This is a genomic window from Paenibacillus sp. Y301 (genome assembly GCF_059445505.1).
Genome location: NZ_JCAIUL010000024.1, coordinates 1 through 47,108, shown reverse-complemented (window position 1 = coordinate 47,108; position 47,108 = coordinate 1). Strand labels below are relative to the sequence as shown.

The 47,108-nt window shown below is 40.7% G+C and carries 44 protein-coding genes, 1 tRNA gene, 1 rRNA gene, 1 other RNA gene and 2 riboswitches; of the genes, 14 read left to right on the top strand and 33 right to left on the bottom strand.

From position 1 onward, the window contains the following. Positions 1–390 precede the first annotated feature (390 nt). The 14 genes from AC1D69_RS24175 to rpoE all read right to left on the bottom strand — a co-directional run bounded on the left by AC1D69_RS24175 (position 391) and on the right by rpoE (position 13,427). Positions 391–660 carry a pro-sigmaK processing inhibitor BofA family protein gene (locus tag AC1D69_RS24175; RefSeq protein WP_495458667.1) on the bottom strand — a complete coding sequence of 90 codons (270 nt, stop codon included), beginning with the start codon at positions 658–660 and terminating at the stop codon, positions 391–393. A 36-nt stretch (positions 661–696) separates the two neighbouring features. Further along, a complete protein-coding gene (locus tag AC1D69_RS24170) occupies positions 697–975 on the bottom strand; it encodes a DUF2508 family protein (protein ID WP_495458666.1) in 279 nt (92 codons plus the stop codon). Between the two features lie 118 nt (positions 976–1,093). Next, on the bottom strand, positions 1,094–1,693 hold the full coding sequence (gene recR, locus AC1D69_RS24165) for a recombination mediator RecR (RefSeq protein WP_495458665.1): 600 nt from the start codon (positions 1,691–1,693) through the stop codon (positions 1,094–1,096). 27 nt (positions 1,694–1,720) lie between these two features. Next, a complete protein-coding gene (locus AC1D69_RS24160) occupies positions 1,721–2,032 on the bottom strand; it encodes a YbaB/EbfC family nucleoid-associated protein (protein WP_068646981.1) in 312 nt (103 codons plus the stop codon). Positions 2,033–2,064: 32 nt separating this feature from the next. Next, complete coding sequence (dnaX, locus tag AC1D69_RS24155) at positions 2,065–3,822, bottom strand: DNA polymerase III subunit gamma/tau (protein ID WP_495458664.1); 1,758 nt, start codon at positions 3,820–3,822, stop codon at positions 2,065–2,067. Positions 3,823–4,002: 180 nt separating this feature from the next. Next, positions 4,003–4,270, bottom strand: an RNA gene (ffs, locus tag AC1D69_RS24150) — signal recognition particle sRNA large type. 270 nt (positions 4,271–4,540) lie between these two features. Continuing rightward, positions 4,541–4,738, bottom strand: a complete 198-nt coding sequence (gene rpmE, locus AC1D69_RS24145) for a 50S ribosomal protein L31 (RefSeq protein WP_495458663.1) — start codon at positions 4,736–4,738, stop codon at positions 4,541–4,543. Positions 4,739–4,870: 132 nt separating this feature from the next. Then, on the bottom strand, positions 4,871–6,145 hold the full coding sequence (locus AC1D69_RS24140; RefSeq protein WP_495458662.1) for a radical SAM family protein: 1,275 nt from the start codon (positions 6,143–6,145) through the stop codon (positions 4,871–4,873). 76 nt (positions 6,146–6,221) lie between these two features. Then, positions 6,222–7,568, bottom strand: coding sequence for a transcription termination factor Rho (gene rho, locus AC1D69_RS24135; RefSeq protein WP_495458661.1), 1,347 nt, complete (start codon positions 7,566–7,568; stop codon positions 6,222–6,224). 169 nt (positions 7,569–7,737) lie between these two features. After that, complete coding sequence (gene murA, locus AC1D69_RS24130) at positions 7,738–8,991, bottom strand: UDP-N-acetylglucosamine 1-carboxyvinyltransferase (protein WP_495458660.1); 1,254 nt, start codon at positions 8,989–8,991, stop codon at positions 7,738–7,740. Between the two features lie 200 nt (positions 8,992–9,191). Beyond that, the gene (fba, locus tag AC1D69_RS24125) at positions 9,192–10,046 is read right to left on the bottom strand and encodes a class II fructose-1,6-bisphosphate aldolase (RefSeq protein ID WP_495458659.1); all 855 of its coding nucleotides are present in this window, start codon (positions 10,044–10,046) and stop codon (positions 9,192–9,194) included. A gap of 292 nt (positions 10,047–10,338) precedes the next feature. Then, positions 10,339–10,722, bottom strand: a complete 384-nt coding sequence (locus AC1D69_RS24120) for a response regulator (RefSeq protein WP_495458658.1) — start codon at positions 10,720–10,722, stop codon at positions 10,339–10,341. Between the two features lie 220 nt (positions 10,723–10,942). Then, positions 10,943–12,544, bottom strand: a complete 1,602-nt coding sequence (pyrG, locus tag AC1D69_RS24115) for a CTP synthase (RefSeq protein WP_495458657.1) — start codon at positions 12,542–12,544, stop codon at positions 10,943–10,945. Positions 12,545–12,875: 331 nt separating this feature from the next. Then, on the bottom strand, positions 12,876–13,427 hold the full coding sequence (rpoE, locus tag AC1D69_RS24110; protein WP_495458656.1) for a DNA-directed RNA polymerase subunit delta: 552 nt from the start codon (positions 13,425–13,427) through the stop codon (positions 12,876–12,878). A 400-nt stretch (positions 13,428–13,827) separates the two neighbouring features. Here rpoE and AC1D69_RS24105 point away from each other — a divergent pair, with 400 nt between their 5' ends. Beyond that, positions 13,828–15,033: a S8 family peptidase gene (locus AC1D69_RS24105; RefSeq protein ID WP_495458655.1), complete on the top strand. Its 1,206-nt coding sequence runs from the start codon at positions 13,828–13,830 to the stop codon at positions 15,031–15,033. Between the two features lie 45 nt (positions 15,034–15,078). Here the strand turns inward: AC1D69_RS24105 and argS are convergent, their stop codons facing one another. The 4 genes from argS to speE all read right to left on the bottom strand — a co-directional run bounded on the left by argS (position 15,079) and on the right by speE (position 19,505). Further along, positions 15,079–16,758, bottom strand: a complete 1,680-nt coding sequence (argS, locus tag AC1D69_RS24100) for an arginine--tRNA ligase (protein WP_495458654.1) — start codon at positions 16,756–16,758, stop codon at positions 15,079–15,081. Further along, positions 16,755–17,180 (bottom strand): YwiB family protein, encoded by a 426-nt coding sequence (locus AC1D69_RS24095; protein WP_495458653.1) that lies wholly within the window; start codon positions 17,178–17,180, stop codon positions 16,755–16,757. The genes argS and AC1D69_RS24095 overlap by 4 nt, the downstream gene beginning before the upstream one ends. A 136-nt stretch (positions 17,181–17,316) precedes the next feature. Further along, complete coding sequence (locus tag AC1D69_RS24090; RefSeq protein WP_495458652.1) at positions 17,317–18,501, bottom strand: WD40/YVTN/BNR-like repeat-containing protein; 1,185 nt, start codon at positions 18,499–18,501, stop codon at positions 17,317–17,319. A gap of 176 nt (positions 18,502–18,677) precedes the next feature. Further along, complete coding sequence (gene speE, locus AC1D69_RS24085) at positions 18,678–19,505, bottom strand: polyamine aminopropyltransferase (RefSeq protein ID WP_495458651.1); 828 nt, start codon at positions 19,503–19,505, stop codon at positions 18,678–18,680. A 250-nt stretch (positions 19,506–19,755) separates the two neighbouring features. Between speE and AC1D69_RS24080 the strand changes: the two genes are divergently transcribed. From AC1D69_RS24080 to AC1D69_RS24070, 3 genes are all read left to right on the top strand, one after another. Then, on the top strand, positions 19,756–21,804 hold the full coding sequence (locus AC1D69_RS24080; protein WP_495458650.1) for a transglycosylase domain-containing protein: 2,049 nt from the start codon (positions 19,756–19,758) through the stop codon (positions 21,802–21,804). A gap of 230 nt (positions 21,805–22,034) precedes the next feature. Beyond that, the gene (locus AC1D69_RS24075; RefSeq protein WP_495458649.1) at positions 22,035–22,412 is read left to right on the top strand and encodes an ArsR/SmtB family transcription factor; all 378 of its coding nucleotides are present in this window, start codon (positions 22,035–22,037) and stop codon (positions 22,410–22,412) included. 6 nt (positions 22,413–22,418) lie between these two features. After that, positions 22,419–24,611 carry a heavy metal translocating P-type ATPase gene (locus AC1D69_RS24070; RefSeq protein WP_495458648.1) on the top strand — a complete coding sequence of 731 codons (2,193 nt, stop codon included), beginning with the start codon at positions 22,419–22,421 and terminating at the stop codon, positions 24,609–24,611. Between the two features lie 90 nt (positions 24,612–24,701). Here the strand turns inward: AC1D69_RS24070 and AC1D69_RS24065 are convergent, their stop codons facing one another. Continuing rightward, positions 24,702–25,208, bottom strand: a complete 507-nt coding sequence (locus tag AC1D69_RS24065; RefSeq protein WP_495458647.1) for a YwhD family protein — start codon at positions 25,206–25,208, stop codon at positions 24,702–24,704. A 153-nt stretch (positions 25,209–25,361) separates the two neighbouring features. Here AC1D69_RS24065 and AC1D69_RS24060 point away from each other — a divergent pair, with 153 nt between their 5' ends. From AC1D69_RS24060 to AC1D69_RS24035, 6 genes are all read left to right on the top strand, one after another. Continuing rightward, positions 25,362–27,347 (top strand): M1 family metallopeptidase, encoded by a 1,986-nt coding sequence (locus AC1D69_RS24060; RefSeq protein ID WP_495458646.1) that lies wholly within the window; start codon positions 25,362–25,364, stop codon positions 27,345–27,347. Between the two features lie 11 nt (positions 27,348–27,358). Next, positions 27,359–28,183 carry a hypothetical protein gene (locus AC1D69_RS24055; protein WP_495458645.1) on the top strand — a complete coding sequence of 275 codons (825 nt, stop codon included), beginning with the start codon at positions 27,359–27,361 and terminating at the stop codon, positions 28,181–28,183. A 204-nt stretch (positions 28,184–28,387) separates the two neighbouring features. After that, positions 28,388–28,526, top strand: a riboswitch (cyclic di-AMP (ydaO/yuaA leader). 4 nt (positions 28,527–28,530) lie between these two features. After that, positions 28,531–28,998: a C40 family peptidase gene (locus AC1D69_RS24050; protein ID WP_495458644.1), complete on the top strand. Its 468-nt coding sequence runs from the start codon at positions 28,531–28,533 to the stop codon at positions 28,996–28,998. Positions 28,999–29,341: 343 nt separating this feature from the next. Then, positions 29,342–29,478, top strand: a riboswitch (cyclic di-AMP (ydaO/yuaA leader). Between the two features lie 4 nt (positions 29,479–29,482). After that, positions 29,483–29,953 (top strand): C40 family peptidase, encoded by a 471-nt coding sequence (locus tag AC1D69_RS24045; RefSeq protein WP_495458643.1) that lies wholly within the window; start codon positions 29,483–29,485, stop codon positions 29,951–29,953. Between the two features lie 250 nt (positions 29,954–30,203). After that, positions 30,204–30,704: a GNAT family N-acetyltransferase gene (locus AC1D69_RS24040; RefSeq protein ID WP_495458642.1), complete on the top strand. Its 501-nt coding sequence runs from the start codon at positions 30,204–30,206 to the stop codon at positions 30,702–30,704. A gap of 123 nt (positions 30,705–30,827) precedes the next feature. Beyond that, entirely contained in the window at positions 30,828–31,184 is a 357-nt protein-coding gene (locus tag AC1D69_RS24035; RefSeq protein WP_495458641.1) for a c-type cytochrome, read from the top strand. Between the two features lie 79 nt (positions 31,185–31,263). On the opposite strand, the gene AC1D69_RS24030 is transcribed toward AC1D69_RS24035, so the two are convergent. Both AC1D69_RS24030 and AC1D69_RS24025 read right to left on the bottom strand, forming a co-directional pair. Next, the gene (locus tag AC1D69_RS24030; protein ID WP_495458640.1) at positions 31,264–31,596 is read right to left on the bottom strand and encodes a 4a-hydroxytetrahydrobiopterin dehydratase; all 333 of its coding nucleotides are present in this window, start codon (positions 31,594–31,596) and stop codon (positions 31,264–31,266) included. A gap of 145 nt (positions 31,597–31,741) precedes the next feature. Beyond that, on the bottom strand, positions 31,742–32,035 hold the full coding sequence (locus AC1D69_RS24025) for a hypothetical protein (protein ID WP_495458639.1): 294 nt from the start codon (positions 32,033–32,035) through the stop codon (positions 31,742–31,744). 195 nt (positions 32,036–32,230) lie between these two features. Between AC1D69_RS24025 and motA the strand changes: the two genes are divergently transcribed. Together motA and motB are read left to right on the top strand one after the other, a co-directional pair. After that, on the top strand, positions 32,231–33,025 hold the full coding sequence (gene motA / locus AC1D69_RS24020; protein ID WP_495458638.1) for a flagellar motor stator protein MotA: 795 nt from the start codon (positions 32,231–32,233) through the stop codon (positions 33,023–33,025). Then, positions 33,015–33,836, top strand: coding sequence for a flagellar motor protein MotB (motB, locus tag AC1D69_RS24015; RefSeq protein ID WP_495458637.1), 822 nt, complete (start codon positions 33,015–33,017; stop codon positions 33,834–33,836). The genes motA and motB overlap by 11 nt, the downstream gene beginning before the upstream one ends. A gap of 104 nt (positions 33,837–33,940) precedes the next feature. Here the strand turns inward: motB and rluF are convergent, their stop codons facing one another. Together rluF and AC1D69_RS24005 are read right to left on the bottom strand one after the other, a co-directional pair. Then, on the bottom strand, positions 33,941–34,642 hold the full coding sequence (rluF, locus tag AC1D69_RS24010; RefSeq protein ID WP_495458636.1) for a 23S rRNA pseudouridine(2604) synthase RluF: 702 nt from the start codon (positions 34,640–34,642) through the stop codon (positions 33,941–33,943). 19 nt (positions 34,643–34,661) lie between these two features. Continuing rightward, positions 34,662–36,953 (bottom strand): PAS domain S-box protein, encoded by a 2,292-nt coding sequence (locus AC1D69_RS24005; protein WP_495458635.1) that lies wholly within the window; start codon positions 36,951–36,953, stop codon positions 34,662–34,664. A gap of 318 nt (positions 36,954–37,271) precedes the next feature. Here AC1D69_RS24005 and tadA point away from each other — a divergent pair, with 318 nt between their 5' ends. Further along, positions 37,272–37,772, top strand: a complete 501-nt coding sequence (gene tadA / locus AC1D69_RS24000) for a tRNA adenosine(34) deaminase TadA (protein ID WP_495458634.1) — start codon at positions 37,272–37,274, stop codon at positions 37,770–37,772. 33 nt (positions 37,773–37,805) lie between these two features. Continuing rightward, entirely contained in the window at positions 37,806–38,366 is a 561-nt protein-coding gene (locus AC1D69_RS23995; protein ID WP_495458633.1) for a GNAT family N-acetyltransferase, read from the top strand. Between the two features lie 99 nt (positions 38,367–38,465). Here the strand turns inward: AC1D69_RS23995 and AC1D69_RS23990 are convergent, their stop codons facing one another. From AC1D69_RS23990 to rrf, 10 genes are all read right to left on the bottom strand, one after another. Further along, the gene (locus AC1D69_RS23990; protein ID WP_495458632.1) at positions 38,466–39,539 is read right to left on the bottom strand and encodes a DUF6612 family protein; all 1,074 of its coding nucleotides are present in this window, start codon (positions 39,537–39,539) and stop codon (positions 38,466–38,468) included. A 226-nt stretch (positions 39,540–39,765) separates the two neighbouring features. Further along, positions 39,766–39,918 carry a small acid-soluble spore protein P gene (locus AC1D69_RS23985; protein ID WP_495458631.1) on the bottom strand — a complete coding sequence of 51 codons (153 nt, stop codon included), beginning with the start codon at positions 39,916–39,918 and terminating at the stop codon, positions 39,766–39,768. Between the two features lie 33 nt (positions 39,919–39,951). Further along, positions 39,952–40,296, bottom strand: coding sequence for a hypothetical protein (locus AC1D69_RS23980; RefSeq protein ID WP_495458630.1), 345 nt, complete (start codon positions 40,294–40,296; stop codon positions 39,952–39,954). A 100-nt stretch (positions 40,297–40,396) separates the two neighbouring features. Next, positions 40,397–40,485, bottom strand: a tRNA-Ser gene (locus AC1D69_RS23975). A 100-nt stretch (positions 40,486–40,585) separates the two neighbouring features. Continuing rightward, positions 40,586–41,869: a serine--tRNA ligase gene (gene serS, locus AC1D69_RS23970; RefSeq protein ID WP_495458629.1), complete on the bottom strand. Its 1,284-nt coding sequence runs from the start codon at positions 41,867–41,869 to the stop codon at positions 40,586–40,588. Between the two features lie 182 nt (positions 41,870–42,051). Next, a complete protein-coding gene (gene pdxT, locus AC1D69_RS23965) occupies positions 42,052–42,636 on the bottom strand; it encodes a pyridoxal 5'-phosphate synthase glutaminase subunit PdxT (protein WP_495458628.1) in 585 nt (194 codons plus the stop codon). Positions 42,637–42,652: 16 nt separating this feature from the next. After that, positions 42,653–43,534: a pyridoxal 5'-phosphate synthase lyase subunit PdxS gene (pdxS, locus tag AC1D69_RS23960; protein WP_495458627.1), complete on the bottom strand. Its 882-nt coding sequence runs from the start codon at positions 43,532–43,534 to the stop codon at positions 42,653–42,655. Between the two features lie 114 nt (positions 43,535–43,648). Beyond that, positions 43,649–45,052: a D-alanyl-D-alanine carboxypeptidase family protein gene (locus AC1D69_RS23955; protein ID WP_495458626.1), complete on the bottom strand. Its 1,404-nt coding sequence runs from the start codon at positions 45,050–45,052 to the stop codon at positions 43,649–43,651. 144 nt (positions 45,053–45,196) lie between these two features. Continuing rightward, entirely contained in the window at positions 45,197–46,654 is a 1,458-nt protein-coding gene (gene guaB, locus AC1D69_RS23950) for an IMP dehydrogenase (RefSeq protein ID WP_495458625.1), read from the bottom strand. A gap of 331 nt (positions 46,655–46,985) precedes the next feature. Then, a 5S ribosomal RNA gene (rrf, locus tag AC1D69_RS23945) occupies positions 46,986–47,102 on the bottom strand. Between the last annotated feature and the right edge of the window lie 6 nt (positions 47,103–47,108).

Here is a 47,108-nt window from a genome sequence, read left to right as displayed (position 1 = left end):
AGCGTTCGTCCTGAGCCAGGATCAAACTCTCCAAATTATATTGATTTCAAATCAGCTTTGCAGTGATTTGGAATCAATTTAGAAAGAGCGATTATGCTCATTTAAAACAAACTGACGAGAAATTAATTTCTCTATCAAATGATTTCTCATTTGTTTTGATTTCACTTTCGTGAAATCTACTCACTCGTTGTTCAGTTTTCAAAGACCAATTTTTTCGTTTTGTTGTTACCAGTTGTTCTCGGCGACAACTTCTATATCTTATCATGCTACCCGGCATTTCGTCAAGCTCTTTTTTTAAGAAATTTATTTCTTCTCAATTTTGCCTTTCGGCAAGCTTGTTTGCCTTTTCAAAGGGGCGAGATATAATGTAACACATTTAAACGGCCGACGTCAACTCCCAATCACAATAAATTTTAATCCATACAGAAGAGCGACCCCTGGAAGTCCTAGAACCATAACAGTTCCTATGGTGGCTGGGTTAATTGGAATATGCACAGTTGTCATAAGTCCAGAGAAGTTAACTAAATAGATTCCTAAGGTTGCTAGTACCAAGTGTGTACCAAATACAGTCAGCCAACCTAAGCCTAATCTTTTCTTAAATACAATAAACAGCAGAGAAAATAGGGATATAACCAGTACCCCTGTTACGATCCATTTCATCTATATTTATTCTCCTTTCTAATGGTGTCCATTAAACTACCCTGTAATTTCCCTTTTCTCTGTAAGTTGATTGCGACTTATCCCTAACTTCTTTGCCTGTTTTAAATGCATCTGATATTTACGCTCTGCTGCTTCCAGCATATAAATGGCATAGTCCACTTGATCATCCCCTAAAGCTTCTTCAAAATACATATATGCCTCCTGCCAATTTGCCTGTGCCTGAAGGATATCCGCATAGACACTCCAATCAGAATCATGCTCATTCTCGTTATGATTCTTAAGTACGCCACCCCATGATTTTTTTATTCTTTTCATAAGTAGTCCTCCTTCAACTGATATATCCTCACTTTTATACATATCGAGAAAAGGACAAACTTAGAACAAAAAAAAAGCCCCATTCGGGACTTCTTCGTTAAATTCTATTTGAATCAGATCAGTGCAGCTCTCTTCGTCCTTCTAGCGCCTTGGACAGTGTAACTTCATCCGCATACTCCAAATCGCCTCCAACAGGCAATCCATGAGCTATACGAGTTACTCTAATATCAAAGGGTCGAATCAATCTTGAAACGTACATTGCTGTCGCTTCTCCCTCGATATTAGCATTCGTAGCTAGAATAAGTTCCTTCACTCGCTCATCAGTAAGTCTATTTAACAGTTCCTTTAAGCGAATCTCATCAGGGCCAATCCCCTCCATAGGAGAGATCGCGCCTTGAAGTACATGATAATAACCATTAAACTCTTTCGTTCGTTCCATGGCCACTACATCTTTGTGATCTTGAACAACACAGATGACAGATGTATCTCTCGTCTTATCCTGACATATGCGACATGGATCAGTATCCGTTATATTGCAGCAGACAGAACAATAGTGAAGATTTCTCTTAACACTAACGAGCGCCTTCGCAAAATCAATGACATCATCCTCTTTCATTGTGATGACATGAAATGCCAAACGACTAGCCGTCTTGGGACCAATACCCGGCAATCGAGTAAAGGATTCGATCAGTCTTGCTATAGGTTCGGGATAATACAAATCTAAAAATCTCCTTCAGCTGAAAAATTAGAACAGGCCAGGTATTTTCATTCCGCCTGTGAATTTACCCATATCATCGTTAGCAAGCTCATCCGCTTTAGTCAGGGCATCATTCACCGCTGTCATCACCAGGTCCTGCAGCATTTCTACGTCTTCTGGATCTACCGCTTCTGGTTTAATCGTAATAGAAAGTAGTTTCTTGTGTCCATTCACTTCAGCTGTAACTACGCCACCGCCAGAACTTCCTTCAACAGTCTTCGTAGCAAGGCCTTCCTGTGCCTTCAACATTTGTTCCTGCATTTTCTTCACTTGTTTCATCATTTGATTCATATTATTCATGAGTAGACTCTCCTTTTATGCACATCTTTGTGCTATTCTTTGATAACCACAAGATCTTCTCCAAATAATTGAAGAGCCTCGTCAATCCATGGTTGGGATTTCTCCTCACCATCTTCGTGTTCATGTTCTAACTTTAGTTCCTCTTTAGCCTTTTGTGTGGATCCCTCTAGCGCTGCCATCCAATCCCGTTGCATAATGGTGACCAGATGATACGGTTTGCCCAGCTTAGATTCCATCACATGCTCAATAACCTGTCTATTCGCCGGTTTCTCCGTGGTCTCTCGATGAATATTATTCTTGAAAGCCACTAATATAGAATCCTCAAGTATAGATACGGGCTCTCCATCCATAAACCATGCATGAACAGTGACCTTCTCTTCTTTAACCCCTTGCAGAACAGGACCCCATTGCTTCTGAATCGTTGCAAACGCGTCGCTATTCTTATGAATCAAGTATTGATCCATATGTGGAGGGATCTTAGTCGTCGAGGACATCCGCGGAGCCGGCATCCCACCTCCAGATGGCCGTGAGCTTGCATTCCTATCCTTACCATTTCCAGAAGGAGCACCTGATTGCATGAATTTCTCAAGCTTTTTCTCAAGAGCTACTATCTGTTGTTTCAAAAGAGTTATATCTCCTGAATCAGCAGGTGGTGATGCTTTTCTTTCACTTGAACCCCCTACCGTAACTACCTCTTGTGTACCATTTGGTAAATTACTTAATTTAAGCAAGGCTACTTCAAATAACGTCTGTGGCTGTGAAGCATATTTCATCTCACTTTGATAGTGATTCAAAATATCAATCATTTGGAACAACTGTTCACGAGTGAATGTCTCTGCCATCTCTTTATATTCTTCCGGATTCAACACCCTGTCCGTCAGCTTGTCCGCGTGCGGTACCATTTTGATCATAAGTAGATCTCGGAAATAATACAGCAGGTTCTCCATGCACTTATCTGCACTTTTTCCCTCCTGCATGAAATCCTCAACCATTTGTAGCACCAGGCCTACATCTCCATCAAGTAAACCTTGTGCCAACCTTCCAAACTGCTCAGAGGCGATCCCACCAGACATATTTAGAACCTGTTGGTACGAAACAACACCCTCTGTAAAAGATGCGATTTGATCTAGAATGCTAAGTGCATCACGCATCCCACCGTCTGATAATCGTGCAATATATTGAAGCGCCTCATCTTCAGCCTTAATGCCTTCTTCTTCGCAAATGCGTCGTAAACGCTCTGTTTGTTCATCTAGAGACACTCTACGAAAATCAAAACGCTGGCACCGTGAAATAATGGTGGCCGGTAGTTTATGTGGTTCCGTCGTCGCCAAAATAAACATCACATGAGAAGGTGGCTCCTCTAGCGTCTTCAATAAGGCATTAAAGGCTTCTGTCGTCAGCATATGCACTTCATCAATGATATAAACCTTCTGTCTGACTTCCGTTGGCGCATATTTAACTTTCTCGCGCAAATCTCTAATTTCTTCGACACCGCGGTTAGATGCAGCATCAATTTCTTGCACATCCATCACTGCCCCAGCGGTTATACGCCGGCAAGATTCGCATTCATTGCAAGGTTCTGGTCCAGGTCCCCGCTCACAGTTAACGGCTTTCGCCAGTATTTTTGCAGCGCTTGTTTTCCCAGTTCCACGCGGGCCGCTGAACAGGTAGGCATGAGAAACCCGCTGTTCGCGTATTGCGTTCTGCAGCGTTTGAATAATATGCTGTTGTCCCACCATGTCTTGAAAAGACTGCGGCCGCCAAGCACGGTACAGCGCTATATGTTTCACTTTGCGTTACCCTCTTTCAACTTCCACTTCATGACGCTTAGTCGCATCATCATTATACTATATTCAGGTGTCCAGCAAAACTTGAATTCATCGTTACGATCATATTATATCAAAAAAAAGCAAAAGCATCTTTGCTCAAAGGCAAAGATGCAAATAGAAATACTCATATTAATAACAAGACCGTGCACCTGTTATTGATAATTGCGATCCAAGCGGCAATCCTGTGCAGCTACTCGGGCTAGGCTTCCCCTCGGCACAAGAGTAACTTGCTTATGGCTGCTTCCTTCCGGACCTGACCAGGTTCACAAGCACTCATTGCGAAGGACCCAACCGTCAACATAGCACACAGGGACCAAGACCTTACATCGACAAAACCTCTAACAGGAATTCAACCTCGCTACAGCGGATTGCGAGTTACAGGGCACCGCTACCTCCCCGTCTAGCACGGTGAGGACAATTATATCCCATGGATGCACAAAAATCAACCATGTAATATCACCCGAACTTTATTTAATTCATTTTATTCTAAATAAGCAATGCGCTAATAAGTTACATCGTTCGAACTATTGAAATTAATTTAATAGATATAACCCCTTGTTAGGAGAAGTTAATAACGTTTATTTCTCCAACATAAACATAAAAAATCCCCTGACTCTTTGAAGAGTAGGGGATTTCGTATGTTTCGGCATCTCATGCTGACAAGCAGCAAAGATCCAAATTAAACGCCGTATTTTTTCTTAAATTTATCAACGCGGCCACCAGCATCCAGGAATTTTTGTTTCCCAGTGTAAAACGGATGACAGTTGGAGCAAATTTCTACGCGAAGGTTTTCTTTAACAGAACCTGCCTCGAATGTATTACCACAAGCACAAGTAGCCGTAGTAATATGAAATTTCGGTTGGATTGATTCTTGCATGACTTTCACCTCTTTCCGCCCTGAGTCTCATGTGGACACAGAGTTATGTGGACATATAATAGCATTGTAACAGGTTCACTTATCATGTGCAATATTTTATTTAACCATACCGTCACTACAAAGTACAGTTTCTTACAATGCAATACTCTTCTTTGGTCGTGCCATTCCCACTGGAGGAACATGCGTGAAGGAACCTATTACCACTTCCGGTAACTCCGCTTTAAAAATATCAATCATCTGTTTCATGCCTAAAATTTCACCTTGAGCTGGCGGGATTAATCCCAAATAACTCTCAGGGTCAATATTAAGATTCCGCATTTGAATCAATTTCAATCCAGTACGTCGACAGAATTCAACCATAGCCTCAATTTCCTCTTCACGATCCGTTACACCTGGAAATATAAGATAGTTAATGGACGTGTATACACCCTGATCGGTAGCGTATCGTAAAGACTTCTCTACGTTAGCTAGATTATATCCTCTAGGTTTATAGTATGCATTATAGTGATCATCAAGCGCACTAATCGTACTTACACGCATGAGATCTAGACCCGCATCCACAATTCCACGAATATGATCATTCAATCCAGCATTCGTATTAATATTAATATAACCCATATCCGTAACCGATCTAACTTCGCGGATAGCATCAATAATAATCTTCGCTTGTGTTGAAGGTTCACCCTCGCATCCTTGTCCGAAACTAATAATGGATTCCGGTGTCTTCAAGTGTTCTAACATCACTTCCACTAATTCGTCGACTCTTGGTCGGAAGTCCATACGAGTCTGTGGAGATACGAAACCACTATCATCAGGTTGTTCAGAGATACAACCGAAACAGCCTGCATTACAAGAATGAGATACTGGAACGCCACCTTCCCACCGGTTAAGGAATGTGTTAGAAGACGTAAGACACTCATATCCTAGAGCACAATTGGATAGATGAGTATATAACCTATTATCTGGATACTTCTCAGTTAAACGCTGTACACCCTCATTTAAATCGTCAGTATCACAATTCAAAGGATTCCACTTCTCAGGGTCATCCGTTAATTGTGCAGCAACGTAGAATTTCCCGTCTTTCCACACAACTGCTGAATAACCGAATAGCGGTAATTTATATTCTTTATCTGTCTTCACATAACCTGGGAGGCATAATCTTGTATATCCTTGTGGTAGAAGCGCACCGACAGCTTGCGCATCATTTGGTAATGGCATCATTTCACCCGTTTCAGGGTCCATTCCCACAGCACGAGTACTTGGTAGCCCCACTAAAGTAGCACCTTCAGGTAATGGAATAAGTTCATCTTCCATCATTTCAACGATCATATCTCCACTACGAGCAAGCCCATAAAGTGAAGGATGATCAAATACATTTCCTTGTTCATCCGCGTATACCAGATACATGATGTTCCCCTTTTTGTAAATAATCTATATTTTGCCGCAATGGGACTTTATATTTAACCATTTTCATTAATAATAATTAAGATGATGACACAGAAGATGTTGAAGGGCGAGTAGTTCTACGGGCAGGACTTGGCTTACCACTATTGTTGTTGCTACTGCCATTATTACTTGGTTTTGCTGATGAAGCATCAAAGGAAGCAATAAATTCATCATTTGTCTTACAATCACGCAATTTCTTAATGAATCCATCCACGAATTCAAAGGAGTCATTCATATTTTTGCGAATAGCCCAGATGGTATCTAGTTCTTCTTTAGTTAAGAGAACTTCCTCACGCCGCGTTCCTGAACGACGAATATCGATAGCTGGAAAAATACGACGTTCTGCCAACTTACGATCAAGATGCAGTTCCATATTCCCTGTACCTTTGAATTCTTCATAAATAATATCGTCCATCCGAGAACCTGTATCCACTAATGCTGTTGCAAGGATCGTTAAGCTTCCGCCTTCTTCCACATTACGTGCTGCTCCGAAGAATCGTTTGGGACGATGAAATGCCGCTGGGTCTATCCCCCCACTAAGGGTACGACCAGAAGGCGGAATAACAAGGTTGTATGCACGGGCTAACCGAGTAATACTGTCCATCAAGATCACGACGTCCTTTTTATGTTCAACCAACCGTAACGCACGTTCCAACACAAGCTCTGCCACTTTAATATGATTCTCAGGCAATTCATCAAATGTAGACGCAATGACTTCTCCTTTTACAGAACGTTGCATGTCTGTAACTTCTTCTGGACGTTCATCAATGAGTAGTACAAAGAGTGAAATTTCGGGATTGTTAGTTGAAATACTGTTGGCAATTTCTTTTAAGAGGAGCGTTTTCCCTGCTTTTGGAGGTGCTACAATGAGTCCACGTTGTCCCAAACCTACGGGTGCCAGCAAATCCATAATACGTGTAGATAAATGCGTTGGGGATGTTTCAAGCACAAGCTTTTTCTGTGGGTAAAGAGGAGTTAGTGCTGGGAAATGTAAACGTTCTGCTGCTGTTTGTGGATTCTCTCCATTCACTGCGTTAACCTGAAGCAATCCAAAGTAACGTTCATTCTCTTTAGGAGTTCTACATTTACCAGATACCAAGTCTCCTGTTCTCAAATCAAATTTGCGAATTTGTGATGCAGAGATATAAATATCCTGAGTACTCGGTAAATAATTTATAGGTCTAAGGAAGCCATAGCCTTCAGAAAGTATCTCCAGTACGCCTTCCATAAACATCAATCCACTCTGCTCAGCTTGCGCCCGCAGAATAGCAAAGATCAATTCCCTTTTCTTAAGCTGCCCATAATACGAAATCTGGTATTGTTTCGCCAGCTTGTATAAATCCGTCAGCTTCATTTCTTCTAAATCAGAAATTTGCAGATCCATTTAATAACCACCTATTCAATTTTATAAGTCCTTATATCCTATTCAGCAATCTATAAAACTATGAAATTACTTTATTAAGATAGCATTACCCAATTAACAAGGAAATATGCAAATTATGCCAACTATGTGAGTAGCAAATTTGCATATCCTCTCATGACGATACAGTAGCTTACTCTGTCTCACGCCATAACTCTGCTCCTAAACGGCGGAAATTCTCGACAATGTTGTCGTAACCACGGTCAATAAACTCCACTCCACTCACTTCTGTAACTCCTTCGTCCACCGTAAGCCCCGCAATAACAAGTGCTGCCCCAGCTCGTAAGTCTGTTGCCTTAACCTTGGCAGCATTCAACTTACTTCCTTCGATAATAGCAGATCTTCCTTCTACTCGGATCTTAGCTCCCATCCTTACCAGTTCAGGGACATGCTTAAATCGACTACTGTAAACAAAATCACTTAGGACACTAACGCCTTCAGCTTGCGTAAGAAGACTAGTCATAGGCGATTGTAAATCTGTAGGAAATCCAGGATAGACCAGAGCCTTTACATCGACAGCTTCATAATTCCTTTGCCCAACAACTCGAATGCTCTCATCTAATTCTTCGATGTGTACACCCATTTCTAACAATTTGGCAGTCATAGCCTCCATGTGTTTAGGGATAACATTATCAATCAGAACATCTCCGCGTGTAGCAGCGGCAGCTATCATATAAGTACCTGCTTGAATACGGTCGGGAATAATGGAATGGCGGCAGCCGTGGAGTTCTGAGACGCCTTCGATACGAATAGTTTCTGTACCAGCACCTTTAATAACGGCTCCCATGGAATTGAGGAGTGTTGCAACATCTATAATCTCAGGCTCTTTAGCCGCATTTTCAATGATAGTAGAACCTTTGGCACGGGCGGCAGCTAGCATAATATTAATGGTAGCACCAACACTAGAAACATCTAAATAGATCTTTGCTCCCCGCAGTTCTTTAGCATACAAATAAATAGACCCATGTTCGTTTGTTACTGTTGCGCCTAGCGCTTCAAAACCTTTAATGTGTTGATCAATAGGACGGGGTTCAAAATTACAGCCTCCCGGCAGGCCAATTAATGCTTCATTAAATCTACCTAGCATAGCACCCATCATATAATATGAAGCCCTAAGCTTCTTAACAGGGCCATTCGGCATGGGAATTGACTTGATTGAGGAAGGGTTAATTTTCATTTGACTGCCTTCCCAGGTAACACTTGCACCAAGCTCTTCCAGTATTTCGGCATACACCGCTACATCACTCAAAATAGGCAGATTATCCAAAATCACTTCTGATTCTGCCAGAATAGCAGCCGGAATCAAGGCAATAGCGCTGTTCTTAGCGCCACTGATAGATACTGTTCCCTGCAATGGTCGTCCGCCAGTGATCATCAATTTTTCCATAAGCTTAAGGGTCCCCCTACGTGTTATGCAGCCGGCAAACGATAACCGTTATTGGCTTTATATGATAAAAATGGAAAGACACCGGCTTAGCGGTGTGCTCTCCATATCAAACTATTTAACTGGACAACCCAAAGGACCTGTCCTGATTCATGAAAGAATTAAGATACATTTTCCTGTGCAATTGTACACGATAGACGTTATTACGCTTTGTTGTTAGAACCGAACTCACGGATTTTACCAATAACTGTTTCTTTGATTGCGTCACGACCTGGTACGATGAACGTACGTGGATCATATGCATCTGGTTTCGCAGCAAGTACTTCACGAACAACTTTTGCAAATACGATTTGATTCTCAGTATTTACATTGATTTTGGAAGTACCCAATGAGATTGCTTTATCAATATCACTTGTTGGGATACCAGTACCACCATGAAGAACCATTGGGATATTCGTAGCGTCACGAATTTCTTCCATTTCCTTGAATCCTAGGTTAGGCTCACCAAGGTAAGGACCATGAACGGAACCAAGTGCAGGAGCTAGAGTATCGATACCTGTTTCTTTAACGATACGGATACACTCTTCCAAGTCAGCATACATAATTCCACCAATAACGTCATCTTCCTGTCCGCCAACAGTTCCGACTTCAGCTTCAACGGAAACGCCTTTAGCATGAGCATATTCAACAACTTTCTTAGTCATTTCAATATTCTCATCAATTGGATGATGTGAACCATCGATCATAACGGAAGAGAATCCAGCGTCAATCGCTTCTTTACATTTATCAAAGCTAGATCCGTGATCAAGATGGATCGCAACTGGAACAGTGATTTTCATGTCATGCAAAAGTCCTTCTACCATTTTAACAACAGTATAGAAACCTCCCATGTGACGAGCTGCTCCCTCAGATACTCCAAGGATTACTGGTGATTTTTCTTGCTCAGCTGCACCAAGAATCGCTTGAGTCCACTCTAAGTTATTGATGTTGTATTGACCAACTGCGTATTTTCCTTTAAGTGCTTTGTTCAACATGTCTGTCATAGATACTAATGGCATGGTCCAATCCTCCTATAAATGTTGGTATTGTCTATATTATTTAGCCGACATCTCATACAAACTATAGTATACCACATCATTTCAAAAATACTAAACATGCATTTTTGATTCATAAAATGGCACGAACAAGTATTAATGTCGCTTTTAAAGTATAAGTATATGTTTCAACGCCCGCTGTGCGAGATGGCACATTCCTAACACGACACCTAGAAAGCTTTTAAGATTTCACTATTAATAAGTCATAAAACTTCAAAAAAAATTCTGCTCCTAAGCAGAATTGGATTCAATATGACTAATTACACTTTTCCAAGTTATTCTTCAATTGCGTGTTAACAGCAACTCGCATCTCATCAATATCGAACGGCTTGGTGAAGTGCATCAGTGCCCCGAGCTCCGTCGCCTCTTTGATCATGTCTAATTCCCCATATGCGGTCATCATAATAACTTTAATGTCGACATTGATCTCTTTAATCCGTTTCAGTATTTCAAGTCCATCCATACCTGGGATCTTCATATCAAGCAACACTAAATCTGGTGTTTCCTGCTGAACAATCTCTAAAGCAATCTTACCATTTGCTGCCTGAAATGTATCATAACCCTCACTACTGAAGACTTCCATCAACAGAATACGAATACCGTTTTGGTCATCTACGATCAATAACTTCTTATTATCCACCCGTTAATAACCTCCCGCAAATCAACACAAATTGCTTTCTTTCACACTCCCTCATTTCTGAAAGAAAACCATTTAATGTTATTCTTCAACCAAGTGCTAAATTCCTGCTAAAACATTTAAATTTACAAAAAAGGCCTCTTAGTGATTTTGCTACAAGAAGCTCTCTTACTGAACTCAAGCTTGTAGCATTATCCTAAGGAGACCTCTGAATTTAAAGAAATTAACCTTGATATTTCACAGATGCTTTAACAAACTCACGGAATAACGGCTGTGGACGATTCGGACGGGACGTGAACTCCGGATGGAATTGTACAGACAAGAACCATGGATGTCCTGGTAACTCAGTGATTTCTACAAGACGTCCATCAGGAGATGTTCCTGATATAATCAATCCTGCTTTTTCAATAGCTTCACGATATTCATTATTGAATTCATAACGATGACGATGTCTCTCATATACTAATTCATCATCATAGCAACTCATAGCTAATGATCCTGGTTGAAGCTTACATGGATATAGTCCAAGACGCATTGTACCGCCTAAATTTTCAATATCCTTTTGTTCAGGCAATAGGTCAATAACAGGATATTCTGTGGATGGATTAATCTCAGAACTGTTCGCACCTTCAAGACCTAGGACGGAGCGAGCATACTCAATAACAGACACTTGCATACCTAGACAAATTCCAAAGAACGGAATGTTATTCTCACGCACATATCGAATAGCTGTAATCTTACCTTCAATACCACGATCACCGAAGCCACCTGGTACCAAAACTCCGCTTATACCTTGAAGCGTGTCCCTCACGTTATCCTCAGTAATTTCTTCTGCGTTGACCCAACGGATCTTAACTTCAACATTTGCAGCGAAGCCTGCATGAGATAACGATTCAACAACGCTCAAATAAGCATCGTGCAGTTCAACATATTTACCAACGATGGCAATTTCCACTGTTTTATCAAGCTTCTGAATTCGGTTCACTAGACCTTCCCACTCTGTCATATCAGCCAACGGAGTAGTCAGTTTCAAATGGTTGACAACGATCTCGTCAAGTCCTTCGTCACGCAAATTAAGCGGCACTTCATAAAGTGTATCCGCGTCACGACATTCAACGACTGCATTTTCGTCAATATCACAGAATAGCGCAATCTTCGCTTTCATATCTGCTGAAAGTTCATGTTCCGTACGACATACAATTACGTTAGGTTGAATTCCGATACTGCGCAATTCCTTCACACTATGTTGAGTCGGCTTCGTCTTCACTTCACCAGCTGCTTTAATATATGGAATAAGAGTAACATGAATGTACATAACGTTTTCACGTCCGATATCACTCTTGATTTGGCGAATTGCCTCAAGGAATGGAAGACTTTCTATATCCCCTACTGTTCCGCCGATCTCAGTAATAACAACATCTGATCCAGCTTCACGGCCAGCGCGGTATACGCGTTCTTTAATTTCATTCGTAATATGCGGGATAACCTGAACAGTTCCCCCCAAGTACTCACCACGTCGTTCTTTGCTGATAACGGAGGAATAAATCTTCCCAGTCGTTACATTGCTGTTCTTGGATAAGTTAATATCAATAAATCTTTCGTAGTGGCCAAGGTCCAAATCAGTCTCAGCTCCATCATCCGTTACAAATACTTCACCGTGCTGATACGGACTCATGGTTCCTGGATCCATGTTCAAATATGGATCGAACTTCTGAATTGTTACTTTTAACCCTCTGTTTTTGAGCAACCTGCCAAGTGATGCGGCGGTAATTCCTTTTCCTAAAGAAGACACAACTCCGCCCGTCACAAAAATATACTTTGTCACTGTAAAAAAACCTCCTATTATAAAGTTCAGAAATGCAGGCGACATATGGTATTATCGTAACCTATAAGTATTTCCTTACTCTTTTACTCTTGATGGTAAATAACAATATGCGATTCTTTTCCAAAAGGCATAGTTTCTGTTGTTAACCCTATAAAAAAAAACAAAAAAGTGACACCCGTAGTACGGGGGCACTTTTTATCAATTCAAAATTATTTCAGTTCAATCATAAGCCCATGCAATAGTTTACTCTGTGGCATGAGCTGTGTCAAGTAAGGAACACATTATTATCCGACTCCAGATATTAACACAAATGGGTCGCCAAATGTATTCGTTATTTACTATCTTCGGAGTCATCAAATTCTTCTGAGTCAACATCATCTGAGGAATCATCAGCGTCATCCAAATCGTCGTCTTCTAGAACAACTTCTTCTTCCGTTTCTTCCTCAGAATCATCATCACTATAAACGTCGTCATGATCTTCATCAATTCTGTCGAAGTCTTCTGCTTCATCGCCAGCATATGTTTCTTCTTCATCAGCGAAGTCGTCGTCTTCTAGATCATCATCGTCATCGTTAATAATTCTTGGACGCTTAGCATTAGAGATTGGATCTTCCGAACGATCCACAGGATACCACCGTTTCAATCCCCACAGATTCGTTCCTACACAAGCGAACCGTCCGTCGATATTAATCTCGGTATATAACTGTGCAATCAGATCATTCATTTCTTTCTCGTTAAGACCTCGCTGTTTGGCTACCTCTGTCATTAGGTCAAGATAATAGTACGGCGTATTAACGGTCTTTAAAATAGCAAAAGCAAGATCAACCATAGGCATTTCCTTGATTCTTTCAGGATCAAGTTTTAAATGGAGTGGGGCACTCACTTATGAACACTTCCTCTCACGCAATGTGCATTTTTACACGTAATATTAATCAACATATCCTTTAACACAAATAAGTAAAACCTATTTGGGATTAAATTGCAAGTTTTAATACTGGGCTGGTTGATATGCTATGTTCCACAATCTCTCCTCACAAATTTATACAATAAAAAAGGCAGGGGTATCCCTGCCTCCTGACTGTATCCATTCCCCGAGGAAGAAACTCCTAAATGGGAGTGTCGTAAGAGCCTTCCGGTCTCTTCTGTTTATATTATGTACGCAGCTTCACTTTGACAACAATTCAGTGCCTATTTACGTAAATAAGGGCAAGTTCCCACTCCTGTTCGACTCCCCGTTCATAGAATACCTCAGCATGGTTCATCAAGAGGGGGGAAGGCTCAGCATGGACTACACTCGATTTATCCAGATGTTGCTCGAAGAAACCGATCGTCGCACCCCAGTTGAAGAGAAGCGAATTATGTCCTTTCTCAATCCTCGTCATTACACTGCGTATAAACGGGAATTAAGCAAGTTTAAGGCGCATGGCGTAAAAATACCCCCGGTACAGTCATCCGATCTAATAAAAGCCATCATTGCTCCCATTTCAAGTCGAAGTAAATTTGCCCTTAAATATAAGGATGTATTGCTACTCGAGGAGAATAGACCCATGAAGGTCCATGCCGTACAGAGTAAGCTAGATACCTACCCCGGAATCCCATATGGAGTGAAGCAGATTAAGGCTCCTCAAGCCTGGTCTACCTCAACGGGTTATCGGATTAGAATTGGGGTCATTGATACCGGAGTTGATTTTCAACATCCTGATATTCGACATTCCTTAGCTGGAGGAATTAATTTATTAAATCGTAATATGTTACCTCTTGACGATAACGGTCATGGTACACATATTGCTGGTACCATTGCAGCAGCAAACAGCACAGAAGGAATGATGGGGGTTGCTCCTAGGTCTATTATTTATCCTGTTAAGGCATTCGACCATAACGGATCAGCCTATGTTTCCGATATCATACTAGGTATTGATTGGTGTGTTCGTAACCACGTCCACCTCATCAATATGAGTTTTGGCATGAAAACGCGTAGCCGTGCTTTACAGGAAATAGTGAATAAGGCATATCTCTCAGGTATTTCAATTATCGCTTCTTCAGGTAACGATGGTAAACGTCGAACCATTGACTATCCTGCTCGCTATTCCCAGACGATCTCTGTTGGAGCAACGGACCAGAACAGACGGATTGCACCGTTCAGTAATCGCGGGCAGTATATTGATATCTATGCTCCTGGTGATAAAATTATTTCCTCATGGACACAAGGTAAGTATCATGAGATGAGCGGAACTTCCATGGCCACATCTCATGTTAGTGGTGCCATTGCACTATTACTTGCTCAGAATAGTAGCCTTCAGCCTGCAGAAATTAAATCCTTACTCCAGCGAACTGCCACACCATTACGTCTAAGGAAAGATCAACGCCTCGACCGTGACACTGGTGAAGTTAACGCACTTCGTTTACTACGAGACGGTATGAAGTTAGCAACCCAAGATACCGAGCCCATGACAGCAAGTCTCAAATCCAAGAAAAACCGCCCCTCTTAAACGATAAGGGCGGTTTTTTGATATCACAGAATAGCTTGTTTATCATTACATTTTTTGTGGAGCATTTACACCAATCATCTTCAGAACATTACCAATGACTATACGGACAGCACCAAGTAGTGCAAGACGAGCCTGTGTCTGCATGGCATCATCTGTAATAACACGCTCTGCTTTGTAGTAGCTATGGAACATCGAGGATAGTTCATATACATAACGTACCATACGATGCGGAGCATAATTCTCAGCTGCTGTAGCAATCTCTTCAGGTAGCTCACCTATTTTACGGAGTAGTTCATACTCACGATCATGGTTAAGCTTACTCAAATCGATGTTAGACAACGGTAGCAACGTAATATTCTGTTCCTCAGCTTGACGGTAAACACTACAAATACGGGCATAGGCATATTGAACATAGAATACAGGATTCTCATTAGACGTTGAAATAGCTAGATCCATGTCGAAATCTAAATGAGAGTCCATGCTCCGCATGGTGAAGAAATAGCGAATAGCGTCGACGCCGACTTCGTCCATCAGATCAATCATCGTTACTGCTTTACCTGTTCGTTTGGACATTTTTACCTTTTCACCGTCTTGAAATAAGCTCACCATTTGAGCAATCAATACGGTTAGCTTGCCAGAATCATAACCTAATGAAGTCATAGCAGCCTTCACACGAGGAATATATCCATGATGATCCGCACCCCAAATATTGATCATTTGATCATAACCTCTGCTATATTTGTTGCGATGGTAAGCAATATCTGGTGTCAGATAAGTATAGGTTCCGTCATTTTTCACCAACACGCGATCCTTGTCATCCCCATAATTGGTGGTACGAAGCCATGTCGCTTCTTCCGACTCATATACTTCTCCTCTGGCTTTCAATTCAGAAAGCGCTGCTTCTACTTGTCCATTCTCATAGAGTGAAGTTTCGCTAAACCATTCATCGAAATGCACTCTAAAGCGAGAAAGGTCGCGTTTGATTTTTGCTAATTCCTTCTCCAAACCAAAAGTTCTCAAGAAGGCTGTACGCTCCTCTGGGCTCATTGACAGTAGAGCTTCGCCCTTCTCTGCTACTAGTTCTTTAGCGAACCCCTTAATATCAGCACCATGATAACCATCTTCAGGCATTTCTACAGGTTGACCCAATTCTTGAAGATATCGAGCTTCAATGGATTTAATCAAATTAACGATCTGGTTCCCAGCATCATTAATATAATATTCCCGAGTAACTTGGAAGCCAGCATAGTCTAGAACATTACACAATGCATCACCTACTGCTGCTCCACGAGCATGTCCCAAATGTAAAGTTCCTGTTGGATTCGCACTAACGAACTCTAATTGTACTCTTTTACCTTGGCCTACGTTACTCCGACCATAGTCATCACCATGCTCTTGCACCTGTTGTAACACAGGATATAAGTAATTCTTCGACAACGTGAAATTAATAAATCCCGGTCCAGCAATTTCCGTCTTTTCAATATTAGCTTTCTTCAGATCTAAGTGACTAACAATAGCTTCAGCAATCAGTCTCGGATTCTTCTTTGCATTCTTTGTTAGCTGCATGGCGATATTCGAAGCTAGATCTCCATGAGCCTTATCCTTGGGTACTTCGAGTGTAATTGCTGGAAGTTCCTCCATGCTCACTAGTCCAGCAGCAACCACCGCATCCGCAATCGTCTCCGATACCAATTGATTAATCTGCTCTAAGGGGTTCTGTATCATGATTGTAATTCCTCCTGTATATGTAAATGTATTGCAAATTGTCCAGATAGATCATCGAAAACATATAAATCATATGCGAAGCGCACATGACCGTACATTCCCTCAATCTCTATATCCATATCCGTTGTATAGGTTGAAAGATTAAACGTGGTAAATGGCGAACGATAAAAGCCAGGCAATCTCTTCTCATGTTGGAAGGAATGTTCTGACTGAACTTCGCCGTGGCGAATAATTTTAACTTGATTTGGTGTGATCTTGATCGTCGTACGGGTTGCGCCTCCCTGTGGACTCACCTCTGGTTCCTCATATCGCACATACAGCGTCGTGCCCTTTAAGATTAACTCCGCAGGCATTTCCTGTACCACATCTTCTCCATCAACACGGCTGACTACCCGTATCTGGGCTAGTGTAATGTCTGACATATATCTAACAATCTCCAATCTGTACATTCCTATTGTACTACTATAGCCAGTTCGTTCATTCAATTCAAATAAAAATAATGAATATATAAAAAACGGATACCCGCTCCATGCATAGAGGTACCCGCCGTAATATTCATTATGGATTGATTAATGAGAACTTCACATTCCAGCTAACGCCGCCATCCTTCGTCATATAGATTGCTGCCTCAGTTGAACTGTTTACAACTGCTAGCCAACCCCTCTTGCTATCCGTAAAGGAGATACTTGCATCGTACCCTTTAATGGATGGCGTAATATTTGCCCAAGTCTTGTTTCCATTATATGAACGACCGACAGACACAACTTCGCCAGCGGGTGATCCTCCAGCTAAGAATGCTGTGTTCTTACCAATAAGCTGCATATTTCCCGGGTGTCCGCCCGGAGAAGCAGGACCTTTTTGAACAATTGACTTACCCACGCCTGGTGCAAGACCACTTCCAGCGGTATCCTGAGCGATAACCCGGTTCCAGTGTGCTCCTCCATCTGTACTACCATAGAGAGAATAAGATATTTGTGACATGCCTGTATCTCCATCTAACAATGCCCATACCTGATTACCATTGCTGTATATTTGTCCACCATGATTGCCTTCTGCAGCAACTTTTAATTTAAGCAACCAATGGTTGCCTCCATCTACTGTCTTCATAATCTTATATCCACCATCTGGAATAACTACGATAGACCATCCTGTCTTGTCATCCTCAAATGAAGCAAACCGGTTATTCGGGGGCGTTGGAATTTTGGTGAAGCTTTGCCCTCCATCAATGGTTTTATAGGCCGAAGTTGCAGTATAACCAAAACCCTCTTTTGCATTTACTAAATCTATTCGTTCAAATGTAATAGATGTATTTACTCTTTTCCAATGAGAACCTCCGTCGGACGTCTGAATCAAATAATTTGTCTGTTCAGAAGGTACCGTTGCTAATGCCCATCCATTCTTATTGTTAGGAAAATCGATCTGTGCCATTTGCCATTGCCCTGTATAGATTTCCTGCCAGTGACAGCCGGCATCAGATGTACCAATCATGAACCCATTACCTATAGCCCTGCCTATACGATCATTCAAAAACTGAATGTCCGTGAAGTGGAGTGCTTCCTGACCTGCTACTTGATGTTGCTTCTGTAACGTTTGTAGCAGTCCATGGCCATTACTACAAGCGTTCACGGGTGTAGCTGTAGCTTCTGCGGCTTCAATAGTGTCAATTCTAAATCCCCCTAAGGGAAGCATGACTGCTATAGATACTAAGATTAGAAATAAACGATTTAACTTCTTAAAGAACATGATGCAAATCACCTCTCCTATATGTTATTTACCCTTCATAGTTATTTACCCTAAAACCACAATTCACCTACATAAAAATCAGAAAATAGAGAAAAAACCCTCAGAAGCCTTAAGGAGTCATTAGCTCTTTGAAGCATATCTAAGGGGTTGTATATTAGTTAACTTTGGAAATAAATTTACTTTATAAGATCTTCAACAAATTTCGGTAATGCAAATGCAGCCTTGTGTAGACGAGATGTATAGTACTTCGTATCCATGTCCGGAATAGTTGTTTCATCTACTTCTAATGGATCGTATACTTTACTACCCATCGTGAAAGTCCAAAGACCACTTGGATACGTCGGAATATTAGCTGAATATACACGCACGATCGGGAATATTTCCTTCACATCGCTGTTTACTTGTTTAATAAGGTCTGCCTTAAACCATGGATTGTCCGTCTGAGCAACAAATATTCCATCATCCTTCAACGCTTCAAAGATCCCTTGGTAGAATCCACGTTCAAATAATGGAGCAGCAGGACCCACTGGCTCTGTAGAATCAACCATGATCACATCATATTCGTTCTTATGTTCAAGAATATGCATGTACCCATCATTCACTAGAACCTCCACGCGTGGATTCTCTAATTCACCTGCAATAGAAGGCAAATATTTCTTAGAATATTCAATTACTTTACCATCAATTTCAACCAAGACAGCTTTCTCTACTCCTGGATGTTTGATCACTTCTCGGATGACACCACCGTCTCCACCACCTACAACTAATACAAGTTTAGGATTAGGATGCGTATTCAACGCTGGATGGGCTACCATTTCATGATATACGAACTCATCCTTCACGGTTGTCATAACCATACCATCAAGTACAAGCATCGTTCCGAATTCTTCCGTTTCAATCATTGCTAGATCTTGAAAATCTGTTTTTTCTGCCACGTAAGTTTCTTTTATTTTAGCTGTAATCCCAAACTCAGGGGTTTGCTTCTCCGTATACCATAATTCCATGAGGTGATCCCTTCTTTCGCTGTATTATATGTGTTCATCCGTCATTTCCAACGTGTGAAATGAAGTAATTACCTATTCCATTCTATTGTAACAGACAAATCACATTATAATAAATCAACATGAAAATGCAACCATTTTCATAAAACATTACCCCTTTTTCTATATTCATAACCTATTACCTTGAATATCTAATCCCTTCTATCCCCATAATGAGAAGAAAAGAACTGGAAAGAAAGGGAGCTCGCCTGTCATGTCACACACATCTCACAAATCACCTAAGCGTAAAAAAAGAGTTATTACCATTGTTAAGCTACTATTCGGGATGACAGCCCTTGTCTTTCTGGCTGGTATTGCTCTGCTCATATATTTATACAATACAAACCTACCTGTCGCAGACACGGACCATAATTCACGGATTCTTGATAGCCAGAATCAGGTTATGGCAATCTTCTCCGTTAGTGGACGAAGTTATACCCCTTTAACGTTAGATCAGATCTCACCACAGCTCATAAAGGCTACACTGTCAGTAGAAGATCGAAAGTTCTACGATCATATGGGATTTGATATCAAAGGTATGGGACGCGCCGTTCTTGTTAATTTAGAAAAAATGAATCGTTCACAGGGTGCAAGCACGCTAACACAACAACTTGCTCGGAATTTATATCTCTCTCATGCTAAGACTTGGTCACGTAAAGTAAAGGAAGCCTTTTATACAACCCAGTTAGAAATGAAATACAGTAAAGATGAAATCCTTCAGATGTACCTTAACGAAATTTACTACGGGCATGGTGCCTATGGCATTGAAGCGGCATCACGAATGTATTTTGGTAAATCTGCGAAAGATCTAGACCTTGCAGAAAGCGCCATGCTCGCAGGAATTCCCAAAGGGCCAACCTATTACTCACCATATAACCATATGGATAGTGCCGTAAAGCGACAAAAAATTGTACTCTCCACAATGGTTGAGACAGGTAATATCACGAAGCAAGAAGCGAACAGCGCTGCTCGCGAGAACCTTGTATTTCAACCTCAAGGAGAACAACGGACAACGACTACTGCCCCCTATTTTCGTGATTATGTTCGTCAATTAGCCATCAAGGATCTTGGTATTACTGAGGAGCAATTAGATCATGGTGGCTTGAATATTTATACTACATTAGATCCTCACGCCCAACAGGCAGCCGAAGATGCCGTACATAAAGGAATGGATTCTAAGAGTGAGCTTGAGGTAGCTCTCATCTCTTTGGATCCCCGAACAGGATATATCAAAGCCATGGTAGGTGGAACCAATTATCAGACTAATCAATATAACCACACACTCGCTACGACACGTCAGCCTGGATCAGCCTTTAAGCCCATTATGTATCTGAGTGCTCTGGCTTCTCAAAAAATGAATGCCCTCAGCACATTCAAAAGCGAACCCACGTTATTTCACTATGATAATAACCGTAAGACCTATCAACCCAGTAACTTCGGCGAAAAGTATTTAGGTGAAATTGATATGCGCGAAGCCATTGCAGCAAGTGATAATATTTATGCAGTGAACACGATTTTGAAAGTTGGCCCTGAAATGGTACTAGATACAGCACAGAAAATGGGCATTCTAAGCCCACTTCAAGCTGTACCTTCGCTTGCATTAGGTACCTCACCCGTTAGTCCTTTGGAGATGGCCTCTGCCTTTGGTGTCATCAGTAATGCAGGTTTACTAATAGCTCCTGTGGCCGTGTTAAAAATAACTGATGCCACAGGGGAGCTTATTTATGAAGCAGAACCCAATCAAGGTGAACAAGTTGTAGATCCCGCTGCATCCTATGTTCTAACCCACCTCATGGAAAGCGTCTTTGAATCAGGGGGCACCGGCAATCGGGTATCCACTTTGATGAAACGACCTGTGGCTGGTAAGACAGGAACCACGAATACAGATGCTTGGCTCGTGGGCTTCACACCTGAATTGGCGACTGCAGTCTGGGTTGGCTACGATAAAGGTCGTAATATAGAGACCGCAGATGGACGACGTGCTGCACCTATTTTTGCTCAGTATACTGAAAAGGCACTAGAAAATGTTCCTCCCAAGATTTTTCCGATTCCAGAGGGTGTCGTTAGTGTGTATATTGATCCAGACTCAGGATTATTAGCAACAGCGGACTGCCCGAATAAAACGATGGAAGTATTCATTCAAGGTACAGAACCTAAGGAATATTGTGCAGTACACGGCGGAGTACCTGAAAAAGCTCCCACAGAGGTTCAGACTAAGGATCAATCTTGGTGGTCCAACTTAAGACAATGGTGGATGGACTAATAAAACGAAGAGCTGATTTCAGCTCTTTTTTTATGGATTGATGTTTTGGGTAATCTTATATAGAAGAAACTGTTTATATTCTTTAAAAGAATATATCGTTTTTATTTTTATTAACAATCAAACATTCGTTTGATTGTTTCTGTTTTTGGGTGTATAGTGAAGTAACAATCAAATGAATGTTTGAATATTATTTAGAGTATCATCACATGTTGTAGGAGAGGAGCGTTCACATGAACCAATCCAAAGTTATAACTAAAATAAATGAAGATATATGCGAAGTTACCTGTGTCGATCATGACAAAATCAATCAGCTTCAAAACACCATACAAGAAGATGAAATTCTGGGCATGGTTGATATTTTCAAAGCACTAGCAGATCCAACACGCATGAAGATCGCCTTCATGTTAGATCAAGCACATGAACTATGCGTATGCGATGTTGCCGCTGTTCTGGGTAGTAGCATGGCAACCACCTCTCATCATTTACGCACTTTAAAAAATATGCACATTGCTACGTCACGTAAAGAAGGTAAGAATGTGATTTATTCGTTAAAGGATGATCATATCAGCACGCTAATTCAGATGACTTTAGAACATCAGAGGGAGTAGATGAACATGAGCACTAATCATAATAAACCTAAAGCTTCGGTTATATCCCATGTTGAATACCCGATTGAAGGATTATCATGTGCCAACTGCACCCGAGAGATGCAAGAAGAAATTCAGAAACTAGCGTATGGTTCGGATGCCAAATTAAGCTTTGTTAGTAGCAAGTTAACCCTCAACCCAGAAGTAGATCTAACAGGTGTTGAGCGAATCCTCAAAAATGATGGCGCACGTCTTATACGGAAGAATAGCGATCACAACAGTCACGACCATGTCCACGGACATGATCATGGAGACGGAGCTGGACATCAACACGAACACAGTCATGAAGGAAATCGTCTTATTCAATGGATGCTTGCAACATCAGCAATCGTATATCTATTAACTTTCATCTTGAATGGATTCATACCTAACCCTCTACTCATCACCTTATATATCATCGCTATCGTGCTAAGTGGCTATTCCACCTTCTGGCGTGGACTTAACAATCTGATCCATCTGAAGTTTAATATGGATACACTGATGACTGTAGCACTAACGGGAGCTGTTGTTATTGGGGAATGGAAAGAAGCCACTCTGGTTGCTATTCTATTCGGTGTGAATGAATTGCTCGAAGGTTACGGTATGGGCCGTGCCCGTCAATCGATGGAAGCCCTATTGGCAAATGCGCCTAAAGAAGCCTCACTTCTGCGCAATGGAGAGGTTACTAGCGTTCCTATCGCTACCCTTCGCGTTGGAGACCTCGTCCGTGTTAGATCAGGAGAGAAAATCCCTTCCGATGGCATTATATACGAAGGAAACAGTGCAGTTAATGAGGCTGCCATTACAGGTGAATCCTTGCCTGTTACTAAGAAAAAAGGGGATGCCGTCTACGGAGGCAGCGTAAATGCAGAAGGATTGCTGGATATTCGAATCGAGAAGGCTTACGAAGATTCATCATTATCCAAAATCATGCATTTAGTACAAGAAGCCCAAGAAAGTAAGACCCCTACAGAGTTATTTATAGATAAATTCGCTAAATATTATACACCTGCTATTATGATCGTTGCGCTCTTAGTCATCCTTGTACCTCCGTTACTACTCGGGGAACCATGGATGAAATGGGTCTATCAAGGACTCGCCATTCTCATTGTAGGATGTCCTTGTTCTCTCGTTCTCTCCTCTCCAATTGCTCTAGTAAGCGGAATGACCCGTAGTGCCCGTAATGGCATTCTAATCAAAGGCGGCGTACATTTAGAGCAATTAGGTAAGATCAACGCAATTGCATTTGACAAGACTGGAACATTAACTCAAGGTGTTCCCTCTGTTATGGAGGAAGTCATCTATGATTCAGAACGTTTCTATGATGTTTCTGGTTCATTAGAACAATCATCTCTTCATCCCTTGGCAAAAGCAGTCGTTCGCCATATAACACTTCAAGGTGAGTCAACATACTTTCCAGATTCACTGCAGTTAACAACCTTACCTGGATCAGGAATACAAGGCGAGGTTCAGGGAATGACCTACTGGATGGGTAACGAAGATATATTATCACATGTCGTTTCACCCCAATCAGAACAGATGGATCACGTGAAAAGGGATATTCTTCGCATGAAGGAGCAAGGGCTCACGTTAATCATTACAGTAGATGAGAGTCATGTACTTGGTCTATTCGGTCTTGCAGATAAAATACGGCCCGAAACCAAAGAAGTTGTCCATCAACTTCATCAAGCAGGTATTAAACAAACCGTCATGCTTACCGGTGATCATGAACAATCAGCGCAATGGATTGCTACAGAAGCGGGTGTCTCAAGTTATTATGCTGGACTACTACCAGAGCAAAAAGTAGATCAAATTAAAGTTCTCGCCTCCCAATGGAATGTCGCTATGGTTGGAGATGGCATCAACGATGCCCCTGCACTTGCGACTGCGCAGTTGGGAATAGCAATGGGTAAGGGAACCGATAGCGCTATGGAGACAGCCGATATCGTTCTCATGCAGGATCACCTTGGCAAGCTACCAAGTGCCATTCATATGGCTCGTCGGGTAAACCGCATCATAGGTTGGAATATTGGAATATCACTTGCACTAAAAGCTATAGCACTTCTACTTACGATCCCAGGCTGGCTTACCCTTTGGATCGCCATATTATCGGATATGGGTGCAACGATTCTTGTTACATTACTCGGAATGTCCATTCTACTTGGGAAAGACAAATCATAATAAATACCAATCACACAATCTATATTACAAAAAGGCATGCTATGAACTCCCACGGAGAACATAGCATGCCTTTATTTATTTCAATACGCATTAACCTTCTAACGCTTGTTTAAATTCCTCAGGTGTATCTGTCCACCATTCTTCATTACGAGTCATTAACAGATTCTTAAGGGCTGCCTTATCCTCTGAACTCATTCCTTCTAACATGATTTTACGCTTCAAGGCCGAGTCTAGCTTATTAACATGTTCAGCGAGGATCTTATACCCTCTACGAGCTTCCGTATCAATCCACATCTCACATGCCGTAGCTCCCGCGTAGAAGCGTCCTTCTGGTGTACGATCCACAGCTACCCATACAACCCACACTTGACGACCATTTGGTACATCTTCGCGATTAGCAGAGAACTTAATCCCCTTCTCCACTTTACTCTTTGCGTGCATAGCACCCATATCTACCTTGGCTTCGCCTTGATCAATGATGACTGGAGACACATTGTTCAGATCAATAGAACCCGCTCCGAATCCCGTATGTTTGCTCTTACTACTTACAATATTCAGGGCAATTTGCTTCTTGCCCATTTTTTCATTGTTATCCATTTTATCATTGTCCTCCCACTACAAAACAGAAATACAAGCTCATATTTCCGACTTCAGCTATTTATAACTGTTATTCATTTTATTTTAACTAATAATTGCCGAATTGCAAACATATACATGCTGTAGATGCTTGTCAACGGGAGGTATTCATGTATGGCCCCAGCTCGCTCCAAAATAATTGTAATCATAATTGTTACCCTGTTTCTTCTTAGTGGTACCTGGTGGTGGACGCTACTCAGGGATTCACCTGATTCAGAGTTGGTCTTCACGCCTAATACGGCCAAGCCTCCAGTTACAACAACGATGCCCCCTCAAAAAGAAAGTGTACAACATCCTACTGCTGAGATCCTGAGTAAGCGGATTGTTGAGTACCATCTGGATGTTTCTTTAGACCCTAATGAAAAAGTTCTAGAGGGATCAGAGACCCTTACATGGACACATCCAGGAAAAAACACAGTTACCGAACTTTATTTCCACATGTATCCGAACGCTTTCTCTTCTATGGATACTACCTTTATGAAGGAATCGGGTGGAAAACTACGGAATGACACCATGCCTACGAATGGCTTTGGCTCCATGACCCTTACAGAGCTTGAGACAACAGAAGGACTCTCTCTTATGCATCGTATTCAGTATGTACAACCTGATGATGGCAATAGCAAGGACACGAGTCTTATTAAAGTACGACTTCCCCGCCCGGTAAAAGGTGGAGAGAGTATCACACTTAATATGAAGTTTCAAGTGAAGCTCCCTCAAATATTCGCTCGTATGGGGGTCGCAGATAACTTCTTTATGGCTGGACAATGGTTTCCTAAGATTAGTGTCTACGAGCCTGCTGGTTTAAGAGGACGCGCTACAGAAGGTTGGAATCTCCATCAGTATCACGGTAACTCTGAGTTCTATGCTGATTTCGGTATCTACAATGTGCGTATTCATGTTCCAGAGAACTATATTGTAGCCGCAACAGGCTTTCCAATTAAATCAGCACGGATTCTCAAAGGCGAGAAAATTTACCAGTTCTATGCTGATGATGTGCACGATTTCGCTTGGTCTGCATCTCCTGACTTCGTTGTCGCTGAGAAGCCCTTCTCTTCTCCTGAAGTGCCTGGCGTTCGAATCAAGCTGTATTTAGACCCAGCCCATAAAGATATGAAGGAAAGGTATTTCTATGCTGCTGAGACGGCATTGAAATACTTCAGTAAATGGTACGGTCCCTACCCTTACTCAACACTTTCTATCGTGGTTCCCCCGGAATCCGGAAATGGTGCAGGAGGAATGGAATACCCGACCCTCATTACAGCCTTCGGTGCTAAGAACGACTCACCGGGTTATGAACTGGAACGAACGGTTATTCATGAGATCGGACACCAATATTTCTATGGGATGATTGCTAGTAATGAATTTGAAGAGGCTTGGTTAGATGAGGGATTCACCTCCTATGCAGAAGATAAGTTAATGGAGCAAGAATTTGGGCTCATTCCTAACCTTCCGGTACAAGCCGCAATGATCTCGCCTACTACACTTACACAAGAGGCATGGAAATACGGCTCACAAGACATTTACGCCCAGAATGTATATTATCGCGGCAAACTAGTGCTAAAAGGCATAGAGCGGCAAGTAGGGAACCAGACGATGAATAAAATTATGGCTACCTATACCAAGAAGTATCGATTTGGTCATCCCTCCACACGAGACTTTCAAAAAGTTGTGGAACAAGTTACACGCAAATCGTGGCAAACCTATTTCAATCAATATGTCTATGGCAAGCAAATGACAGACTTCGCCATAGATGACATCACCGTACAGAAAAAGGAGAGTAGTTCAGGAACCATATACGATTCAAATGTGACCGTTAGTCGACAAGATGGTAATTATCCTAATATCCCCATCCTTTTTACATTTGCAGATGGTCATACCCTCAAGAAAGTATGGAAGGGAAATGGAGATATCGCTCAATTTAAGCTCCAATACAAGTCGCCCCTATCCTGGGCCATGATTGATCCTCAATATACACTTGTGTTAGAGAACAAATATATCAACAACTATTTAAAGGCGGATCTCGACGTCAAGAAGGTATCCCGCTGGAATATTAGTGTCACCAAGTTAGTGGAAACACTGCTTGGAAGTCTATCCTGGTGAGGTGAGAGACGGTGAGGAGCAATATCGCCCATGGTTGGAAAGGTCTAAAAAATCAATTCTACGTCGTCATCATTCTATTTCTGTACCACTTGCTATTCGGATACTTTCTATACCGTTTGGTGAATTCGGCGGTAGTACCGCTACTTCAACGCTATCCTGATCCACCCCCCAATGAATTAAGTCAGATCTTATTCTATGTCGAAGGACAGATGGGCCTTGCCCATAGCCACACGGTTCATAACTATCTCTGGATTCTGTTAGGAATGCTACTATTACGAATGGTTCTTACTCCTTTTATTCATTCTGGTATATTTTACGGTCTCCACCAAGAACGTAAGGGAGAAATGGGTGCTTTCTTCTTTCAAGGCATGAAGCGTCATTGGAAACCTGTCATGTTATTCTATTGGATTGAAACAGTATTAGTTCTCATTCCTGCCTATTGGTTAGTACCGAAACTGTATTCCATGGCTATGACCGGACTTATGTCCCCTGGTATATTAACTGAAGCTATCCCCTGGTTAGTTGGGTGGTACATATACGGCTATATCATCCACCAGATTGTATTGTACATGCAATTTGGCTCAACTGGAGATGTCTCTATCTTCTCATCTATATGGATATGTTTACGACATGTCCTGGCCGTGATTGGAATCTCTCTTCTCCTGGGAGGACTAAATCTACTTCTCTTTTGCTTATTCACTGGCTTTTCTCTTTTTTGGACGGGAATACTCGCGCTCATTCTGCAACAAACATATCCAGTAATATCTTGTCTATTTAAAATGTGGAACATCACCTCACAGTATAATTTGTGGGCAACCAAGCTTATAAAAAAATAAATATATATTTGCATATTATATCTTTAGCCCCCTGATACAAGAAGAAACCCACCTTTTTTGGATGAAAAAGGTGGGTTTCTTCTTGTCCTATTGTGTGGTTTAGGTTTGCCAAAGTGTAAAACCTCTGTTAAACTCATTTAGTAACAACTTTGTAATCTTTATTACGACCTCTGAAATTTATCATCGTAGTTTGTCACTTTCAGGTGCACGAAACAGCCAAATTCCTAAGCACCAGGAAACGGGGGAACCATTTTATGGGTGAATTGATCTCGAAACAGAGGGATCATAGGAGACCTTCTACCGAACCCTTAAGCTAACCTCGTAGGCATTGGAAGGGGAACAATGATTTGAAGAAGAATGTAGTCGCTACAGCCTTGAGCGTGGCTCTTGCATTGACGATAGGAACGGGTAGCGTATTTGCCGATTCAAAGATGGACTCCGTGATTGACAATACGATTGGAGTTACATATAAAACGGGTGGAACAACCGCAAATGGATTTGATTGTTCTGGCTTTACTCGTTATGTATTCTTAAAATTAGGCGTGACTTTGCCACGTCAGTCTGTTTCTCAGTACCACACAGGTACCGCTGTATCGAAAAGCCAAATGAGACCTGGCGACCTGGTGTTCTTTAACACTTCAGGAAAAGGTGTATCTCACGTCGGGATATTTGTAGGTAGTGGAAAATTTGCACATGCCTCTTCTTCACATGGGGTAATTGTTAGTTCACTTTCAGAAAGCTACTATTCTAAACGTTATGTTGGCGCAAAAAGAGTAATGAGTACTTCTAAATATCAAGCTGCAGCTTATAACTAAATATAATGTGATAAATTATTAGGACCCTTAGATGAGCTGAAGTCTCTCTAAGGGTTTCTTATATACTAAGACGTACGAAGTCAGAAAAAGTTGACGATTAACCAAAATGTTTTTTTATAGTTAAGAGTCAGTTTAATTTCCAACACATAATCCCCGCCCACTAAATACCATAATTAAACAATTAAGGACACGTATTCTAGTAATCTACCTTTATTTTGTAAAATGTTAGATAAATTCCATCAAAGTTTACAGAAACAATTGCCAAACTCCCATTCCTTTGTTACAATAAATCCAGTAAGTTTTTAGTAACAACTTTGTAATAAGTTTTGTAATCATTTAATGTTAATTATATCTGCCGAATTCCCAATTATGGGAAGTGGGGGAACCAGTCTTGGGTGAATTGATCTTGCAGCAGAGGGATCATAGGGAACCTTCAACCGAATCCTTAAGCTAACCTCGCAGGCACCGGAAGGAGTTAACTTTTTTGAAGAAGAAATTAACAACTACAGTATTAGGATTAACATTATTATTTTCAATTGGAACTGGTAGCGCTTTCGCGGATTCTACACTAGATGAGGCTATCAAACCAACAATTGGTTCTGCATATAAGGGCGGCGGAGTTAACACTAATGGATTCGACTGTTCTGGATTCACATTGTACATATTCAATAAACTAGGTATTGATTTACCTCACCAATCCGGATCTCAATTCAGTATGGGAACTGCCGTTAGTCGTAGCGATTTAAGAGAAGGCGATTTAGTTTTCTTTAATACAAGTGGCAAAGGTGTTTCACACGTTGGAATCTATGTTGGTAATGGTAAGTTTGCACATGCCTCTTCATCCAATGGTGTTATCATTAACTCACTCAGTGAATCCTATTATGTCAACCGCTATGTTGGTGCCAAAAGAATTATGAGTAATACTACGTATGAGTCTGTTGCTACAGACAAATAGTTTTTCTACAACCCGACCTGTGGATGAGATCCTTAATCTCAACTACAGGTTTTTTTATTTGTCACATTTGTACCTAACTCTCAACTGACTAAACTACTAACATGTCATCATATATTTATTCATATACTTATGATAAGTTGCCCATACTCTTCATTAACCACCCTGCTGATAAGTAAACAGTTATTACGTACAGCATTGTACATATTTATTATGAACTCCTTCATTTCATTCAAAGAAAGGAACAATCAATATGACTAACTCACCATTTATCATAACTTCTATGACCACTGAACATGCTCGTGCTATATCTGAATGGGTTTACCCACCTCCCTACAGTATTTATGGATGGATGCCCTGGAATCAGATGGAGGAGCTTCATATTGAGTTTGGAGATCCAATGCTTCGGAAGGAGCAATATGCCTCTATCATCAACTTGAATGGAGAGTTATGTGGTTTCACTCAATTCTTCCCACTAGAAGGGGTGACAAGGCTTGGTATTGGCTTACATCCTAAATTATGTGGACAGGGAATGGGAAACTTGGTTGTTCAATCTATTGTGCATGAGGCGCAACGACGGAAACCTCAAGATGAAATTGACTTAGAAGTTTTAACTTGGAATATACGTGCTATTAAGGCATACCAAAAGGCAGGGTTTGAAATTACAGACACATATGAACGCATGACTCCAGATGGGAGCAAACCATTTTATTGCATGGTTTATAGTAATACCTGCGATAACCATGATAAATAGCACATATTCTACTGATTATCGCAACAAATATTGGAATTTAATTCTCTTTTTTGACACAAATGCTTCCAGTTCCGCTATAATATAATCATCAGCTTAATAGCTTACATAGAAAGGACGAAAAAGATGCAAAAGTATATCATGAGCGGTTTCTTTTTTACTGCCTGTGTTGTAGCCATTGTACTTATGTTTACACTTCCTGGTAAAGAGCAAGTAGCAGAGGAAGCGAAACCTAGCATGCCTGAAGTTGTATTAGATGCTACTGTAGCCGAGTCTACTATTAAAGCAAATTGCATAAGTTGCCACGGGGATCAACTGCAAGGTGGGGTAGGTCCAAACTTACAGAAGATTGGTAGCACCATGTCAGCTGAAGAGACATATGCTCTTGTAAGTAAAGGGAAAGGCATGATGCCTTCTTTTAAAGGAAAACTAGAAAATGAAGAAATCGCCAACGTGGCCCAGTTCTTAGCTCAAAAAAAATAACCATATCTAATAAAAACAGGTATCCACCTATTGGCGGATACCTGTTTCTTTTCAAGAATCACTTCTGATCTCTATCTCTTCATTTGTGCTTCATCATTTCTGCTTCACGTTCTCTTTCACTCGCACACATTTTCTCGTATGCCTCATTGTACTGGCGAGCTTCTTTCATATCAATAGCGGTAAGATATCCTTCATCCCAAGAGGTAAGACGGAGAATTACAGTTTTGTAGTTAATGGTGATTAGAGGATGATGGTTAAAGGCTTCCGAAATAGTAGCTACTTCGTCAACGAAGGAAATTCCTTTCATAAAACTAGAAAATATATATTTACGTTCTATAAAGCGCTCCTCGACCAATTTCCACCCCTTAAGCAGATTCATATGTGCATCTAATTGTTCTTTTGTATATGTCACTCTTTAGGCTGCCTCCTTTCTAAACCACAATCTATTCCCCGGGTTCACCAAGAATACTTATTACCCTCTTATTCATCTGAACAATTCATATAACCTCTTATCATTGTATTCTCACAATATATTTTCATGCGCAACATTTCTCTTATTAGATTAATGCTACATAAGCAAGTTCTGTATCGCCAATTAACACATTAATTCGGTGAGTATCCTGATCATGAATGACAATCCCACTTCCAACTGTAATGACAGGTTCTGTACCTAGCCCATAAAATAAATCCTCAGCTAATGCCTCCATCACCTCATGTTTATCCTCTTCAGGTAACTGTGCCCATTCATCTGCCTCCATCTCGAAAAATAGAAAGCTATCTTCAATCTGGCCTACAGCTACCGTTAACTCTTTTAGAATTTCATCATACTCGCGACCATGTTTCACACCCAATTTATACCCCTCCATTAGTCTATTTAACAATACTTTTACAATTCATTTCATTATACAGTAAAAAAGCCCTTAAATAAAAAGCCCATTATGACGATAAATAATATAATGCGTCTCTTGTGCGACAGTCCATCATTATTATTTTTCAAATGGCAGCATGAAAGGATTCAATTCAATTTCTCATGGATGAGGTGTACAATGGAAATTTCAACGATTATTGGTTTAATTCTAGGTATTGTCTCAGTACTTGTAGGTATGGCGCTCAAAGGAACACCACTGGCAAGCCTTTTAGTACCCGCTGCTTATATCATTATTTTGGGAGGTACGGCAGCTACCCTCTTTATTGGTTTTCCCATGTCAGAGCTCAAAAAAATCCCAAAACTAATTAAAATTGTTTTTGTAAAACAGCAACTCATGGATCGAAAAAAAATGATTACACTCTTTATGGAATGGGCTTCTATAACAAGACGTGAGGGACTACTTGCATTAGAAACAAAGGTTGAAGAAATTGACGATGATTTCTTACGCAATGGTATGCGAATGATCATCGACGGAAACGACCAAGAATTTGTTCGTGATGTATTAATGGAAGATGTCAATGCAACCGAGGATCGTCACAAAGCTGGAGCCCTCATTTTCTCCCAAGCCGGTATGTACGCTCCTTCTCTAGGGGTATTGGGTGCTGTTATTGGTCTTATTGCCGCTTTGACTCAAATGGAAGATATGGTGAAACTTGCAGAGGCTATTGGAGCCGCCTTTCTTGCAACGATGCTTGGTATTTTCTCTGGATATGTTTTGTTTCATCCAATTTCTAACAAGCTTAAACGTTTATCAAAAACTGAAGTGGAACTTAGACTTATGATGATCGAAGGTCTGTTATCTATTCAATCTGGTGTATCAACCATCGCTATTAACCAGAAACTGTCCGTCTTCTTAACCCCTTCTGAACGTGCAGAGATCAGACAGAAGGAGGGTGACTCAGGTGAACAATAGGACTAGACGTGAAGAGCACGAGGAACATGCTAACGAGACATGGTTACTCCCTTATGCAGACCTTCTTACTCTACTTCTAGCTCTCTTTATTGTTCTGTATTCCATGAGTGCAGTTGATGCCAAGAAGTTCGAAGAGATGAGTGATGCCTTCAATTCTATCTTCACTTCTGGAAGTGGTGTGCTAGACTATGAATCGCCTACCCCCACTCAAGAAGATTCATTAAGTAAGATAACTACCAAGAACAATGACGATCTTACTTCTAAAAAGGATACTCTGAAGGAACAGCAAGCACTGCTTAGAAAGCAAGAACAGATCGATTTAGAAAAATTAAAAAATCAAATTGATCAATATATTCAGAACAGTGGACTTACAAGCCAGCTTGAAACCAAGCTTAACCAGTCCCAGTTAATGATCACTATTAGTGACTCAGCATTATTTCCATCTGGTAAAGCTACGGTCAAACCAGAATCCAAGCAATTAGCTGCAGCCATATCAAATATGTTACAAAACTTCCCTGACTATGATATTGTCGTCTCAGGGCATACAGATAATGTTCCGATCTATAACACAGATTATGAATCCAACTGGGATCTAAGTTCTGATCGAGCATTACAATTCATGAAAATACTTCTATTGAACAGTAATCTCGATCCTAAAAAGTTCACTCCAGTTGGTTATGGTGAATACCATCCAATCGTAGATAACAATAATAATGTGAATCGAGCTAAGAATCGTCGAGTTGAGGTATCTCTCATACGGAAGTACCAAGACCTCGAGAAAGTATTGAGTGTTACAGACGTTAAGGATTAATAATAAGAAAAACGCCTATATCAATAGGCGTTTTTTCTTTGTCTACAAAGATGATACAGATAGCTTGATCGTCTTCTGTAACCATCCTGTATATTATGCATGGTTTACTCTAATGTGTAATTCAACAAGTTCCCAAGGACCTGCTTCTCTTCCGTTGTTAGATCCCACCACGTTCCCACTTTGTGATCTCGAAGCTGTATATTCATAATTCGGACACGTTGAAGATCGGTAACCTCGTATCCAAATGCCTGACACATCCGGCGAATTTGTCGATTCTTACCTTCTGTTAAAATAATGCGGAATTTCCTCTCAGCTAATTTAGTTAACTCACAGGGGCGTGTCATTTCACCAAGGATCTTCACACCTGACGCCATCCCTTTTACAAAGGAGTCCGTTACAGGGCGATCTACACTCACTAAGTATTCCTTCTCATGTTTACCCTCAGCTCGTAAAATTCTATTTACGATATCTCCATCATTCGTTAGAAGAATTAAACCTTCAGAATCCTTATCCAATCTTCCTATAGGGAAAATACGCTCTGAATGACCAACGAAATCTACAATATTCCCTTGAATATGTAACTCTGTCGTACATGTTATACCAATGGGTTTATTTAAGGCAATATAGACATGCTTCTTTTTCGAAGCCAAAGGCTCCCCATTAATTCGTACGTCATCACCTTCCTCAGCTTGACTGCCGAGTACTGCTAACTCTCCGTTTATTGTTACTTCACCGTTCTCTACCTTTTTATCCGCTTCTCTACGAGAACAGAAGCCTGTCTCGCTGATGAATTTATTAATCCTCACTTACTACTCACCTCTATGTTTAGTTATTCGCATCGTTAATCTGTGTGGATATCGGGAGGAGTATTTTAATCAGAGTTCCTTTATCAACTTTACTCTCTACCTCAAGAATCCCTTTGTGTCCTTGGATAATTCTTTGACTTATCATGAGCCCGAGTCCTGTCCCACTTTCTTTGTTGGAAAAGAAGGGTTCTCCAAGTTTCGATAACATTTCCTCAGGAATGCCTACACCTTGATCCTGAATAGATATTTGGACATAATTCGAGTCTGAAATCGACAAGTGAATGGTAATGACTCCCCCTAATGGCATAGCCTCCATTGCATTTTTAAGGACATTAATAAAGACCTGCTTTAATTGATTCTCTTCACAATGAACTCTAACTTCTTCTTCGGGAAAATCATACTTGAACTCAGTATTACATAAATGAGCCTGACTATCCAATAAGGATACCACATCTTCTAATATCAACCGAATATCTTTTTCTTGGTATAACACAGCTTGAGGTTTAGCCAGAATTAGAAACTCACTAACTATAAGGTTTATACGATCTATTTCGGAAAGCATAATATCTATATGGCGTTCATTCAGTTTCTTATTTTCCTTTTGAAGCTGCATAAATCCGCGAAGTGTCGTCAATGGGTTACGAATCTCGTGTGCCACACCCGCAGCGAGTTCGCCAACCGTAGTCAGCTTCTCAGAACGTCGCAATAATTCCTCCATCCGATTACGTTCTGTCATATCCCGTGAGACACTGATTAAGGAGACAATATGGCCATCTTTGTCCCGAACGGTTGACGTGTTTATGCTGACCTCCACCATAGATCCGCCTTTCCTTACATGGACAGTCTCCATCGGTTGTGGATGTTTACCATTTAAGATTTGTTGAATTCTCTCTAACTCTTCGAACTCTAAGTGGTTGGGTATAATGTTTAGCTTCCGTCCTATTACCTCATCATTTCTCCAACCGTACAGCTCTTCAAATGCCTTATTTACTTCAATAATATTTCTATATATATCTACCACATATATGGCGTCTGCCGTTTGATTGATGACCGATTCTAAGTGCTCTTTTACAGAACTCTTCTCTTCTATGGTCTTCTTTAATTGGTTCGTATTATAGTTCATACTGTATGCCAATGCACTAATTCGAGTAGATAGGAGACCTAACTCATCTGTTGAATGTACGGCTAAATATGTATTAAAGTTGCCATTCTCAACATCAATCAATTTTTGAAGAATTAATTGAATGGGTCTAACCATATATCTAGCTAATAAATAAGAACCTACTATGCTCATAATAAATAAAACTAAAGAAATATAAATTTGATTGACTGCCCGTTCCTTTGCATCAAAAAATATGGACACCTTATCCATAACAATACTAATGACATATGCAGATTCATCATGCCTGATCGTAGGTATAAAACTTTTTAAAACTTGAGTACCATGAATAGTCTCCTCAAGTAAAACACGTTTACCATTAGTCATGACTTCTATAATGGCTTCCCTATCATGATCTATATTACTGTAGTCGTAGGTACCAAAACGAATAGGTCGATTGCTAAGTTTAAAAATTTGGCTACTGGAATTAGCCGTTAGTCTACTACTACCAAATGTTAAAGGATTAATCCCTGTGATCTCTAATACCTGCTTATTATTTTTTAAAGTATCTGCTATGGTATCCTCCAAACTCACCATTTGCTCCGACTTGTTGGTAAGAGTATTATACATATAGGTATTTATGATATAATTTCGTTTACCGTCATAATAACATCCCGATTTATGCATGTTGTAGGGATATGAAGTAGAGTATTCAAAGGGCCCTGCTAAGAAATGATCGAAGTTGATCTGCTCAGAAGAGACTTCCTCTATATGATCGAACAATTGGAAAAGAGACCTCTTCCCGTACCCTAGACCTACACTAGATTGTCCCACTTCTGTGGAATCAGATGATTTCGTAACAATGACATCGTCACTCGTCCGAGATAGTAAAGAAATGCGTGATAAACCCATGTCCTTGCTAAGTTTAGTCAGTTGCTCATTAGTAATATTAGTGATCTCAGCATCTAACTCATTAGAGACTCTGATTGAGCTAAGCCGGAGGTACTCTTCCAACTTTTGTTCTACATGATCAGCGCTTTCTTGACTTTGTTCCATTGCAATTGCAATTTCCTCAGCAATCGACATCATCTCTGCCTCAGTATCTTTTTGAAGCTTATTCGTATTCATATGATAAGTTAATGCGATATTCAAAACTAAAATCATCAGAATGGCACTAGATATAACTACGGTTAATTTTATTTTAATAGACAAGAAACAATTCACCTCTTGGCATTGGCAACAAGGGGTCTTGGTGATCAATGTAATATTTGCCCTATTCTACATATAATACCGCTATCCCATGATTTTGAAAAGCATTGATAAGAGTCGCAGCTTCTACAACAGATAGAATTGGCTACACTATTCATAAAAGCCAAATAGTTTATCCACATACCAACAGTTTTATATTTATTATGTGTATAACTTTGTTGATATATTTTAAGTTATGCACAATGTTGTGCACATCATGTTAACAACCGAATATTTGTTCGTCAGAAACCGTCATTTTTTACGTTAGGAGGCTACTATATAATGAGTTATCCACAAAATACCCCCATATGGAATTCATCTATGGATCAGACCGTACATGAATATTGGATGCAACAAGCTATTCTTTTAGCAAAAGAGGCCGAAGTTCTCGGTGAGGTTCCCATTGGAGCTATCATTGTTCGGGGTGATGAAGTTGTAGGACGCGGATATAATTTAAGAGAACAAACCTTGGATCCAACTGCACATGCAGAAATGATTGCCATCCGCGATGCTAGCCAATACCTTGATGCCTGGCGCCTTCTAGAATGCAGATTATATGTAACACTTGAACCTTGCCCTATGTGTGCAGGAGCGATCGTGCAGTCCCGCATACCCCAGGTGATATATGGTACAACCGATCCTAAAGCAGGCTGTGCAGGTACATTAATGAATCTCCTGCAAGAACCCCGCTTTAATCATAGAACAGAGGTCATTCCAGATGTGTTGCAGAAAGAATGTGCACAATTACTAACCGACTTTTTCCGCAGACTACGCAACAAATAACTTATATACAATATAATTGGAGGCATTTTTTCTGTGAACGTTACCTTTCATGAACCGATTACTGGTATCTTTATTCGTCCCTTACAGTTAAATGATAGTATGTCCTTATTAAATCTACGACTACGTACAAGAACGATTTATGCAGCCTTTGAACCTCGTCAATATGACGACTTCTATACCCATTATGAACAACAACAAGTTATATTACGCCGAACGCAAGATGCAGAGAATGATCATGCCTATATGTTCGGTATCTTTAATCGGAATAAGGACCTCATTGGGCAAATAACCCTCTCTAATATAGTTCGTGGTGTAGGTCAGTTCGCTGATATTGGTTATTTCATTGATCCTGAGGAGAAGAATAAAGGTTATATGACCGCAGCATTAAAATTGACTCTCCAATATGCCTTTCAGAGTTTGGGGCTTCATCGCATCCAGGCAGCTATTCTAACTCATAACCAGCCTTCCCGTCGTGTATTAGAGAAATCTGGATTTCAACCAGAAGGCATAGCTCGTAAACTTGTAAAAATAAATGATCAATGGCAGGATCATCAGACATTTGCTATTCTTGTAGATGAGTTTAACCCTTCTTGAGACATTAGATAAATGTAGGACTAATAAATTACAATTCAGTTTTAAACACAAAGATACCCGCACATCATGATGTGCGGGTATCTTCTATTAAGAAACTAATTAATTTCCCATTTCCTGTTGAAACTGTTCCATTGTGAGGACGTCGTCGCCAGCAGGAATACCAATTTTAAATGTTTGCTTCTCATTGATCTTACTGTACTGAGATGAACCCTTCATTGCAATTTTCACATCTTGTTTTGTTTCCGCATCATTCACTTCGATATTCATTACGAAATCTTGATATGTTGGGAAATCTTTTTTATCAACTGCTGTATTCATATGAAAAGCATTAATCTTCAATTGAGACTTTAATTCTTCAAGACTTTTATTAAATTCATCTTTATTAGTAGAATTCAATTGATCCTTCGCTTCTTGGATGTCTTCAGTAGTCAATCCAAGAGTCTCACGGTACTCATCTTTACTAATGATATTAAGAATATTAGGCATTACTTTATCAACTAAGATGGTGATTGCCTCTTTTACATTATCATTTGTAACAGCAAATTGAGCAACCTGTTTAGCTTCTACACCTTCAGGAAGGTTAGCATCTTTAACTTTAATATCTTTGAAATATTTAGCTTCATCATATTCAGCAAAGAGTGCATTAGATAATTCATTCGTTAATTTTTGTGTTTTTTCAGGGTTGAATGTATCTAGATTAAAGCTAGTTCCTTCTTCTGCTGCAATCTCTTTTAGATCTACTTCAACATATTTATTTACAACGTTCTCAGGAATCGGAAGGAAAGGAATACTTGGTACTTTAATATAAAGTTTTTCCTTAGTCATTACCATTGGAATAGTAAAAGTCATTGCCATATCACCTTTTAGATTTAACCCCATGGTTAACTCTGTTTGCATCGGATCCGCTTGGTATACTCCATCAACTGTTAATTCAGCATTCTTGAGCATACTCATCACTGCACCCATACTAGCATCGTCTACTAAATCTGGTGCTGTGATATTCAATTCTTCGATAACTACCTTACTCGTCATTTCATAAGAATTCATCTTCATAGCATTCCCCACAGAGCTTTGCATTGCCTCTTTCGGGTTCTGCTTACTGTTACAGCCAGATAACACGACTGTCATTGCTAAGAGCAACGTCAGCACGATTGCTGCAAATTTCTTATTCATTTAGTTCTCCCCCTTCAGTCTGTAACTATAGTCACTTTATTAATCATAACCTAATTTTCTGACGCGCGAAACAGTTTGTCGAAAATAATTTACCGAAATATTATATTTTTTTCTTATATTTTCATAATATAATACTTTATTTGAACCTCTCCCATAATAACGTAAATAACACCTTAGTAAAGAACTAAGGTGTCTCTCAGTTTTCTATTCATTTGTCCCTTATCGGTCAACCCTGTTTGTTCAAGTGATCTACATGGTTGCGGTTCTTTACTTTCTTGGACCCAGAAAGTGGCTCTTGCATTGAGTTTGAGTCATTCTCATTTCGATGCTGGCGCTTCTCCTGTGCTTCAGGAACAGGAATTGTTTTTGGTTTACTCATCGTGTTCACCCCGTTTCTAAGATACCCCTTATCTTAAGAAGGGTCTGTTACATCATGTAATGATTGAGCACATTCATGAATATGACGTGTATAATCTCCAGCTAAGCTCTGAATAACTTCGGTATGCTCATCTACCGAGCGACCGTCTCGTTCGACATCCACTAATTCGACCCCAACCTCACGTGGATCCTTATAGGTACATTGGAAGTCGAAGGAATAAGCTTGTCTTCCAGCCGTACCTATATGGATCCTAATGCTGTTAGAATCGCTCTCATCAGCCATTACAGTTGTTTGGTCAGATGGATGAAGAACAGTAGGTAATTTAGACTGCCATGCATTTACAAGCTGATTCTGATTCAATTGAAATTGTTGGTCCATGAAGAACACCTCCCCTTCCTTATAAGTTGTGATAAGGGGCATTTTTTTATACAAAAAAACCATTCTCATTTACTGAGAATGGTTAGTAATTTAATAATAATGGCGGAGAGGGTGGGATTCGAACCCACGTGGAGTTGCCCCCTAACGGTTTTCAAGACCGCCCCGTTATGACCGCTTCGGTACCTCTCCAAACAGTTACTCAGTTGTTTTTGATAGATAATTAATCTCTAACAACAAAAACTATCTTATCACAACTGAATAACATAATGCAAGCTTTTTTTTAGAATAATTATTTTTTCGGTGAAATGACTTTAATGTTTCCCATATAAGGTTGAAGAACCTCAGGAATCAGAACACTGCCATCTTCTTGTTGATAGTTCTCAAGAATCGCAGCAAACGTACGCCCAACGGCTAGTGCAGAACCATTCAAAGTATGAACGAATTCTGGCTTAGACTTCGCTTCCTGACGGAATCGAATGTTAGCACGACGTGCTTGGAAGTCCTCTGTATTCGAGCAAGAGGATATCTCACGATACATATCGCTCTCAGGAAGCCACACTTCTAGATCATAGGTCTTTGCAGCTGAGAACCCCATATCCCCTGTACTTAGAGCTAATACTCGATAAGGTAGCTTAAGAAGCTGTAGTACTTGTTCTGCATCGGCAGTCATTTTCTCCAATTCTTCATAGGAGGAATCCGGATGAACTACTTTCACAAGTTCAACCTTATTGAATTGGTGCTGACGAATAAGCCCACGAGTGTCTCTACCTGCAGATCCAGCTTCAGAACGGAAACATGAACTATAGGCAACAAAACACTTAGGCAAATCCTCCAATGTAAGGATCTCATCACGATAATAGTTGGTCACTGGCACTTCCGCGGTCGGAATCAAATAATAGTCCGTATCTCGAAGTTTGAACAAGTCCTCTTCAAACTTCGGAAGTTGCCCCGTGCCGCGTAAGCTGTCGCCATTTACGATATACGGTGGAAGTATTTCTTCATAACCGTGTTTGTCACTGTGTAAATCCATCATAAAGCTGATTAGAGCCCGTTCTAGACGTGCTCCCAACCCTTTGTAGAAGGTAAAGCGAGACCCCGTAACCTTAGCTGCTGCTTCGAAATCAAGAATGCCTAGATCTTGTGCGATATCCCAATGTGCTTTAGGTGTAAAATTAAAAGCTGTAGGTTCTGCCCAACGACGTACTTCTACATTGTCAGCTTCTGATTTACCCAGCGGTACCGATTCATGAGGAATATTAGGGATCGCCATTGTTAAATCAGCGATACTCACTTCTAATTCTCTCACTTCTTCATCAAGGCCTTTAATCTGATCAGATACTTCACGCATTTCTAAAATTAAAGATTCTGCATCTTCACCATTCTTCTTGCGTTTAGCCACCTCACCTGATACCGTGTTTCTACGACTCTTCAGAGTTTCACTCTCTAGTAACAGTTCTCTACGGCGTCCATCTAGTCTAGGGAAATCAGCAATCAAATCGAGGGACTTACCTCGTTTCTTTAATGCTTCTTCCACCTTAGCATAATCACCGCGCAATATTTTTACATCTAACACAGGAATACCCTCCTCAAGAAAAACAACCTCAACCCCTTGGTCAAATAAATGATTCCCCCAAGCATCCACATCGTAAACGGAGCCTCTTCCCGGAAAAAATTTATCTGTTCATCAGCCATATCCAACAAGGAATTACAACTGAATCCATAAAGGTCAAGGTGTTCTTATTAACATTCTGTAATTTAACTGATACTACACTGACTTGCTCTAATCATATCCACAAAGTATTGATGTAGACGATAGTCATCCGTCAATTCTGGATGATACGAAGACACCAACAGATGTCCTTGTCTTGCTGTAACGATCTCATCTTGATATGTGGAGAGAACTTCAACGTGATCGCCTACACTCGTAATGAGCGGCGCTCTAATGAACACTGCTCTAACAAGTTCATCGATACCCTTCACACTCAAGTCTGTCTCAAAGCTCTCACGCTGACGCCCAAAGGCATTTCGCGCGACTGTAATATCCATCAACTCTAGATGTGCCTCATCTTGGCCTTCAATTCTCTGAGCAAGCAATATAAGGCCTGCACATGTTCCAAATATAGGCTTACCAGCTGCTGAGAACTCGCGAATAGCTTCAATAAAACCATAATTACGCATGAGTTTACCGATCGTCGTACTCTCACCACCAGGAATGATTAGCCCCTGAACATCTGCTAGTTCCTCAACTCTTTTCACTGATAATCCTACAGCACCTGCAAGTTCAATGCTACGAATATGCTCTTTGACAGCTCCCTGTAATGCTAATACTCCAACCTTCATAACAAGACCTTCTCTCTTACCAGCCGCGGTCTTGCATGCGCTCAGAAGGTTGTAAAGACGAAATCTCAATGCCTTTCATTGCAGCGCCCAGATTTTTAGATACTTCTGCAATTAATTTATAATCTTGGAAGTGGGTTGTGGCTTCCACGATTGCACGTGCGAATTTCTCCGGATTCTCCGACTTAAAAATACCGGAACCTACAAATACGCCATCCGCACCTAAGTGCATCATCAAAGCGGCATCTGCTGGAGTTGCAACACCACCTGCTGCAAAGTTAACAACAGGTAATTTGCCTAACTGTTGAACTTCTAGCAACAAGTTATGGGCAACACCCAAATTTTTTGCTTCAGCATACAGCTCGTCCTTCGACATATTCTGTACTTTACGAATTTGACCATTAATATGACGCATGTGACGTACAGCTTCAACAATGTTGCCTGTTCCTGGCTCACCCTTGGTACGAATCATCGAGGCACCTTCACCAATACGACGTAGGGCTTCCCCAAGATCTTTTGCACCACATACAAAGGGAACCGTGAAATCCCACTTATCAATATGGAATACCTCATCTGCTGGAGTTAGTACTTCACTTTCATCAAGGTAGTCCACTCCAAGAGACTCTAACACTTTTGCTTCTACGAAATGACCGATGCGTGCCTTCGCCATCACTGGAATGGATACGACCTTCATAACCTCTTCCACAATCGTAGGATCCGCCATACGAGCAACGCCACCTGCTGCTCGAATATCGGAGGGAACTCGTTCTAAAGCCATGACAGCTGTTGCACCTGCTGCTTCAGCAATTTTAGCCTGCTCTGCATTCATGACATCCATAATGACGCCACCTTTTTGCATTTCTGCCATACCTCTTTTAACACGAGATGTTCCCGTTTCCATGTTTACGCCCCCTGAAATATATATGTTCAATTCATTACCTCTTCATACCAACTTCCATGATGAAAGAAATGAACGGTAACTCCAATAACGACGAATAAGCGTATTATATTGATATTAGAAAAGATTTTTAATTTCGTCAAACAAATCGACAAATAAATCTTTAATGGCACGGAACAATAAACGGAACCATCCACCTTTTTCAACTTCATCAGCAGTTACCAGATTAACGGTCTTCTCCTGTGCTTGATTCATACCTTCCACTTTATAAGTGTAGGTGATGGTACCTACCTTGGTACCTTTAGCTATAGGAGCTACAAGCTTACTTGAATCCAAAAGAGTAACCTTAGATGTAACCGCAGGATTAGTTGTTCCTTTAGGAACCATAAAGTTAACATCCGATTCTGTTACAATAGCCACATTGTTCTCTACACCCTTTTTAACGGGTACAGTTTCAGTTCCCTCTACGACAGTCTTAGGAGCAATTACCTGTTTAACCTCGAAGTTATTAAATCCGAAGTCTAGCACTTTCTTCGTCTCAACAAAACGAGCGGCATTCGTCTCAGCTCCCATGACAACACTGATCAACCTCATGCCATCTCTTTCTGCAGTACCCGCAAAACAGTTCTTTGCTGCATCCGTATGACCTGTTTTTAATCCATCTAACCCTGGATAGGCATATGCCTTAAAGTTAGTTATATCCTTATTAGCTTCTAACATCCAGTTGTAATTAATGATCGGCTTAGTATCACGATCACGGAATTGGTATGACTGTACTGCCGTAAATCTAGAAAAGTCAGGATGATCTTGTACGATAAATTTCGCAAGTAGAGCCGTGTCCATAGCAGACATGACTGTCTCCTTATCTTCACTTGGTCTGAACTCTTCTGGCATATCTATCCGACTGAGGCCTGTTGAGTTAATGAAGAAAGCTGTCTTCATTCCCATACGCTTGGCTTGCTCATTCATCAGTTTAACGAAAGCTTGTTCAGAACCAGCAACACGTTCAGCTAAAGCCACAGTAGCATCATTGGCAGAACCAACAGCCATTGCTATGTATAATTCCTCAACCGTATGTTGATCACCTTCAGCCAAGAAAATACGTGAACCAATCGTTTGTTCTGAATTTTTACCTACTGTGACAACGTCGTCCCACTTCAACCTACCTTGCTTAACCTCGTCTGCTACGATATATTCCGTCATCATCTTTGTCATACTCGCAGGAGGCAAAGCGATGTCACTATTAACGGATAATAAAATTTCCCCCGTAGTAGGTTCGATAAGTACAGCTGATCTTACTTCTAATCCTAAACTAGCTACATCAGGAATACTGACAGCATTAGAAGCTACTTCAGGCTTCGTAGGTACAGTCACCTTTGCCTCTGTTTTCGTTGCTGACTCACCTTCAGCCATCACCACTAAAGGTAATGATGACATGCAAAACATATTTAATAGCATAACCGTAGCTATACTTTTCTTAAGCCATTTACGTCTACTAATTCTTACTGCTCTGTGTTTCAAAGAATATAAACTCCTCTCTATCTCTAACCAATAATAGTTTGCTCATCTTATTCTAACACAGCATATACATCAAAAAAAGACAGACAGAGCGAATTTCGCCCTGTCTTTAGTATAAGTCTGTATCGAAATATCGAAATTTCGGAATTAAACCGAGTAATTCGGTGCTTCTTTGGTAATTTGCACATCATGTGGATGACTTTCACGAAGTCCTGCTCCCGTGATTCGAATGAATTGCGTATCATTACGAAGCTCGTCCAATGTCTGAACACCACAATACCCCATTCCCGAACGAAGACCACCAATGAGCTGAAGGATTGTATCTGAGAGCGGCCCTTTATAGGCAACACGACCTTCAATACCCTCAGGCACCAATTTCTTATCATCATCTTGGAAATAACGATCTTTACTTCCCTGTTTCATAGCGCTGATTGATCCCATTCCGCGATATACTTTATATTTACGTCCTTGATATATCTCTGAATCTCCAGGACTCTCTTCCGTACCCGCAAACAAGCTACCTAACATTACAGCATGTCCACCAGCTGCGATGGCTTTCGTAATTTCTCCAGAGTACTTAATACCACCATCAGCAATAATTGGAATGCCATACTCTGCAGCCACCAATGCGCAATCGTAGATAGCCGTGATTTGTGGAACACCAATTCCAGCAATAACCCGAGTTGTACAGATTGATCCTGGTCCAATTCCCACTTTAACGACAGATGCACCAGCTTCAATCAATTCCCTTGTCGCATCCCCAGTAGCTACATTTCCAGCGATAATAGTAAGTTCAGGATGATTGTTGCGCAATTCGCGAACAGCATCAATAATGTTAATGTGATGGCCATGAGCAGAGTCAATTGTAATGACATCTACACCAGCGTTAACCAATGCCTCTGTACGCTCCAATGTATCCTTCGAGATACCAATTGCAGCACCCACCAAGAGACGACCTTGTGCATCTTTTGCAGCGTTAGGGAACTGAATGACTTTCTCAATATCTTTAATAGTAATAAGACCCTTAAGCGTGTTATTAGCATCCACTAACGGAAGTTTCTCAATTTTATGCTTCTGCAACAGAACTTCTGCCTCTTGAAGCGTCGTTCCTACAGGTGCAGTAACTAAGTTTTCTTGTGTCATCACATCACTGATCTTGATATTGTAATCATGAATAAATCTCAAATCACGATTTGTCAAAATACCTACCAGTTTTTTGTCCTCATTAACAATGGGCACCCCTGAGATACGGAACTTAGCCATAACTTGTTCAGCGTCTGATACTAAATGGTCTGGCGTTAGCGAGAATGGATTCGTAATTACACCACTCTCAGAGCGTTTCACACGATCCACTTCCTCAGCCTGTTGTTCTATCGACATATTCTTATGGATGATACCGATTCCGCCTTCTCTAGCGATAGCAATGGCTAGAGCAGCTTCGGTTACTGTATCCATACCCGCACTGATTAGTGGAATATTCAACTTAACGTTTTTGCTCAATCTTGTGGACACATCCACTTCCTTTGGCAAAAATACAGATTTACGAGGTACTAGTAGAACATCATCAAAAGTTAAACCTTCCTTACCAAACTTATCTTCACGCACCTTAAATGAGCCTCCTCTTTTTTCATCAGTGTATCAAATAAAACCTTATAAATAAGGTTGAAAATGCATTTTCTGAAAATATATTATTGCCATCTTAGCAAAGGGGGTTGGGGCTGTCAAGAATATCGACAAGTTTCTTTATATATCATTCCCAAGTCCTTATTTAAATAACACTGTCCCCCAGAGGAGGACAGTGTTATTTAAAATTAAATGCTCTTGTTCCATTCAACATTGTATATTACCTAGGAAATACTAATTATTGTTTGAACTAACAGAACTTTATCATAACAAAAGAACCACCATTGATTGAAATCAATAGTGGTTCTTGCGTGCTTGGCGGCGTCCTACTCTCCCAGGACCCTGCGGTCCAAGTACCATCGGCGCTGGAGGACTTAACGGTCGTGTTCGGGATGGGTACGTGTGGAACCCCTCCGCTATCGCCACCAAACGGGAT

What these genes read in the sequence shown, in the direction of transcription:
- AC1D69_RS24105 (WP_495458655.1), top strand. Translation starts at nt 13,828, where the DNA reads ATGGACTACACTCGATTTATCCAGATGTTGCTCGAAGAAACCGATCGT.
- AC1D69_RS24075 (WP_495458649.1), top strand. Translation starts at nt 22,035, where the DNA reads ATGAACCAATCCAAAGTTATAACTAAAATAAATGAAGATATATGCGAA.
- AC1D69_RS24160 (WP_068646981.1), bottom strand. Translation starts at nt 2,032, where the DNA reads ATGAATAATATGAATCAAATGATGAAACAAGTGAAGAAAATGCAGGAA.
- AC1D69_RS24090 (WP_495458652.1), bottom strand. Translation starts at nt 18,501, where the DNA reads ATGTTCTTTAAGAAGTTAAATCGTTTATTTCTAATCTTAGTATCTATA.
- AC1D69_RS24065 (WP_495458647.1), bottom strand. Translation starts at nt 25,208, where the DNA reads ATGGATAACAATGAAAAAATGGGCAAGAAGCAAATTGCCCTGAATATT.
- rho (WP_495458661.1), bottom strand. Translation starts at nt 7,568, where the DNA reads ATGGATCTGCAAATTTCTGATTTAGAAGAAATGAAGCTGACGGATTTA.
- speE (WP_495458651.1), bottom strand. Translation starts at nt 19,505, where the DNA reads ATGGAATTATGGTATACGGAGAAGCAAACCCCTGAGTTTGGGATTACA.
- AC1D69_RS24170 (WP_495458666.1), bottom strand. Translation starts at nt 975, where the DNA reads ATGAAAAGAATAAAAAAATCATGGGGTGGCGTACTTAAGAATCATAAC.
- pdxS (WP_495458627.1), bottom strand. Translation starts at nt 43,534, where the DNA reads ATGGAAACGGGAACATCTCGTGTTAAAAGAGGTATGGCAGAAATGCAA.
- AC1D69_RS23980 (WP_495458630.1), bottom strand. Translation starts at nt 40,296, where the DNA reads ATGGACCAACAATTTCAATTGAATCAGAATCAGCTTGTAAATGCATGG.
- AC1D69_RS23985 (WP_495458631.1), bottom strand. Translation starts at nt 39,918, where the DNA reads ATGAGTAAACCAAAAACAATTCCTGTTCCTGAAGCACAGGAGAAGCGC.
- AC1D69_RS24140 (WP_495458662.1), bottom strand. Translation starts at nt 6,145, where the DNA reads ATGTATCTGGTATACGCGGATGAACAAGGAAATGTATTTGATCATCCT.
- AC1D69_RS23990 (WP_495458632.1), bottom strand. Translation starts at nt 39,539, where the DNA reads ATGAATAAGAAATTTGCAGCAATCGTGCTGACGTTGCTCTTAGCAATG.
- fba (WP_495458659.1), bottom strand. Translation starts at nt 10,046, where the DNA reads ATGCCATTAGTATCTATGACAGACATGTTGAACAAAGCACTTAAAGGA.
- motA (WP_495458638.1), top strand. Translation starts at nt 32,231, where the DNA reads ATGGAAATTTCAACGATTATTGGTTTAATTCTAGGTATTGTCTCAGTA.
- argS (WP_495458654.1), bottom strand. Translation starts at nt 16,758, where the DNA reads ATGATACAGAACCCCTTAGAGCAGATTAATCAATTGGTATCGGAGACG.
- AC1D69_RS24175 (WP_495458667.1), bottom strand. Translation starts at nt 660, where the DNA reads ATGAAATGGATCGTAACAGGGGTACTGGTTATATCCCTATTTTCTCTG.
- tadA (WP_495458634.1), top strand. Translation starts at nt 37,272, where the DNA reads ATGAGTTATCCACAAAATACCCCCATATGGAATTCATCTATGGATCAG.
- AC1D69_RS24080 (WP_495458650.1), top strand. Translation starts at nt 19,756, where the DNA reads ATGTCACACACATCTCACAAATCACCTAAGCGTAAAAAAAGAGTTATT.
- murA (WP_495458660.1), bottom strand. Translation starts at nt 8,991, where the DNA reads ATGGAAAAATTGATGATCACTGGCGGACGACCATTGCAGGGAACAGTA.
- AC1D69_RS24070 (WP_495458648.1), top strand. Translation starts at nt 22,419, where the DNA reads ATGAGCACTAATCATAATAAACCTAAAGCTTCGGTTATATCCCATGTT.
- AC1D69_RS24035 (WP_495458641.1), top strand. Translation starts at nt 30,828, where the DNA reads ATGCAAAAGTATATCATGAGCGGTTTCTTTTTTACTGCCTGTGTTGTA.
- AC1D69_RS24060 (WP_495458646.1), top strand. Translation starts at nt 25,362, where the DNA reads ATGGCCCCAGCTCGCTCCAAAATAATTGTAATCATAATTGTTACCCTG.
- AC1D69_RS24095 (WP_495458653.1), bottom strand. Translation starts at nt 17,180, where the DNA reads ATGTCAGACATTACACTAGCCCAGATACGGGTAGTCAGCCGTGTTGAT.
- pdxT (WP_495458628.1), bottom strand. Translation starts at nt 42,636, where the DNA reads ATGAAGGTTGGAGTATTAGCATTACAGGGAGCTGTCAAAGAGCATATT.
- rpmE (WP_495458663.1), bottom strand. Translation starts at nt 4,738, where the DNA reads ATGCAAGAATCAATCCAACCGAAATTTCATATTACTACGGCTACTTGT.
- AC1D69_RS24040 (WP_495458642.1), top strand. Translation starts at nt 30,204, where the DNA reads ATGACTAACTCACCATTTATCATAACTTCTATGACCACTGAACATGCT.